Here is a 53,106-nt window from a genome sequence, read left to right as displayed (position 1 = left end):
CCGGGGCTGTTGATGTACAGGCCGATGTCGGTGCGCGGGTCCTCCGCCGAAAGGATCAGCAGCTGGGCGCAGACCCGGTTGGCGGACACCTCGTCCACCTGTGTGCCGAGCAGCACGATGCGCTGGGCGAGCAGTTGGGCGGCGAGATGGTCGTCGAACCGGGTCGGCGGGGTGTCGCCCTCCTGCGCCCGAGGCGGCGGCACCGGCACCGGGCCGGCCGTGAATGGAGACATCGGCGCTCCTTGTCGAGTCGTCGAGGCTGGTCGCGCCGCCGTGATCGGCGCCGCGTCTCCACTCTCGGCCCGGCGCGTACCCGTCCGGGGCGCTCTCTGCCCGCGGCAGATTCGCCACGGGCAGAGCCGCCGGGGCGGCCCTCGCCCGGGACCACGCAGGGGTGCCGGTGGCCGGTACATCCGGATTGTTCGGCCGCCGGCCGATGAGTTCCGCCGTGCCGGCCGGTCGACACAGATGACCGAACACCAACGCCCAGCCCTCAGGAGGCCGGCATGACCACCGACGGATTCACCACATGCCTCTGGTTCGACGACCGGGCCGAGGAAGCCGCCCACTACTACGTGTCCCTGTTCAAGAACTCCCGCCTCGGCGGCACCACCCACTACGGCGAGGGAGCCCCGCGCCCGGCCGGGAGCGTGCTCACCGTGGAATTCACGGCCAACGGCCAGCGGTTCGTCGCGCTCAACGGCGGCCCGCAGTTCACCTTCAGCGAGGCCGTCTCGTTCCAGATCCTCTGCGACGACCAGGCGGAGGTCGACCACTACTGGAGCAGGCTCACCGAGGACGGCGGAGAGCCCGGCCCCTGCGGCTGGCTCAAGGACAAGTTCGGACTGTCCTGGCAGGTCGTGCCCACCCGGCTGCTGGAGATGATCGGCGGCCCGGACCAGGAGAAGACAGGCCGCGCGACCAAGGCGATGATGTCCATGGGCAAGCTCGACATCGCCGAACTGGAGAAGGCGTACGAGGGAGAGTAGCCATGGCGGTACAACCCGAAGGGGCCCCGTGCTGGGCCGACGCGATGTTCGGTGACGTCGAGGGGGCCAAGCGGTTCTACGGCGGCGTCCTCGGCTGGACCTTCGGCGAGGCGTCGTCGGAGTACGGCAACTACACCGAGGCATACGCCGACGGGAAGGCGGTCGCCGCCGTCGTACCGCCGATGTCGGGCCAGGAGGGGCACTCGCAGTGGTGCCTGTACTTCGCGACGCGGGACGCCGCGGCCACCGCCGCCCGCGTCCGCGAGAGCGGCGGGGAGGTGCTGATGGAGCCCATGGAGGTCGGCGACTACGGCACCATGTGCCTGGCCCGCGACCCCAGTGGCGTCGTCTTCGGCCTGTGGCAGGCCGGCCGGCACGAGGGCTTCGACGCGATGGCCGAGCCCGGCGCGTACTGCTGGGCGGAGGTCTTCACCCGGGAGCCCGAGAAGTCCGACCCGTTCTGGGCGTCCCTCTTCCCGTACCGGGCGAAGCAGATGCAGGACGACGCCGTCGACTTCCGGATCTTCGACCTCGGCGACCGCAGCGTCCTGGGCCGCATGAAGATGGGCGACGACTTCCCGCCGGAGGTGCGCCCGTACATCAACGTCTACTTCACCGCCGAGGACTGCGACGCGGCCGTCGCGAGGGCCACGGAGCTCGGCGGCGTGCTGCTGTTCGGACCGATGGACACGCCGTTCGGGCGGTTCGCGTCCCTCAGCGACCCGCAGGGCGCGCACTTCTCCGTCCTCGACATCACGAGGACCGAGGGCGAGGTGCCGAAGACCACCGACGTCGGCTGAGGACCGACCGCCCGCGGCCGGACGCCCCGCCCGCACATGGCATGATCGGGGACATGCGTGAACGTGTGGTGGCCGCGTGCGACGGGGCTTCGAAGGGAAATCCCGGCCCGGCCGGCTGGGCCTGGGTCGTCGCCGACCGTACCGAGACCCCGGACCGCTGGGAGGCGGGACCGCTCGGCCGGGCCACCAACAACGTCGCCGAACTCACCGCCCTGGAGCGGCTGCTCACCGCGATCGACCCGGACGTGCCGCTGGAGATCCGGATGGACTCCCAGTACGCCATGAAGGCCGTCACCACCTGGCTGCCCGGCTGGAAGCGCAACGGCTGGAAGACGGCCGCCGGCAAGCCGGTCGCCAACCAGGACCTCGTCGTCCGCATCGACGAACTGCTCGACGGGCGCTCCGTGGAGTTCCGCTACGTGCCCGCCCACCAGGTCGACGGCGACCGGCTCAACGACTTCGCCGACCGCGCCGCGAGCCAGGCGGCCACCGTCCAGGAGCCCGCGGGCAGCGCCCTCGGCTCCCCGGAGCCGCCGCCCGCCCCGGACGCCCCGGCGAAGAGCCCGCGCCGCCGGCCGTCCGCGGCCAAGCCGCGCGGCGGCGGCGCGGGTTCCTCGCGCACCATCAAGGCGAAGTTCCCGGGCCGCTGCCTGTGCGGCCGGGGCTACGCGGCCGGCGAGCCCATCGCCAAGAACGCGCAGGGCTGGGGCCACCCGGAGTGCCGGACGGCGGACGCCTGACCGGTCCGGCCGGTCAGACGACCACGCCGCGCCAGCCACCGGTCTCCTGACCGCGCTGCTCGATGAACCGCTTGAAGCGCTCCAGGTCGTCCTTGGTCTGCCGCTTCACGAATCCCAGCGTGTCACCGACCTTCTCGGTGACGTTGCCGGGCTGGAAGTCCATCTGCAGCATCACCTTGGTGTGACTGTCGTCCAGGCGGTGGAAGGTGACGACCCCCGCCTGCTTCGCCTCCCCGGAGACCGTCGTCCAGGCGACCCGCTCGTCCGGGATCTGCTCCGTGATCTCCGCGTCGAACTCCCGGTGGACACCGTTCACGTTCGTCACCCAGTGCGTGAGGGTGTCGCTGCGCTGCTCGATGCGCTCCACCCCCGCCATGAACTCGGGGAACGTCTCGAACTGGGTCCACTGGTTGTAGGCGGTGTGCACCGGCACGCCGACCTCGATGGATTCCTCGACCTGCGACACAGCACATCCCTCCTTCGTCGTTGTCCTGCGAACGGGTCCGGCGCGGGTACCCGTGGCCCGGCGCTCGAATCGCCGCCCCCGCCTGCCGGTCGGCGAACTCCGCTGCTGTTAGCCTGCGTTCCCAAATAACCGCATTGAGGCTTTCTGGGGGCATATGTGAAGGTTGTCTGTGTCGGCGGCGGCCCCGCCGGGCTGTACCTGGCCATCCTGCTCAAGCGGCAGGACCCCTCCCACGACATCACCGTCCACGAGCGCGACCCCGAGGGCTCCACCTACGGCTGGGGCGTCACCTACTGGCGCGGACTGCTCGACGAACTCCGCGCCCACGACCCCGAGTCGGCCCGCGCCCTCGCCGAGAACTCCGTCCGCTGGAGCGACGGCGTTGCCCGCGTACGGGACCTGACGACACGTCACAGCGGTGACGAGGGCTTCGGCATCGGCCGCCACCGCCTGCTCGAACTGCTCGCCGCCCGCGCCCGCTCCCTCGGCGTGCGCGTCGCGTACGAGCGCCCCACCGGCCCCGGCGACCTGCCCGCCGACGCCGACCTCGTCGTCGCCGCCGACGGCGTGCACAGCGCGCTGCGCACCCGCCACGCCGACCACTTCGGCACCCGCGCCTCCACCGGCCGCAACCGCTACATCTGGCTCGGCACCAGCAAGGTCTTCGACGCCTTCACCTTCGCCTTCGTCGAGACCGAGCACGGCTGGATCTGGTGCTACGGCTACGGCTACGGCCCCGACCGCAGCACCTGCGTCGTCGAATGCGCCCCCGACACCTGGACCGGCCTCGGCCTCGACCGCGCCCCCGAGGACGACGGACTGGCCCTGCTGGAGAAGCTGTTCGCCGACGTCCTCGACGGCCATCCCCTCATCGCCCGCTCCGGCGACATCCGCGCCCAGTGGCTCACCTTCCGCACCCTCACCAACCGCACCTGGCACCGCGGCAACCTCGTCCTCATCGGCGACGCCGCCCACACCACCCACTACTCCATCGGTGCCGGCACCACCCTCGCCCTCCAGGACGCCGTCGCCCTCGCCGGCGCCCTCCGCGACCACGCCACGCTGCCGGGCGCCCTCGCCGCCTACGAACGCGAACGGATGACGGCCCTGCTGCCCGTGCAGAGCGCGGCCCGCTACAGCGCCCAGTGGTACGAGAACCTGACGCGGTACATCGACCTGCCCCCGGAGCGCATGTTCGCCCTCCTCGGCCAGCGCCACTCGCCCCTGCTGCCGCACGTCCCGCCGCAGCTCTACTACCGCGTCGACCGGGCCGCCGGACAACTGGAGGCGCTGCGCCGCCTCAAGCGCTGGCTCGGACCGAGACTCGCCCGCACCGTGCACGCGCGGACACTGGCCTCGGGCGGCGGGGCCGTTCCCCCGGGAGAGGGCGCCGCCGGGCCCGTCGGCGGGAGCGGTTCCACGCCCTCGCGCACCGGGTGACAGACTGACGCCATGGACGAGCGCACTTTCGACAGGTCAGGTCAGCACGCATCCGTCGTCGGACTCGGCACCTGGCAACTGGGAGCCGACTGGGGAGACGTCGACGACAAGGACGCCCTCGCGGTACTGGAGGCCGCCGCCGAGTCCGGCGTCACCTTCTTCGACACCGCCGACGTCTACGGCGACGGCCGCAGCGAGCAGACCATCGCCGCCTTCCTCAGCGGACGGCCCGACCAGCACGTGATGGTCGCCACCAAGATGGGCCGCCGCGTCGACCAGATCCCCGAGAACTACGTCCTCGACAACTTCCGCGCCTGGAACGACCGTTCGCGGCGCAACCTCGGCGTCGACCGCATCGACCTCGTACAGCTGCACTGCCCGCCCACCCCCGTGTACTCCACGGACGAGGTGTTCGACGCCCTCGACACCCTGGTCGAGGAGGAGCGCATCGCCGCCTACGGCGTCAGCGTCGAGACCTGCGCCGAGGCACTGACCGCCATCGCCCGGCCGAACGTGGCGAGCGTGCAGATCATCCTCAACCCGTTCCGCATGAAGCCGCTGCGCGAGGTGCTCCCGGCCGCGCGCGAGGCCGGCGTCGGCATCATCGCCCGGGTGCCGCTCGCCTCGGGCCTGCTGTCGGGCAAGTACACCAAGGACACCGTCTTCGCCGCGAACGACCACCGCACCTACAACCGGCGCGGCGAGGCCTTCGACCAGGGCGAGACCTTCTCCGGCGTCGACTACGAGACCGGTGTCGAGGCCGCGGCCGAGTTCGCCGCCCTCGCGCCGGAGGGCTGCACTCCGGCCCAGCTGGCGCTGCGGTGGATCATCGAGCAGCCCGGCGTGACCACCGTCATCCCGGGCGCCCGCTCGCCCGAGCAGGCCCGCGCCAACGCCGCCGCCGCGAAGCTGCCCGCGCTGCCGCCGGAGACGCTCGCCGCGATCACTGAGCTGTACGAGCGGCGGATCAAGGACCAGGTGGAGAGCCGCTGGTAGTCACCGCGCACCGCGCGGCAGGCGTTACGCGTCACGGCTCCAGGAGCAGTTGCCGTTCCTGCTCCTGGTCGCCGGACGCGGCTCCCTGGTCATGCGCCGTGAACGCGCCGGCGAGCGTCTCGCTCGCCCTGCGCACGGCGTCCGGGGTGCCCTGCACCGTGACCGTCACGGGCGCCGACAGGCGTTCCGCTCCGCCCGGCGCCGCCCCGGCCGCGCCGGGCGTCCGCGCCTCCGGGTCCGCGGCGAAGGTGGCGGTGTGGACCGTCGCCCGGTCGTCGGTCGGCACCTCGTCCGGAGCGCCGAAGGCGCTCTCCAGGGCCCTGACGACCGTCTTCGCGTCGGCGGCGCCGCCCTCGGGGCTCAGCGTCACGGTGAGCTGTGTGCCGGGCATCGCCCACGACCTCCTCGGCTCGGCGTCCTCGCGTCAGCGGCCCGTGTAACCCCGGCCCCGCGAATCAAACCGGCCCCCGGCAGGACACGTTCCGCGCCTTCGGGGAACTCGCGGGAGAGCACACAGTCAGCTCGCCGGACCCGGGAGGCAATGTGACGGACGCGCAAGGGGGCGGTATGCGCAGGGGCCGCAACGAGACCGAGGAGGAGCGGGCGGACCGGATGTGGCAGGAGCTCATCCAGGAGGTCCGCGTGGCCCAGATGGGCGTGCAGATCCTGTTCGGCTTCCTGCTCACCGTGGTGTTCACGCCGAAGTACGCCACGCTGGACGACACCGACAAGACGATCTACATCGTCACCGTCGTGCTGGGCGCGGCGGCCACCGGCGCGCTGATCGGACCGGTGTCCCTGCACCGCCTGGTCTCCGGGCGCCGGGTCAAGCCCCAGGCCGTCACCTGGGCCTCCCGGCTGACGTTCGTCGGACTCGTGCTGCTGCTGGCCACGACGACGGCCTCGCTGCTGCTGATCCTGCGGGTCGCCACCGACGACGGCGCGGTGCCCTGGCTCGTCACGGGCGTGGTGCTGTGGTACCTGCTGTGCTGGTTCGCCCTGCCGCTGTGGACCCGCCACCGCTACACGACGCGGTGACCGACCGGCGTCGCGGCCGGCAGCGCGCCGGCCGCGACGCCCGCGCGTCTCAGCTGCCCGCGAGCAGGTCCGCGAGGAAGTCGTCGACACGGACCCGCTCCCGGCCCGGCGGGACGATCTCGTGGGTGCGGCGCAGGAACGCCGACAGCGCCGCCGCCCACCAGAACACCATGGCGTGCTGGCGGCTGCCGTCGGGACGCACGTCGCCGAGGAGTTCCATCCGCACTTCCTCCCAGACGCCCTGCGAGACGGGGCGCAGCCGCACGTCGCCCACGCCGACCGGCCGGTGCAGACCCTCGCAGAGCATCTGCCGGTCCAGCCGCCAGTCGGCGAGCACCCGTCCGTCGTGGCTGAACACGACGGTGACGGCGAACGGGTCGGCGGCGTCGTAGGTCAGGTGGGCGAGCACCGGAAAGCGGTCCGCCTCGCCCGCCTGGAGCTGCGCGACCAGGGTCTTGTGCACGAAGGAGTTCATCGCGGGCCCTCCCCGGAGTACGGACTGGGACCCACCCAGTACCCGCTACCGGGCGGAAATGCTCATGCGCGCGCAGGATTTCCTCGCGCGCCCGCAGCGAGGCCGTGCGCAATCCCGGGCGTCGGCCGTCCGTGCCAGAGCGGCCGACGCCGTTTCGTGCCGAGGTCCGGCGCCGTGGTCGCGTCAGGCGAAGGCGTCCCGCAGGGCCGGCAGCAGTGTCTTGTCCGACCAGTCCAGGAACGCCGGCTGCGACTCACCGCCGATCTGCACCAGCGCGATCTCCGTGAACCCGGCCTCCGCGTACGGGCGGACCGCCTCCACGAAGGCCTCCGGATCGTCGCCGCACGGGATCGAGGCGGCGACATCGTCCTCCGTGACGAACTGCGTGGCGGCCTCGAAGGAATCCGGGTGCGGCAGCTCGGAGTTGACCTTCCAGCCGCTGCCGAACCAGCGGAACTGGGAGTGGGCCCGCTTGACCGCCGTGTCGCGGTCGGGGTCGTAGCAGACGGGCAGCTGACCGACGCGCGGCTTGCCCTCGCCGCCGTTCCGGTCGAACGCATCGAGCAGTCCGGGCTTCGGCTCGGTGGCGATCACCAGGTCCGCGAGCCGGCCCGCCAGGGCGCAGGAGGCCTCCCCGGACACGGCGATGCCGAGGGGCGGCGGCGGGTCCGGCAGGTCCCACAGCCGGGCCGACTCCACGTCGAAGTGCGTGCCGCGGTGGTTGACGTGCCCGCCCCCGAACAGCGCCCGGATGATCTCCACGGCCTCCTCGAGCATCTCGTGCCGGACGTCGACGGACGGCCAGCCGCCACCGACGACGTGCTCGTTGAGGTTCTCGCCCGAGCCGAGCCCGAGCCGGAACCGCCCTTCGGACAGCAGCTGGAGCGTCGCCGCCTTCTGCGCCACGACCGCCGGGTGGTAGCGGATAGTCGGGCAGGTCACGTACGTCATCAGCGGGATGCGCGAGGTGGCCTGCGCCGCGGCGCCCAGCACGCTCCAGGCGTACGGGGAGTGGCCCTGGGAGCGCAGCCACGGGAAGTAGTGGTCCGAGGTCACGGAGAAGTCGAAGCCCACGTCCTCGGCCCGCACCACGTGGTCGACGAGCTCGCGGGGGCCGGCCTGCTCGGTCATCATCGTGTATCCGATTTGCACCATGCGCGCCGAGTCCCCGGACCCCGGCCGGGGGAAACGGCACGCGGCCGCCGCTCAGCCGGACGGCGGGCGGAAGGTGCGCAGCACCGTGTCCAGCACCTTCCGGTTGACCGCGTCGTCCCAGTCGGCGGCGGGCGTCGTCCAGCGCAGCGAGTAGCCGCGCCCGCCGCCGATCACGAAACCCCGGCCGAAGGTGCGCACCCGGTCCGGGCCCTTTCCGGCGAGCCACTGGATGTCTGCGGCGTCGTAGCCCCGGTAGCCGGTCGCGCGGATGGCGCCGACGCGCCGGTAGTCGCCCGTCTTCCGCAGGTCCGGTTCCACGTCGTCGCGCCACACGGCCACCGGGTCCGGGCCGACCCGCTCGCTGTAGGTGACGGCGAGGGTGCGCGGGTCGCCCTCGGAGCCGAGGACGACGCGGTACGCCACGTCGTCCACGCGCGTCGTGCTGACCGGCTCCCAGTCCTCGGGCATGTCCAGGGAGAACCCCTCCGGGGCGCGATACGTGCGGAATCCCTCGGGCGGGCCGCCGGGCGCCGTGGGCGTCGCGGGCGTCGCCGGGGTGGACTCCGACGGCGGGGAGGGCCGGTCGTCGGCCTCGCCGCCGGGAGGCGCCGCGGGGGCCGTCGGGCCCGGCCGGGGGCCGGTCGCGGCGGCGGAAGGGCGTGGCTGCGCGGCCTGCCCGGAGCCGCCGGTGCCGGGCAGCCCTTGGGCGGCGGCGATGACGGCGACCGCGACGGTGACGACGGCCAGCGCGGTCCCGGCGACCGTCGTCCGCCGGCTCCAGGCGCGGCCCGCGTCCCGGGCCGCCGCGTACACCCCGCGCAGCCGGGGGCTCGGCGCGGGGCGCGGTGCCGGGCCCGTGTCCTCGTGGCGTACGCGGGTCAGGGCCGCGCGCACCACCGGGCGGGTCAGCCGCTCCCGCGAGTCCTTGCGCAGCAGCCCCTGCACGACCTGGGTCAGCGGCCCGGCGCGCAGCGGCGACCGCAGCGGCAGCCGGTCCACCGCCTTCAGGGTCGCCTCCGGGCGGCCCCGGTCACGGAACGGGGGCCGTCCCTCCACCATCGTGTAGAGCAGGGCTCCCAGCGCCCACAGGTCGGCGGCCGGCCCCACGCGCTCGTCGCGGGCCTGCTCCGGGGAGGCGTACGACGGTGCCGCGACCCTCGGCACCAGCGTCGCGCCGGCCAGTCCGAAGCCCGTGACGACGACGGACCCCTCGGCACCGACGAACACCTGACCGGGGCTCAGTTCGCCGTGCGTGATGCCCTCGCCGTGCGCCGCGTCGAGCACGTCGAGCAGTTCGAGACCGATCCGCGCCGCCCGCACGTAGTTGAACGCGCCCTGCCGGGCGAGCAGTTCGCCCAGCGGCGTGCCGGGCGGCCACTCGGTGACCGTCCACAGGGCGCCGTAGTCGGCGAAGGCGTCCAGTACGGTGGCCACCCGGCCGGGGCACAGCAGCTCGACGGTCTCCGAGGTGCGGATCACCCGGGAGGCCAGCCGGCGTCCCGTCTCCCCGTCCGGATCGTCGGGCAGCCCGGTTTGCGTGACGAGGCACGGACGGTGGCCCGCCGTGATGTCCTCGGCGCGCCAGCAGACGCGGTTCGCTTCCCGGTGAACCATTTCGACGAGGCGGTACCGCTCGGCGACCACCTCGCGCGTGAAGACGTCAGCCCTGCCCATGGCCATCCTTCGTTGCACCGCCCTGGCTGTCGTATTTCCCTCAGGTACGGCGGGCGGGGGCCGGTGCGTTCAACGGTTCCCACACTTCGGGCGGCTTTTGGCTTTCCTTCAAAAGGCGCGAGCGGACGGGCGACTTCGCGCCGCTGCGCCCGAGAACGGGAGGTGGCGCCACCGCGCCCGGACCCATGGGGCGGTGGCGCCGCGCTCAGCGCAGGTCGAAGCGCTCCGCCCAGCCCGCCATGTCGGCGGTCGACACGTTCCCGCCGCACACCACCAGCCCGATCCGTGCCTCGGGACCGACCCGCTCCACGACGCGCCGCGCGGCGGGCAGCAGACAGCCGGCCGCCGGCTCGGTCCACACCTTGGCGTGCTCGGCCAGCTCGAGGGACCCCTGAACGGCCTCCCGGTCCGGCACGACCAGCACCTCGGTGACCAGCTCGGCCACATGGTCGTACGTGAGCTGGGAGACCGCCGGGGCGCTGAGCGTCGACACGACGGACGACAGCTCGACCGGTACGGGGCCGCCCGCCTCCAGCGCCCGCGACATCGCCTCGGCGCCCTCGGTCTCCACGCCCCACACCCGCAACGCCGGCCGACGGGCGCGCAGCGCCGCCGCGACACCGGCGATCAGCCCGCCGCCCCCGATGCTGACCAGGACGTCGGTGAGCTTCCCGGCGTCCTCCGCGAACTCCAGGCCGACGGTGCCCTGGGCCGCGATCACCACGGGGTCGTCGAAGGGGTGGACCAGCGTGAGGCCCTCGTCGCGCAGCCGCGTGACGAGCGCGAACGCGCTGTCCATGCCGTCGGTCAGCCGCACCGACGCGCCGGCGGCCTCCGCGATCCGCACGGCTCGGGAGGGCGCCGATCGCGGCATGACCACCGTCGCCTTCACGTGCAGCGCGGCGGCCATCTCCGCGACGGCGATGCCGTGGTTGCCGCCGCTGACCGCGACGACACCGGCGGCCCGCTCGGCCTCGCTCAGCGACAGCAGCTTGGCCGTGGCGCCGCGCGACTTGAACGAGCCGGTCCGCTGGAGCAGTTCCAGCTTCGCCGTGACCGGGACGCCGAGCAGCGCGGACAGACCCGGGCTCGGCACCGTCGGGGTGCGGACGACGTGTCCGGAGATCCGCCCGGCCGCGGCCTCGACGTCCGAAATGCCGATCAAGACAGTCACCTTTCCGGCGCGGAGCGGTCGTACGCGCCGCCTCGAACCCTGGCCCGTGGCCCGCCACGGGTCAACTCGGCCCCGGTCCGGCCGGGCGGGCCGGTGACGCACCTCTCGATGCCGTTGACGCGTGCCGTTGACGCGTCTGTCAATGCTGCTGCGCCTTCGGCGGGGTCACCTCGCTCGGGCGCACCACGACGTATCCCTCGCCGGACAGCATCAGCTGCACCGCCTCCCCGGAACCGCCGCGCAGCATCGACCCGATGGACTGCGACCGGTGCAGCGAGGTCTGGAGTCCCGCCGTCCAGCCCACCACCGCGTCGGTGTCGACGTAGACCGGGTACTGCGCCGACACCGGAATGACCAGCGGGTTCCCGTCGCACACCAGGCCCAGTCGGCCGTGCCCGCTGAACACGCTGTTGAACAGGCCGCCCCCGGTGATGCCGGCGCCCTTCACCGTCGAGATGCGGTACGACAGCGACGCGTCGAAACACAGGACGTTGCGGCCGTTGACGGTGAACTCGTCGCCGGGCTCGACGTCGACGACGAAGCAGTTCTGCGCCTCGTGCGCGAACCAGGCCTCGCCCTGCCCGCGGACCGCCATCAGTGGCAGCCCTTCGCCGGTGACCGCGCGCTTGAGCATGCCGCCCACGCCCTGGCCCTTGCGTTCGAACTGGAGACTGCCGCGGTGGGCGACCATCGCGCCCTGCCTGGCGAGCATCTCGCCGTTCACCACGTACCTGATGCACTTGGCGTTCTCGACGCTCATGCCGGGCGCGGACGCCGGCTGGACCATGTGCTCGCTGGAAAAGAGGTCACCCTTCATGGGGGCATCGTGTCCCGGACCGCCCCGTTCCGTCACGCCCTTCACCGGGCGGGTCGGTCTCAGGCGCCGAAGAGCTGGGTCCAGTACGTGCCCGAGCGGCCCCCGCCGGCGAAGCCCACGCCGATGTGGGTGAAGTCCGGTCGGAGGATGTTGGCCCGGTGCCCCGGGCTGTTCATCCAGCCGCGCACCACCTCGGCGGGGGAGCGCTGGCCGCACGCGATGTTCTCCCCGACCGTGCGGCGCGAGGAGCCCGCGGCGGCGGCCCGGTCCCGGGGTCCGCGGCCGTCGGGGGAGGTGTGCGCGTAGAAGTCGCGGGCCACCATGTCCGCGCTGTGCGCCTGCGCGGCCGTGGTGAGGAGGGGGTCGGCGGTGAGGGGCGGCAGACCGGCCGCGGCGCGCTCCCGGTTGGTCAGGCCGACGACGTCGCTCACGGTCCGGCGCAGGCCGTTCGGCGTGAGCGGCGCCGCCCACAGCGCGGTCCAGAAGGTGTCGCCGGACGGCCCCCGCGCGGCGCTCGCCAGACCCGCGTGGATGTACGCCGTGTCGTGCAGGGTGCGCCGGGCCCCTTCGGTGCGCAGGCAGTACGCGACGAAGTCGGCCGGGCCGCGCGGCCCGGACACCAGGTGCTCGCCGATGGTGAGATACGCGTACCCGGCGGTGACGACCCGTTGGTGGACGGAGACGCCGTCGCGGGTCTCGATGCTCAGCCGGCCGGCGTCGGCCATGGCCCGGGCGTGGGCCCGGGCGGCGGACGTGAGGCGGGCGTCGAGCGCGACGGGCGGTGAACCGGCCGCGGCGCGGGCGGAGTTGACCTCGGCCAGGAAACCGTCGACGTTCGCGCCGGGCACCGGCGCCCGCGGGCCGCTCCCGGCGGGCCCGGCCGGAAGGGGGCCCGCCGGCCCCGCCGCGGGGACTGCCGGACTTGTCGCCAAGACTGCCGGACCCGACACGGGGGCCGCCGGGTCCGGCGTCGGTGCGTCCTCGGTGACGTCCACGCCGAAGTCCCGGGCGAGGCCCGCCAGTCCGTCGGCGTACCCCTGCCCCAGGGCGCGCAGCTTCCAGCGGTCACCGCGCCGGTACAGCTCCGCCAGCAGCAGCACCGTCTCCTCGCCCGGCCGGGGCGCGGCGAACGCGGCCACCGGCCGGCCGCCGGCGTCGGTCACCCGCGGGACGGGCGGGGGCAGGGCGCTCAGCGGTGTGCCCGGCTCGGCCGGGCTGACAGCGACGGTGACGCGGGTGGCGCCGGGACGCAGCCCGGCCGGATCCACCGTGAGCGTGTCGCCGCGCAGGGCGACTCCCGGCGCGGACGGCTGGTTGTAGAACACGAAGTCGCCGTCGTCACGGACCTTGCCGCCGTCGTCCGTCACGAGCGCGGACACGTCGAACGGACCCGGCACCCGGACCGTCACCACCCCTGCGGGCAGGGGCACGTTGCCCCCGGGAACCAACTCCCTCATCCTGCCGCCCCCCTGAAGTCGCACCCCGCCGCACTCGCGCCCCGCGCGGCTGTCCCCGCTCCCCGTGTGAGAACGCGCACTGGTCGGCGAGGGTTCCACACCCCGCGCCGGGGGACCAGAGGAGAGCGGACGGGACACCGGGCCCGTGCACGGGAACAGCGGTGCGACGTGCTCGTGCCGTGACCCGCGCGTCAGCGGCCGGCCACCGGTCTGTGGCATCGTCCCGCGAGCAGGACTCGTCGTCGACAGTGAGAGACACGTGGGAGAAGAAGGACGGATGACCGCCCGAGTGGCGGCCGCGCGTCCCGGCCCGGGCACTTCGGGCAGACGGACGGCGCGGATCGTACGGGGATGCCGGGCGGTGGCCGGCGTCCTGCTGCTGGCCGCCACCGTGCAGTGCGCCCCCGCCGAGGGCTTCACCAAGGGCTCGGCCGACGACCGGGACGTCGTCACGTGGGCGGCGGGCACCCACCGCCTCGCCGAGGGGGTGGCCGGACGCGGCTACCGGCTCGTCGTGCACACCAGCGTCGGCGGGACCCACCCGAGGGTCAGGCTCTCCAACGCGCACGGCGACCGGCCGGTGACCTTCGACAGCGTGTACGCCGGTCTGCGCGAGCGGGGCGCACACCTGGTCCGGGGCACCAACCGGCGCCTCACCTTCGACGGCGAGCCCTCCGTCACGGTGCCCGCGGGCGGGGCCGCCCTGAGCGACCCGGCGCGCCTCACCGTGCCCGCGGCGAGCGATCTCGTGGTCAGCATCCATTCGCCGGACGCGGGCGGCCCGGCCACCGGTCACTGGCTGGCCATGCAGACCTCGTACCTGACCCGGGGCGACCACACCGCCGAGGAGAGCGGCGCCCACTGGAGGCGGACGACCGGCTCCTGGTTCCACCTCGACGCCGTGACCGTACGACCCGCCCGCCGGACCGGGGCCGTGGCCGTCCTCGGCGACTCCCTCACCGACGGCTGGCGGTCCACGTCCGACGCCAACCGCCGCTGGCCCGACCTCCTCGCCGAGCGCCTGCGCCGCGCCGGGTCGCCGGTGCGGGGCGTCGCCAACGCGGGGATCGCGGGCGGCAAGGTGCTGTCGGACGGCGTGGCGCCCGGGGGACTGGACCGGCTGGGCCGCGACGTGCTCTCCCAGCCCGGCGTGCGCACCGTGTTCGTGTTCCAGGGGATCAACGACATCAAGTTCGCGCCCGGCGTCACCGCGACCGAACTCGTCGCCGGCTACCAGGAGATCGTCACGCGCGCGCACGCGGCGGGCAAGTGCGTCGTCGGCGCCACCCTGGCCCCGTTCAAGGGCTTCCCGGAGTGGACCCCGGCGGGCGAGGCCGTCCGCCAGCGGGTCAACCGTACGATCCGCGAGGGAGGGCTGTTCGACGCCGTCGCCGACTTCGACCGCGCCCTGCGCGACCCCCGCCACCCGGACCGGCTGCGGCCCGCCCACGACAGCGGCGACCACCTGCACCTGACCGACCGGGGCATGCGGGCGCTGGCCGACGCCGTCGACCTGACCACCCTCGACTGCCGCACCCCGCCCGAGACGGGCTGACCCCTGGGCCACCGCGAGCAGCGTGCCGCCCGAGAGGGCCGCCCGCCGGCCCGTGCTGGTCTCGGCCTAACCGCCGCGCGGGCCCAGCACGCAGAACTCGTTGCCCTCCGGGTCCTGGAGCACGACCCACGGCACGTCGTGCCGGCCGACGTCCGCGCGACGGGCGCCGAGGGCCAGCAGCCGCTCCACCTCCGCGTCCCGGTCGACCGGGCGGAAGTCGAGGTGCAGCCTGTTCTTGACGGTCTTGCCCTCCGGCACCCGGCCGAACAGCAGCCCCGGCAGGCGGTCCGGCGCGGGCCGGATCTCGAACTCGTCGGGGTGTTCGCCGACCACCACCCACCCGAGCGCCCGGGCCCACCAGCGGCCCAGCTCCACCGGATCGGCCGCGTCCACGACGACCTGCTCCCACTCCAGGGTCATGCGGGCAGGGTAGTGAAGACTGGCAGGAACACGCGACCGCGATTCAGGGAGGCAGCGGCATGGCAGGCGCGATCACGGCAGGGGTCGACGGGACGGAGGAGTCCCTCGCGGCACTGGACTGGGCCGCCAGGGAGGCGGTCCGGCGCGGCCTGGCGCTGCGCGTCGTGCACGCGTGGCGGTTCCAGCAGTACGACACGATCGGCTCCGTCGACCGCGAGAGCCAGGAGCGGGCCGCGCGGGCCGTCGCCGACGAGGCCGCCCGGACCGTCACCGAACGGCACCCCGGCCTGGACGTGACCACCGAGGTGCCGGAGGGCGAGGCCGCCGGCACGCTGGCGCGGGCCGCGGCCGACACCGGGATGCTGGTGCTCGGCTCCCGCGGCCACGGGGCCGTCGTCGGGTTCCTGGTCGGCTCCGTCGGGCAGCAGGTCGTCGCGGAGACGACCCGGCCGGTGGTGCTGGTGCGGGCGGGGGACCGGCCGAGCGCAGAGGCCGCCGGCCGGGAGATCGTCGTCGGGCAGCAGGGCGAGCCGGACGACAGTGCCGCCGCCCTGCGGTTCGCGTTCGAGACGGCAGCCGCCCGGGGCGCCGGCGTGCGCGTCGTGCGGGCCTGGACCCTGCCGCCGCTGTTCGCCTACAGCCCGGCCTCGATGCAGCTCCTCGACGAGGCCGGCGGTCTCGAGCCGTACGAGAAGTCGGCGCTGGCCGAGGCGGTCCGGCCGTGGCGGGAACGCTTCCCGGACGTCCCCGTCGTCGAGCACGTGGAGATGGGCAGCGCCGGGCAGGTGCTGCTGTCGGTGGCGGGCACCGCGCAGCTGATGGTCGTCGGACGCCGCGCGCACCGTACGGCCGTCGGCGCGCGGATCGGCTCGGTCGCGCACGGCGTGCTGCACCACGCGGACTGCCCCGTGGCGGTCGTCCCGCAGACCGGCTGACCCGGCGCGGCTCCCGCGAGGGACGCTCCGGCTGTCAGTCCGGCACCGCAGGCTGGAGCGTCTCGCGCGCCTTGGGCAGCACGTTCTTGATGTAGTCCGCGACGGCCGTGTCCAGGCCGATGTCGTGCTGCGCCCGCTCGGACAGGTACCAGCGGTGCTCCAGCAGCTCGTGGTAGATCTCGGCCGGGTCCATGGCGCCGCGCAGTTCGACGGGCACGGCCCGCACCGTCGGCCGGAACACGTCCCGCACCCACCGGTGCGCCAGCACCTCGGGGCGGGCGGCGAGCGGGTCGCCGGGGGCGTAGTCGTCCTGGGTGGCCATCCAGCTCTCCAGGTCGTTCAGCAGCCGCCTGGCCTGGTTCTCCTCGGCGTCGAGACCGGTCAGGCGCAGCAGTTGGCGCTGGTGGTGTCCGGCGTCGACGACCTTCGGCACGAACGTCACCGTGTCGCCGTTGGAGGAGTGCTCGATCTGCATCTCGGCCACGTCGAAACCGAGGTCGTTCAGGCGGCGGATCCGGCGTTCTATGTAGTGGTACTTGCCCGCCGGGTACACCGAGGTGCGCGTCAGCTCCTGCCACAGGTCCCGGTAGCGGGCGCAGATCTCCGTGCCGAACTCGATCGGGTCGACCGAGGGGTGCAGCGCCCCGGACGCCTCCAGGTCGAGGAGCTCGCCGCTGATGTTGACGCGCGCGAGGTCCAGGTCGTAGTCGCGCTGACCCGGGCTGAGCCGCGGGTGCAGCTCGCCGGTCTCGGCGTCGACCAGGTAGGCGGCGTAGGCGCCCGCGTCGCGCCGGAACAGCGTGTTGGACAGCGAGCAGTCGCCCCACGCGAAGCCGGCCAGGTGCAGCCGCACCAGCAGGACGGCCAGCGCGTCCATCAGCCGGTGCATGGTCTCCGGGCGCAGCGTCGTCTCGAACATGGACCGGTACGGCATCGAGCCGCCCAGGTGCCGGGTGATCAGGACCGGCTCCAGCGGCTCGCCCTCGGCGTCGGTGCGTCCGGTGACGACGGCCAGCGGGTCCACGGCCGGGATGCCGAGGCGGTCCAGGTCGCGCAGCAGTTCGTACTCGCGCAGGGCGGGGCGCCGCGCGAGTTCCTTGACGGCGATCACCTCGTCGCCGGCGCGGGAGTAGCGCACGACGTGGCGGGAGATGCCGCGCGGCAGGGGCACGAGGTACTCGTCCGGCCACTGCTCCAGGGGCAGGTGCCACGGCAGTTCCAGCAGGAGCGCCGGGTGTTCCGGGTTGGTCGCGCTGATCTGCAGAGCCATGGGTCGCGTGTCCTTGTCCCGTCCGGTGATCGTCACCTCACCCTACGACCTGCCCGGCCTTCCCCGGCCGGCCCGGCCCCGTGCGCGACCGGGGCCGGGTGTCTCACCGCACGCCGTGCGGCCGGAACTGGATGCTGATGCGCGGCCCGGCGGCCCGCGCGGACTTCGGGACGCAGTGCTCCCAGGTGCGCTGGCAGGAGCCGCCCATCACGATCAGGTCGCCGTGCCCCAGCGGCCGGCGCACGGCGCGGCCGCCGCCCACCGGGCGCAGCAGCAGGTCGCGGGGAGCGCCGACGGAGACGATCGCGACCATCGTGTCCTCGCGCGCGCCCCGGCCGATCCGGTCGCCGTGCCAGGCCACGCTGTCCCGGCCGTCGCGGTAGTAGCACAGCCCGGCCGTGGTGAACGGCTCGCCGAGTTCGGCGGCGTAGTGGTCGCTGAGCGTCCGGCGGGCCTCGGCCAGCACCGGGTGCGGCAGCGGGTCGCCGACGCCGTAGAAGGCGAGGAGCCGGGGGACGTCCACGACGTGGTCGTACATCTGGCGGCGCTCGGCGCGCCACGGCACCTCGGCGGCGAGCTGGTCGAACAGCGCGTCGGAGCCGCCGAGCCAGCCGGGCAGGACGTCGATCCAGGCGCCGGACCCCAGGTGGGTGCGGCGCAGCCCGCCGAGACCGCCGAGCCGCAGCTCGTCGGTCTGGTCGAAGAGCGAGCCCTGGAGGTGGTGCGTGGTCATACGGCCAGCGTACCCCGTAATCGAAAATGTGTTCCCATGAGAGGGGTCGGTGCTCGCCGAGGTCTTTCGATACATCGCCGCATCGGATACGTTCCCGTATCGAACGGAGGTGCGGCATGACGGCGGAGGGTGCCACGGGCACCACGGACGCGACAGGCACCACGGACGCGACAGGCACCACGGACGCGACAGGCACCACGGGCACGACCGGGCGGCGTGTCACCAGACGCCGGGTGCGGACGCGCGCCAGGCTGCTCGACGCGGCGTTCGCCGTGTTCGCCGCCAAGGGCTTCGGCCGGGTGTCGATCGAGGAGGTCTGCGAGGCCGCCGGTTACAGCCGGGGCGCCTTCTACTCGAACTTCGCCACCCTGGACGAGCTGTTCTTCGCCCTCTACCGGCAGCGCGCCGAGCTGATCGAGGAGCAGGTGGCCGGGGCGCTCGCCGTGGACGGGACCGATCTCGACGTGCCGTCCTCCGTCGACCGGGTCACCGAGGTCCTCCTGCTCGACGTGGACTGGCTGCTCGTGAAGACCGACTTCCTCGTGCACGCCGCCCGCGACCCGGCCGTCGCACGGACCCTGCGCGAACACCGCGAGCGGCTGCGCCGCGCGATCGCCGGCCGGCTCGCCCGCGCCGCCGGACACACCGCACTGCCCGCCGTACTGGGCGACGCGGACGGCGCCGCCCACGCGGTCGTCGCCGCGTACGACGGAGTGACCGTCCAACTGCTGCTGGACAAGGACGTCGAACACGCCCGCGCCTGGCTCAAACAACTGCTCACCGCCCTGCTGACCGACGGCAGCGGCGCCCCCGCGTGAAGGAAGGGAACGTCGCCATGGACGCCGACGTCATCGTGGTCGGAGCCGGACTCGCCGGGCTCGTCGCGGCCCACGAACTGACCAGCCGGGGCCGCAGGGTCGCCCTCGTGGAACAGGAGAACGCCGCCAACCTCGGCGGCCAGGCCTTCTGGTCCTTCGGCGGCCTGTTCCTCGTGGACTCGCCGCACCAGCGCCGCCTCGGCATCAAGGACTCCGTCGAGCTCGCCTGGAACGACTGGCAGGGCAGCGCCGGCTTCGACCGGACCGCCGACGAGGACTCCTGGGCGGTGCGCTGGGCCCGCGCCTACGTCGAGTTCGCGGCCGGCGAGAAGCTGTCCTGGCTCACCGGGCACGGCATCACCTTCCTGCCCACCGTCGGCTGGGCCGAGCGCGGCGACCTCACCGCGCACGGACACGGCAACTCCGTGCCCCGCTTCCACATCGCCTGGGGCACCGGCACCGGCGTCGTGGAACCCTTCGTGGAGTACGCCCGGCAGGCCGAGCGCGACGGGCTGCTCACCTTCCACCACCGCCACCGCGTCGACGAACTCGTCGTGGAGGGCGGCGCCGCGCGCGGTGTGCGCGGCACGCTCCTGGCGGACGACACCTCGCCCCGCGGCGTCGCCTCCAACCGGGACCGCACCGGCGACTTCGAGCTCACCGCGCAGGCCGTGATCGTCACCAGCGGCGGCATCGGCGCGAACCACGACATCGTCCGCCGTCACTGGCCCGAGCGCCTCGGCACGCCCCCGAAGCGGATGGTCACCGGCGTCCCGGCCTACGTCGACGGCCGGATGCTCGACATCAGCGCGGCGGCCGGCGCCCGCCTCGTCAACCGCGACCGCATGTGGCACTACACCGAGGGCCTCCACAACTGGGACCCGGTCTGGCCCGGCCACGGCATCCGCATCCTGCCCGGACCGTCCTCGATGTGGTTCGACGCCCTCGGCCGCCGCCTGCCCGCGCCCTGCCTGCCCGGATACGACACCCTGAACACCCTCAAGCACCTGCGCACCACCGAGGACCTCGCGGGCCACGACCACTCCTGGTTCGTCCTCACCCAGAAGATCGTCGAGAAGGAGTTCGCGCTGTCGGGCTCCGAGCAGAACCCGGACATCACCGCCAAGGACCGCGCCGGTTTCCTGCGCGAACGCATCCTCGGCAAGGGAGCGCCCGGCCCCGTCGACGCGTTCCTGCGCAAGGGTGCCGACTTCGTCACCGCTCCCACCCTGGAGCGGCTGGTCGAGAAGATGAACGCGCTGACCGACGAACCCCTCCTCGACGCCGCGGAGATGCGCCGCCAGATCGAGGCCCGCGATCTGCAGATCACCCACGCCTACAGCAAGGACGCGCAGGTCCAGGGCATCCGCAACGCCCGCCGCTACATCGGCGACCGGCTCGGCCGCGTCGCCACGCCGCACCGTGTCCTCGACCCGGCCGCCGGTCCCCTGATCGGCGTGAAGCTGCACGTCCTCACCCGCAAGACCCTCGGCGGCATCCAGACCGACCTCGACTCCCGCGCGCTCGGCGCCGACGGCACGCCGGTCGAGGGCCTGTACGCGGCGGGCGAGGTCGCCGGGTTCGGCGGCGGTGGGGTGCACGGCTACAACGCGCTGGAGGGCACGTTCCTCGGCGGCTGCCTCTTCTCGGGCCGCGCGGCGGGCCGGGCAGCGGCCCAGCAGACCGGCTGACGCGCCGGGCCGGACCGGCTGACCTTCCGGCCCGTTCCTCAGTCGCGAAGGAGCCGGGCCAGCACCGCCGCGTGGCTGTGCTCCGGGTCCTTCGACGCGGTCAGCAGCGTCACCGTGCCCTCGCGGGCCAGACCGCGCACGTGGTCGAGGAGCCCGGCCGCCCCGGGTTCGGCCAGCTCCGCCTCGTACCGCTCGGCGAACTCCTCGTAGGAGCCCTCGCCCGCGTGGTACCAGCGGCGCAGACCGGTCGACGGCGTCATGGCCTTCGGCCACTCGTCGACCCGGGCGGCGTCCTTCGACAGGCCGCGCGGCCACAGCCGGTCGACCAGCACCCGGACGCCGTCGCCGGGCAGGGGCGGTTCGTGGACGCGGCGCACCTGAACGCTCACGGGCGGGCCCTCCTCGGCGGTCGGCAGGGTGGTCCCGCGAGGTTACTGCCGCCGCGCGGGCGGCGCGGCCCGGCGCCACCCGGCCGGGGGAGCGGATGCCCGGTTGCGGCGGCCCGCGACGGGTACTCCGACCGCCTGACGGATCCGAGACCGACGGCGACGAGGGAGGACGCGACATGAGCGCATCCGACGGCCTGCCGGTCGTGCGCACGCTCGCCGAACTCACCGGCCTGGTCGAACGGCACCAGGGCCTGTACGTCCGTTGGTCCCGCGGCCCCGAGGCGGACCTCGCCGACGTGTCCAGCACGGACGACCTGACCGGCGTGTCCATGCCCGGCCTGTCGGCCAATCCGCTGGACGTCGAGGACTGGTGGGAGGACCGGTCCGTGCACGTGTGGGTGGCCCGCCGGCTGCACGACTACGCCCACCTGCCGCACGAGAAGGGCCCCGGCGTACGGCCGTGGGTGCTGGCCGGGCGGGAGAACGGCCGCGGACCCGACAACGAACCCCTCGTGGTCGACGCCCGCCCGATGTGCTGGATCGACGACGGCGTGATCGACGAGGCGCGGGACGTGGTGGAACGGCAGGAGCACCCCTGGGGCCCGCTGCGCCGCAGCGGACGCTGACGCGACGCCGGCCCCCGTCCGGGCGGGCGGACGGGGGCACGGGCACGGGGTGTGTCCACGCGGGGTGTCACAGCAGCACGCCGGCGCGGTCCGGTCAGGCGCCGACGTACGCCGCCAGGTGCTCGCCGGTCAGGGTGGAGCGGGCCGCGACCAGGTCGGCGGGCGTGCCCTCGAAGACGATCCGGCCGCCGTCGTGGCCGGCACCCGGACCGAGGTCGATGATCCAGTCGGCGTGCGCCATGACCGCCTGGTGGTGCTCGATCACGACGACCGACTTGCCGGAGTCCACCAGCCGGTCGAGCAGCCCGAGCAACTGCTCCACATCGGCGAGGTGCAGGCCGGTCGTCGGCTCGTCCAGGACGTACACGCCGCCCTTGTCGCCCATGTGGGTGGCCAGCTTCAGCCGCTGCCGCTCACCGCCCGACAGCGTGGTCAGCGGCTGGCCGAGGGTGAGGTAGCCGAGCCCGACGTCCGCCATCCGCTCCAGGATCCTGTGCGCGGCGGGGGTGCGGGCCTCGCCGGTGCCGAAGAACTCCTCGGCCTCGGTCACCGACATCGCCAGCACCTCGCTGATGTCCCGTCCGCCCAGGTGGTACTCCAGTACCGACGCCTGGAACCGCTTGCCCTCGCAGTCCTCGCAGGGCGTGTCGACGCCGGCCATCATGCCCAGGTCGACGTAGACGACACCGGCGCCGTTGCAGGTCGGGCAGGCGCCCTCGGAGTTGGCGCTGAACAGCGCCGGCTTGACGCCGTTGACCTTGGCGAACGCCTTGCGGATCGGGTCGAGCAGCCCCGTGTACGTGGCCGGGTTGCTGCGGCGCGAACCGCGGATCGGCGACTGGTCCACCGACACCACGCCCTCCGGTGCGGGGATCGAGCCGTGGATGAGCGAGCTCTTGCCGGAGCCCGCGACACCGGTGACGACGCAGAGCACACCGAGCGGGATGTCGACGTTCACGTCCCGGAGGTTGTTCGCCGACGCGCCGCGGATCTCCAGCGTGCCGGTCGGCTTGCGCACCGACTCCCGGAGCGTGGCCCGGTCGTCGAGGTGGCGGCCGGTGACGGTGTCGCTCGCTCGCAGCCCGTCGACCGTGCCCTCGAAGCAGACCGTGCCGCCCGCCGAGCCGGCGCCGGGACCGAGGTCCACGACGTGGTCGGCGATCGCGATCGTCTCCGGCTTGTGCTCCACGACGAGCACCGTGTTGCCCTTGTCCCGCAGCCGCAGCAGCAGGTCGTTCATCCGCTGGATGTCGTGCGGGTGCAGGCCGATGGTCGGCTCGTCGAAGACGTACGTCACGTCGGTCAGCGAGGAGCCGAGGTGCCGGATCATCTTGACGCGCTGCGCCTCGCCGCCCGACAGCGTGCCGGCGGGCCGGTCCAGCGAGAGATAGCCGAGGCCGATCTCCACGAACGAGTCGAGGGTCTGCCGGAGCGCCGTCAGCAGCGGTGCCACCGACGGCTCGTCCAGGCCCCGCACCCATTCGGCCAGGTCACGGATCTCCATCGCGCAGGCGTCGGCGATGGAGACCTTCCTGATCTTCGAGGACCGGGCGCCCTCGCTGAGCCGGGTGCCGTCGCACTCGGGACAGACGGTGAAGGTGACCGCCCGCTCCACGAACGCCCGGATGTGCGGCTGCATCGCCTCCTTGTCCTTGGACAGGAACGACTTCTGGATCTTCGGGATCAGCCCTTCGTAGGTGAGGTTGATGCCGTTGACCTTGATCTTCGTCGGCTCCCCGTAGAGGAAGGCGTGCATCTCCTTCTTCGTGTACTGGCGGATCGGCTTGTCCGGGTCCACGAAGCCCGACTGCGCGTACAACTGCACCGTCCACTGGCTGTCGGACTTCCAGCCCGGGATGGTGAACGCGCCCTCCGACAGCGACTTGGAGTCGTCGTAGAGCTGGGTCAGGTCGATGTCGGAGACCGTGCCGCGGCCCTCGCAGCGGTTGCACATCCCGCCGACGCGCTCGTACGTCGCCTTCTCCGCCTTGGTCTTGGCGCCGCGCTCCACGGTGATCGCGCCGCTCGCCCGGACCGAGGCGGTGTTGAAGGAGTAGGCGCTGGGAGGGCCGATGTGCGGCTCGCCGAGCCGGCTGAAGAGGATGCGCAGCATCGCGTTGGCGTCGGTGACGGTGCCGACCGTGGAGCGCGGGTCGCCGCCCATCCGCTGCTGGTCCACGCTGATCGCGGTCGTCAGTCCGTCGAGGACGTCGACCTCGGGCCGCGCCAGCGTCGGCATGAAGCCCTGCACGAAGGCGCTGTACGTCTCGTTGATCAGCCGCTGCGACTCGGCCGCGATCGTGTCGAAGACCAGCGAGCTCTTGCCGGAGCCGGAGACGCCCGTGAACACCGTCAGCCGGCGCTTGGGGATCTCGATGCTGAGGTCCTTGAGGTTGTTCACGCGCGCGCCGTGCACGCGGATCATGTCGTGGCTGTCGGCGGCGTGCGGCGCCGCCGGCTTCGTGTCCGCCCTCTTGGACGTGCTCATGCTCTCTCCATCTGTCGTCGCCTGCTGCCACGTTAGAGCGGGCGGGGGGCCCCGCGCTTCTCGAATCCTGATCGATGCGACGCGCCATGCCGGTTGACGCGACGCGCAGGGCCCCTCGACACGGGGAACGGCGGCGCGGTCACTGCTCCCGCATGCCCCACGGGGAGCCGTAGGCGGTCAGCAGGTCCAGGAACGGGCGGGCCTCGAAGGCCTCCGGGCCGAGCACCCCGGCGCCCGACCAGGCGCCGGTGGCGAGGAGTTCCAGGGCGACGACCGGGTTGACGGCGGTCTGCCACACCACGGCCTGGCAGCCGTACTCCTTCATGGACCACTCGTTGTCGACGACGTGGTACAGGTACACCTCGCGCGGCGCGCCGTCCTTCACGCCCCGCACCCAGGTGCCCGCGCAGGTCTTGCCCCGCATCCGCTCGCCCAGCGTCGCCGGGTCGGGCAGGCAGGCGGCGACGACGTCGCGCGGCGAGACCGCGACCGGCCCGTCCGGGCCCGGCACGGTCACCGGCTCGGTGCGGTCGAGGCCGAGCAGGTGGAGCGTCCTGAGCGTGTCGACGAACTCCTCGCCCAGGCCGTACTTGAAGGTGACGCGGCGCGCGCCGACCCAGCGCGGCACGAGCAGCACCTCCTCGTGCTCCACGTTCACGCACTCCACCGGGCCGATGCCCTCCGGGAAGTCGAACACCTCGGGCTCGCTGAACGGCTCCGTCGTGAACCAGCCGCGGTCCGCCTCGTAGACGACCGGCGGATTGAGGCACTCCTCGATGGTGGTCCAGATGTTGAAGGACGGCGCGAAGTCGTAGCCGTCGACGGTGAGGTTCGCGCCGTCGCGGACGCCGATCTCCTCGATGTCGTCGAAGAGTTCGTCCGCCGCGTGCCGGGCGAAGACGTCCGACAGGCCCGGCTCCACGCCCATGCCGACGAGCGCGAGCAGACCCGCGGCCTCCCAGTCGGCGGACTGGGCGAACTGCTCGTCGCCGAGCTTCACCCCGCACTCCCGGTACGGGTGTTCCGGATGCGGCCGGGACAGCGACATCGCCATGTCGAGATACGTGGCGCCCGCCGCCCGCGCCGCCCGGAACAGGGGCATCACGAAGCGCGGGTCGGTGGCGTTGAACAGCACGTCGCAGGAGTGCCGGCGCAACAGCTCCGCCACCGCCGCCTCGTCACCGGCGTCCACCCGCTCGGCGCGGAACCGGGCCGCCTCGTCGCCGAGCGCCGACACCGCGGCCTCGGCCCGCACCGGGTCGTAGTCGGCCACCACCATCAGGTCGAAGAACGGACGGCGGGCCGCGATCCGGGTGACGGCGGTGCCCACACCACCGGCTCCCACGAGCAGTACACGCATGACAAGGCTCCCTCTGGTCGAGGAACGAGAACGAAAAAGGTGAGGTGGGGCCCCTGCCGGAGATGGTTCGCCGGGCCCTCCCTTAAGGTCAATGGCGTTGGCATAAGCTCACCGGCGGGGGGAGACCGTCATGGCGAAGCGCGTGGTGCCCGAGGAGAAGCGGCGGCGGCGCCGGCCCACGAGGAGCGGCACGGTGCTGTCCGAGGCGCTCATCGTGGAGACCGCGCTGCGGATGCTGCGCGAACACGGCAGCGGAGGCCTGACCGCCCGCCGGCTCGGCCTCGCCCTCGACTGCGACCCGAGCACCCTCTACCGGTACTTCCGCGGCATGGACGACCTCACCCTCGCCATCGGCGACGCCCTCATCGGGCAGGCCCTGCGCGGCTGGGAGCGCACGGGCGAGTGGCGGTCGGACCTGCGGACCATGGGGCTGCGCATCCACGCCGCGTACGTCGCCCACCCCCAGGCCGCGCTGCTCACGGCGAGCCGCGTCACCGGCCGCGCGAACGAACTGGCCGCCGACGAGGCCGTCCTCGACGTGCTGCGCACGGCCGGGTTCCCGCTGCCCGACACCGTGCGCGTCTACCAGGCCTTCATCGACCAGACCCTGGCGTTCGCCGCCCTCGACGCCGCGTCGCTCGCCCTGCCGCCGGACGCGCTGCGCGCCGACGAGGACATGTGGCGGTCGACGTACGCCAGGCTGCCCGCCGCGACCCACCCCCGGATCGCCGAGGCCGCGCCGCTGCTCGCGACCCGCATGGTCACGAGCGCCTATCCGACGGCGCTGGAGATGCTGCTGGACAGCGCGGCGGGCATGCTGCGGGCCGCGGAATCAGAGCGGCGGACGCAGGGCACCGGCGGCCGTTGAGGCCACCGCCTCCGCTACCGCCGCCAGGGTGGGGGAGTCCAGCTTCCACTGCTGCCAGTACAGGGGTGCGTCGACCCACGCGTCCGGCGTGAACTCGACCAGCCGGCCCGCCCGCAGCAGCGGCTCCGCCTGCGACTCCGGCACCATGCCCCAGCCGAGGCCCGCGGCGACGGCCTCCGCGAACCCCTCCGACGTGGGCACGTAGTGCCGCCTGTGGAGGGCGGCACCGGACCCGCCGAGCCGGCGGGCGAAGCCGTCCTGGAAGTCGTCCCGCCGGTCGAAGACGATCACCGGCGCGGCGGCGAGCGCCTCCACCAGCGGCGCGTCCCGCAGCCACCGCGCGGCGAAGTCCGGGTTCGCCACCGGCAGGTACCGCATCCGGCCGAGCGCCCGCACCGAACACCCGGGCACCGGGTCCGGTGACGACGTCACCGCGGCCATCACGAGCCCCTCCCGCAGCAGCGTCGCGGTGTGCCCCTCGTCCTCGCGGTGCAGCTCGAAGGCGAGCGCCGGCTCGTCCGGGACCGCGGTGAGCGCGTCCAGGAACCACGACGCCAGCGAGTCTGCGTTCACCGCCACCGGCACCCGCGTCGGCTCCCCGGCGCCGCTCAGCCCCAGCTCGGCGTACGTGTCCCGTTCGAGGTGGGCCAGCTGTCTGGCCAGCCGCACCACCGCCGCGCCGGACTCCGTCGGCCGCACCGGCTTGGTCCGCATCAGCAGCACCCGGCCGGTGCGCTGCTCCAGCGCCTTCACTCGCTGGCTCACCGCCGACGGCGTCACGTGCAGCGCGGCGGCCGCCGCGTCGAAGGTGCCCTCGTCGACGACCGCGAGCAGGGTCCGCACCTGGTCCAGCGGCAGTTCGCTCATCACGGGGGCTAATGATACGTAAGAATCTTTAGCTGTACGGCCAGTGATCCTTTCCGTAGCGTCGACGCCATGAGCACCGCCCTCACCACCGCCGCCGCGGGCTTCGGCACCGGCCTGTCCCTCATCGTCGCCATCGGCGCCCAGAACGCCTTCGTGCTGCGCCAGGGCGTCCGCCGCGACGCCGTCCTCGCCGTCGTCGCGATTTGCGCCCTGTCCGACGCCGTCCTGATCGCCCTCGGAGTCGCCGGGGTCGGCGCGGTCGTCGTGGCCTGGCCCGACGCGCTGACGCTGGTCGGCTGGATCGGCGGCGCCTTCCTGCTCTGCTACGGCGCGCTGGCGGCCCGCCGGGTGTTCCGGCCCGCGGAAGGACTGAAGGCGGAGGGCGAGGCGGTCGGCTCACGCCGGCGGGCGGTGCTCACCTGTCTCGCGATGACCTGGCTCAACCCGCACGTCTACCTCGACACCGTGTTCCTGCTCGGCTCCGTCGCCGCCGACCGGGGGCCGCTGCGCTGGACCTTCGGCCTCGGCGCCGTGCTGGCCAGCCTCTGCTGGTTCGCCGCGCTGGGCTTCGGCGCCCGGCTGCTGAGCCGCTTCCTGGCCCGCCCCGCCGCCTGGCGCTTCCTGGACGGACTGGTCGCCGTCACGATGATCGCCCTCGGCGCGAGCCTGATCGCCGGAAGCTGACACGCCGTGCGGAACGGCCCCGGCGGGGTGCCATAGTGATCCCGACCGGAAAGATGTAGCGAGCAACCAGGACGCCCGTGGACACCAGCGAGAGCAGCCCCGCACCGCAGCCGGAAACGGAGCCGGAGACCGGGCGGGCGGCGCGGGAACCCCGCCGTGGATGGCGCCGCTGGGCCATGGACACCCGTCCGCTGCGCATCCCCGCCTACCGCAGGCTGTGGTCCTCGACCGCCGTCACCGCCGTCGGCAGCCAGCTCACCGCCGTCGCCGTCCCCAAGCAGATCTACGACATCACCGGCTCCTCGGCGTGGGTCGGCGCCGCGAGCCTCGCCGGGCTGCTGCCGCTCGTGGTGTTCGCGCTGTGGGGCGGGGCCGTCGCCGACACCATGGACCGCCGCACGCTGCTGCTCGTCACCAACACCGGCATCGCCGTCACCTCACTGCTGTTCTGGCTCCAGGCCGTCACCGGCATGGCGTCGGTGGCGGTGCTGATGGTCCTGCTGGCGCTCCAGCAGGCGTTCTGGGGACTGAACGCCCCGGCCCGCAGCGCCTCCGTGGCCCGTCTCGTCCCCGAGGAGCAGCTGCCCGCCGCTGCCGCCCTCGGCTCGACCGTGATGCAGACCGGCCAGATCGTCGGCCCGCTCCTCGCCGGCGCCCTCATCCCCGTCGTCGGCCTGCCCGAGCTGTACCTCATCGACGCGGTCGCGCTGTGCGTGACGCTGTGGGCGGTGTACCGGCTGCCCGCCCTGCCGCCCCTCACGACCGGCGGGAAACGCCGGGCGGGCCTCAAGGAGGTCGTCGCCGGGTTCCGCTACATAGCCGGTCACAAGGTGCTGCTGCTGTCCTTCCTCGCCGACGTCGTCGCGATGGTGTTCGGCATGCCCCGCGCCCTGTTCCCCGAACTCGCCGCCCGGACGTACGCCCCCTACGGCGAGGGCCTCGCGCTGGGCCTGCTGTTCGCGGCGATCCCCATCGGCGCCGTGGTCGGCGGACTGTTCTCCGGCACGTATTCGCGGGTACGCCGGCACGGCTGGATGGTGATCGGCGCCGTCGTCGTCTGGGGCGCGGCCGTCGCCGGATCCGGACTCAGCGGCAGTCTGTGGCTCGCGGTGGCGTTCCTCGCCGTCGCGGGGATCGCCGACATGGTGGCGATGGTCTTCCGCGGGGCGATCCTGCTGTCCGCCGCGACCGACGAGATGCGCGGCCGGATGCAGGGCGTCTTCACGGTCGTCGTCGCGGGCGGCCCGCGCCTGGCGGACGTCCTGCACGGCGCCGCCGGCTCGGCCGTCGGACCGCGCCCGGCCGTGGTGGGCGGCGGCGTGCTCGTCGTCGTGGTGATGCTGGCCCTGGCCGCCGCGGCTCCGGCCCTGCGGCGCTACCGCGTCTGAAGCCGCGGCGCTCGGGAACGGGCGGCTCAGAGCACCCCGCGCCGGTGCATCGAGTAGTGCTCCATGAGCTTGCCCCGCGTCATCTCCAGGCGGTGCGCGAGGATCTCCGCCACGCCCCGCACCAGCGTCAGTCCGAGCCGCGGATCCTCCTCGCAGGCGGCGAGCACCGTCGCCGCGTCGAACTCGTAGGCGCGCACCGGGCTGAACGCCTCCGCGCCGAAGTCCCACTCGTACGGGGGGAACAGCCAGGACCAGCCGAGCAGGTCGCCCGCGCCCAGGCTGGCGACGGTCACCCGGTGCAGGGAGTTCACGCGCTGGTCGAGGCTGACGGCGCCCGAGCGGATCACCCAGAAGCGGTCGGCCCGGCCGCCCGCCTCGAAGATCCTGGTGTCCTCCGGGAAGGACACCTCCCGGGCGAGCGCCGTCAGCCGCTGCCGCTGCGGCGACGGAAGGGCGGTGAGCAGTTTGATCGCTTTGGTCATGAGGCGGGGCTCCTCGCCGGCGGTTCGGTCCGGGTGATGTCCCTACGCGGGATGTCCCTACGCCCATTTCAGCCGCTGCGGACGCCGGGGGCACCTCGGCGGACGGCACTTTTCCGCGGGCGCGCGGCGGCGGGGCGCGGCCGGACATGAAAGTGCCCTGGCTGGACGGGGGAAACCAGCCAGGGCCGTAAGCGGTGACGTACGGAGGACGGATCCCGGTCGACCCCGTCGCCACGTATGTGTGAACGGTAAACCATTGGCTGCCGTGGCGGGTACTCAGAATCCGGCCACGTGACCCGTTTCACTCCGGACGGGCAGCCGGGGCCCTCACTCGCCCCCGTCGGCCACCACGCGGATGGTCTCCAGGCCGGGATCGCTCGGGTCGGGCAGATGCATGCCGGCCGCCAATCCGGTGCGCAGATACCGCAGTACGGGCTCGGTCAGCCTCTCGCCCGGCAGCACCCCCGGGATCCCGGGCGGATACGGCGTCACCATCTCGGCGGCGACCCGGCCCGCCGCCCGGTCCACGGGCACGTCCTCGGTCGGCCCGAAGAACGCGTCCCGGGGCAGTGTCACCTGGGCCATGCGCAGCTCGTCCGGTGACGGCACGTCGACCCGCGGCGCCGGGCGCAACTCCGGCGCGGCCCGTGCCAGGTCCTTGAGCGCCGCGAGCAGTTCCGCGGTCGTCTCCCGGTCGTCGGCGTGCGTGATCTGCATGCCGATACGGCGGTGGTCGACCAGGTGCGCGTCCAACTGCCGGTGCTCGCGCAGCCAGTCCGCCGCGCGGAACCCCGTGACGTCGAGCCCGGCCAGGTCGACGACGACGGGCAGCGGATCGAAGTCGTCGGCGAGGCCGGGGCCGCAGAAGTCGGCGCGGTCGTTGACGTGCATGCCGTCGATCCCCTCCACGGCCGCGCGGACGTCGGCCGCGAGGTCCAGCGCGGCGCCCATCAACTCCTCGCCCCGCAGGGCCATCTGACGCCGCCAGCCGTCCATCCCGGCGAGAATCGGCACCGACGGGCTGGTCGTGCCGAGCAGGTCCGCGCGCATCCCCAGCAGCTTCGGCGGCACGAGGTCGCCCCGCAGGTGGAAGACCGAGCCCTGCTCCAGGCCGCTGCCCATCTTGTGGATGCTGGTGACGCAGATGTCGGCGCCCGCGTCCATCGCCCACGACGGCAGGTCCGGGTGGAAGGGCAGATGCGCGCCCCACGCCTCGTCCACGATCAGCGGCACGGGCCGTCGGTGGCACACCTCGGCGATGGCCCCCAGGTCCGCGCTCGTGCCGTACGGCGTGGGACTGGTGACCAGCGCGCCCTTGGCGTCGGGGTGGGCGTCGAACGCGGCGGCGAAGTCGTCCGCGGACGGCGGGTGCGCGAGGTGCCGCTCGGCGTCCCAGCGGGGCTCCACCCAGACGGGCTCGATGCCGGACAGGATGAGGCCCGAGACGACCGACTTGTGGGCGTCCCGGCCGATCAGCAGCTTCTCGTGCGGGCCCGCGACCGCCAGCATCGCCGCCTTCACGGACAGGGAACTGCCGCACGTGCTGAAGAACGTGTGCTCGGCGTGCACCGCGTCCGCCATCAGCTCCTGCGCCCGTTCCAGGACCTGGCCCCGGACCAGCCGGTCGTCGAGACCGCCGGACGCCAGCACGTCTCCGAGGAACACCGCGTCGCCCAGCACCTCCCGCACCGCCGGATCGGCGCCGCGGGCCTGCTTGTGCCCCGGCGGCGTGAAGCCGAGCCGCCCCTGACGGTGATAGTCGGCCAGCGCTTCCAGTACCGGTGCCCGGGTGTGGTCCGCAGTCATGCCGCACCGGGTTCCCGACCCGGACGGCGCCAATCGCCGGGCGGACCGCACCGCCTCGCGTCAGCCCGGTTCCGGATGCCGGCCCGGGGTCAGGATCTCGTCCAGCACCCGCAGCACGGCCTCGTAGGCCAGCTCCCGCACGGCCGCGTCGCCGGCCCCGGCCGGGTCGGTCCGCCCGAGTTCGTCGCGCCTGGTCCGCCAGGTCCGCCGCTCCGCCGCCGCGCACGCCCTCGCGCGCCGGATGCGCCGCAGCAGTTCGTCCGAGTCCACCACATCGGTCATGCCGTCCAGGTACCCCGAAGCGGCCGTCCGACCGCCACCCGGCCGGACGAGGCGGATGTTTGACCGTCCCCGCAGAGGTCAGCCGGAAGGAGAGGCCCGCGAGAAACCCGCACGGACCGCAGGCCGAGGCGAGCCGACGAGGCGGCCCGGCCCGGGCCCCGAAAGCGCGCGGGTCCCGCCCGCTCCGGCTTCTCACCACTGACCAGGGAGCTCAGCGATGTGCAAGGAGCGCACCACCGAACCTGTCGTCGAACCGCCGGGCGTCCGAACGACCGAACGGCCGGGGCCGTGCAAACCCGCCGAGGCACGCAGGGCCGTGGAACGCGCGGTCGCCGAACGCTGCCGGGCCGTCCATCGCCCGTGCGACGCCGACGCCCTGTCGGACGCCGTCCTCGTCGCCTCGGAACTGACCACCAACGCGTTGCTGCACGGCGGCGGCGTCACCGACTTCCGCGTCGACGTCGTCGGCGAGGACGTCCGCGTCTCGGTCAGCGACCGCAGCGCCGAACCGCCCGTGGTGGTGCCGCCGGCCGACCGGCAGGGGCGTCGCCGCCCCGGCGGCCACGGATGGCCCATCGTGTGCAGGCTGGCCTGCGACGTCCATGTCTCCTGCCTGCCCACGGGTGGCAAGCGCATCACCGCCGTTGTGCCGCTTTTCTAACAGTTTTTTCGCTATGAGGTGTTTGTCATCCTTGTGGCAGGGCAAATGCAGACTCGTGCTTCGGACCGGAGGCGCGCCAGCGGGAGCGGCAGAGCTCCGGGCCTTCCCAGAGATCCGGACGGCGACCCTCCCGCGGTAGTCCCTGAAACGACCGTTCAGGAGCGATCCCGCATGCTGATGGATACGCCGACCAGCCGTCCCGGCACGGACACCACCGCGACCACGACCAGCGCGACACCGCCGGCCACCCCGCCCGCCGAGCCGTCCCCGCCGGCCGCCAGGCGGCGCCACGACGATGCACCCGACACGGCGGAACTCTTCGCCAGGCTGGCCACCACGGGCGACGGGCCCGAGCGGGAGGCGATCCGCGACGAGCTCGTCACCGCCTGGCTGCCCATGGCCCACCGCATCGCCGGCCGGTTCCGCGACCGCGGCGAGTCCATAGAGGACCTGCGGCAGGTCGCCGCCCTCGGTCTGGTGAAGGCCGTCGACCGCTTCGACCCCTCGCGCGGCGCCTTCGAGAGCTACGCGGTCCCCACCATCACCGGTGAGATCAAGCGGCACTTCCGGGACCGCATGTGGGCCCTGCGGGTGCCCCGCCGCGTCCAGGAACTGCGCAACAAGGTGCGCGTCGCCCGCCGGGAACTCACCCAGAACCCCGGCAGCCCCGAACCCTCCGTGGCCGACCTCGCCGCGCACACCGGCCTGACCGAGGAGGAGGTCGGCGCCGGACTCGAGGCCCTCGAGAGCTTCAGCACCCTGTCGCTGGACGCCGAACTGTCGGCCGGCGACGACGGCTACAGCCTCTCCGACACCCTCGGCGAGGCGGACATGTCGTACGACGTCGTCGTCGACCGCGAGTCCGCCAAGGAGGGCCTGCGCCGGCTGCCCGAACGCGAGCGGGCCATCCTCTACATGAGGTTCTTCGAGGACATGACGCAGAGCCGCATCGCCGACCGGCTCGGCATCTCCCAGATGCACGTCTCCCGTCTCATCAGCCGCAGCTGCGCCCGCGTGCGCGACGAGGTGCTGGGCGCCGACCGGACGACGACGCCCTGACCGGCGCCCCCCGCCCGGGGCCCGAAGCGGCCGGCCGACCGGCTGACGGCTGCCGGGGTGTGACGCCCCCGCTCCGGGGCATCCGCATCCCCGGAGGCGCGGATGAAGACAGGCGTGATGACGGGCGGCGGCCTCTTCGGCCGGGGAAACCGGGCCACGGGCTCGGTCGCGGAGGGCGCCGGGCGGGCGGGACTCGCCGCACGCGGCGTGATCTACCTGCTGGTGGGCGTGCTCGCCCTCCAGGTGGCGTTCGGCGGCACGGGACGCCAGGCGGACCGCGGCGGCGCGCTCGCCGCCGTGGCCGACCAGCCGTTCGGTGCCGTACTGCTGTGGGCGCTGGGCGCCGGACTCGTCGGCATGGCCGTGTGGCGGCTGTCCGAGGCGGTGTTCGGCGAGGCCGGCCGCGACGGCCGCAAGCCCCGCAAACGCCTCCTCGCCCTCGCGCGGTTCGCCTTCTACGGGTTCGTCGCCTACTCCGTGCTGTCGTTCGCGGCCGGCGGCGCCGACGCGTCCGGCAGCGGCGCAGGCTCGGGCGCCGGCTCGGGGGACCGGCAGTCCCGCGACGCCACGGCCAGGATCCTGGAGCTGCCCGCCGGGCAGTGGCTGATGGGCGCCGCCGGGATCGCGGTCGTCGTCGCCGGCGTGTGGATGGGCGTGACGGCGGCCCGGCGCGACTACCACGACAAACTGCCCCACCACGGCATGTCCGCGCGGGCCCGTCGCCTCGTCGACGTCACGGGCGTGGCGGGCGGCGCGACCCGGGGCCTGGTGTTCGCCGTGGCGGGCGGCTTCGCCGTACGGGCCGCCGTCGCCTACGAGCCCGACCGCGCGAAGGGACTCGACGACACACTGCGCTCGTTCTCCGGCACGCCGCTCGGGCCCTGGCTGCTGGCCTGCGTGGCCGCCGGTCTCGTGCTGTTCGGGTTGTTCTCCTTCGCGATGGCCCGTTGGCGCAGAGTCTGAGACCCACCGCGTCTGAGCGGCGCGCGGCGGGGAACCCGTGGGGCATGAGCGAATCCGAGATCCCCCCGGAGGACGGCCGGCCCGTGCAGATGTATCTCGATCTCCTGCGCGTCAGGATGGCCACCGAGGACTACCAGCTGCTCCTCAGAGTCGTCGAACCCGTGCTGCGGGCCATCGACCGGCAGGAGCTGTCCACCCTCGACTTCTCGCTGGACGGCGACGACGCCCGGGACCTGCCGCAGGAGGTGCGGGACGAGGCGGCGCTGGTCATCGCCACCGCCGTCACCGGACGCCTGGACAACGAGGTCGTCGAGATCACCGTCGACGACACGGGCCCGGTCCGGGTCGTCACCGACGCGGACACCGCCTCCGATCCGGAGCGGCTGGGTGAGATCGCCGAGCACATCCGCGAACGCCACCGTCAGGACGAGGAACTGCGCGGCATCGCCGAGGCCAGCGGCCTGCCCACCGACTTCTGACCGGGCCGTCCGCCGGTCGACGGCCGCCCGGCCCGGGTCACCGATTCGGCCGCGCGACGGGCACCCCGAGCGGCCGGGCCAGCCCCGCGACCGCCTCGTCCAGGCGCTCCAGATGCCGCAGCACGCGGCCGGTGACCCGCCCGTACCGCTCCGCGCCGGCCCGGCCGGGCTCCAGCAGGGACGCGATGCTCGGCCCCGTCTCGACCTCCGCGTCGGCGTGCTCGTCGGCCACCCGCGCGGCGATCGCCCCGATGTTGCGCACGGTGCGCCGCACCGCCCCGCGCAGCCGGGGATCCGCCGCGATGGACGGATGCGTGGGCAGCAGCTCGGCCGTCGCCGCCAGGGAACGCGCGTGGTACGCGCAGGTCTCCAGCATCGCCACGACGTACCGGGCGGTGTCCCGCCGGGCCCGCAGCGGCGTGATCGGATGCGTGAGCGGCTGCGTCGCGGACCTGAGGTCGGACAGCGCCTGGTCCAGATCGCGCGCCTTGTCGAGCAGATCGGCCGCGGGCCCGCCGCTGAGCTGGTCGACGGCCTCCTCCGTGACGTCGGCGAGCCGCTCCAGCACGGTCCGAAGCAACTCGTTCGTCCGCCGGTCGGTCCGCACCGGCAGCACGAACGCCGCCGCGAACACCCCGCAGGCCGCGCCGAGGGCCGTCTCCGCCACCCGCAGCAGCAGCACGGACAGGCTGTAGGTGTGCAGCAGCGTGTAGAGCAGCCCCAGCATCGCCGTCACGAAGAACGACATCAGCGTGTAGGACAGCGGCGCCGTGTAGAACATCGCGAAGACGAACAGCAGCACGAGCGCGAACGCCACCCACGTGTGCGGCCCGACCAGGCCCGCCAGCGCGATGCCCGCCACCACGCCGAACACCGTGCCCAGCAGCCGCCGGTAGCCCTTCACCACGATCTCGCCGGTCGACGTCGTGTTCAGGAACACGATCCAGCAGGTCAGCACCGCCCAGTACCAGCGATTGCTGGACATCAGCTCGCCGCCCGCGATCGCCAGCGCCGACCCCACCGCGACCTGCGCCGCCGCGCGCGTCGTGGGCCGGTCGAGACCGCCGGGCTCCTCCTCGTCGGCCTCCTCCCCGGCGTCGATCGCGGCGTCCTCCGCGTCCAGCTCCTCGCGGGAGCGGGCGGTCGCGGGGGAGTCGTCCGACTCGTCCTGCGGCCCCTCGAACGCCAGCCGCAGTCCCAGCACCGCGCGGGCCGCCTCGCCGATGCCCCGGAAGACGTCCTGCACGGCGGGCGACGCCGCCGGCAGGTTCTCCTCGTCGCGATAGCCGAGCAGCCGGTTGCGGACGTGCGCGAGCGCCGTCCCCGCGTGCTCGGCGGGCGGCCGCAGCACGAGCAGCCGCAGCGCCGCCAGATCCCGCCGTACGGTGTCGATCGCCTCGTCCCGCACCGGCAGCCGCCCCGCCTCGGGCACGGGCGCGCCCGGCAGGTGCAGGGTGAGCGTGTCCGTCCGCTCGGCGCTGCGCGCGGTCAGCAACTGCAGGCCCAGCCGCTCGGCCGCGATCTCGGCGTCCGCGACGCGGCGCTGCACCAGCCGCGCCGCCGACTCGTCCGGCGTGCCCTCCTCCAGCCGCGACTGGATCATCAGGGCCGACTCGTGCAGCCGCGCCGTGCCGTCGCGTACGGCCTCGAGCGCCTTGTCGATGTCGCCGGGACCGGCGTCGAGGAGGTCCGACTGCGCGGACACCAACTGGGCGAGGCGGGCCCGGAACGCCTGCCGCAGCCGCTCCAGGATGCCCGCCGGGGTCTGCGGCACGATCCCGAAACGCACCACGCCACTGCACACGAACGCCACGCAGATGACGCCGTACAGCCGCGGCAGCTCGCCCGCCTCGGCACCGACGAACAGCGAGAGGAAGTAGACCTGGAAAGCGACGAGACCGAGCGCCGTGCCCCGGTCGCCGAACCTGCGGCCGTAGACGGCCGCGAAGATCAGCGCGACGAAGAAGGTGTCACCGGCGAGGACATGAGGGTGCAGCAGCGCGCCCAGCGACACCGAGGCCAGGGCGACGGGCAGACCGAGCGCCAGCGTCACGGCCTGGGCGCCGCGCTGCTTCTCCCGGATGGAGAAGGTGGCGACCATCGCCGCCATGGCGCCGGCCACCAGATGGGTCACGCCGGTCCGCAGGGGCGCGAGCACCGCCAGCGTGAGCACGATGGCGCCCACGGTGCGCAGCGCGGCCGTCAGCCGCAGCAGGCCGGGGTCGGACGCCGCGAAGCGATCCCGCAGCCGCGCCCGCGCCGACCGTCCCGCTGTCCTCACCTGGCCGCACTCACTCCCGCGTCATGCCGGGCCCGGACCGTGTACCGGGCCCGTACCGATCGTCGCAGGCCGGCGGGGCACCCCGTCCACGGGCCGCGCCCGGCGGCTCACTTCGGGCCGTCCGGGCCGCCCGCCCCCTCGACCTGCGCCCGCACCTCTTCCGGCGTCAGATACGAGTCGGTGTACTCGAAGTCCTTCAGCTTGGCGGGCTTGCGGGCCTGGAACCCGGTGCGCACGAAGTCGTCGCCGGCGACCGCGTTGAGCAGCCAGTTGGTCATCACGCGCGTCTTCGCCACGTTGGTGCGCAGCGCCGACCAGTGGTAGCCGCGCGCCACGGCCTGGGCGGGCGTGCCGCGCAGTTCGATCCCGAGCGGCTTGGACACCGCGTCCCGGCCGCCGAGGTCCACGACCAGACCGAGGTCCTTGTGGACGTACGGCTGCAGCGGCTGGTTGCGCAGGGTCGCGATGACGTTGTCCGCGACGTGCTTGCCCTGCCGCTGGGCGTGCTGCGCGGTGGGCGGGCAGACCGCGTCCTCCCCCTTGGCCAGGTCGGGCACCGCCGCCGCGTCGCCGAGCGCGAACACCCCGTCGTGCCCGGGCAGGTTGAGCTCGGCGTTGACGGCGAGCCGCCCGCGCACCGTCTCCGCGCCGAGCGTCGCGATGAGCGGGCTGGCGACGACACCGGCGGTCCAGATCAGGGTGCGCGTGGGGATGACCCGGCCGTCGGTGAAGGTGACCTCCTCCGGTCCCGCCTTCTCGATGGAGACGCCGAGGGAGATCTCGATGCCGCGCCGGCGCAGGATCTCCTGCGCGCTGCGCCCGAGCTTCTCGCCGAGCTCCGGCATGAGCTTCGGCGCGATGTCGATGAGGTGCCACCTGATCAGGTGCGGGTCCAGTCGCGGGTAGCGCCGGACGGCGGCGTGCGTCAGGCGCTGGAGGCAGGCCGCGGTCTCGGTGCCGGCGTAACCGCCGCCGACGACCACGAACTGCAGCCGGGAGGCCCGCTCGGCCGGGTCCTGGCTGGCGTCGGCGAGGTCGAGCTGGGAGATGACGTGGTCGCGGACGTAGGCGGCCTCGGCGAGCGTCTTCATGCCGAACGCGTTGTCCGTCAGGCCCGGGATGTCGAAGGTGCGGGTGACGCTGCCGGGGGCCAGCACGATGTAGTCGTACGGCTCGTTGACGATCCGGTCGGTGATGGTCCGCACGACGCAGACCTTCGACCGGAGGTCGACGCCGATGGCGCCGCCCGGGATGATCCGCGTGCGGTACTTCTTGCTGCGGCGCAGGGACACGGCGATCGACTGGGGAGTCAGCACGCCGGAGGCGACCTGGGGCAGCAGGGGCAGGTAGAGCTGGTAGGCGAACGGCGTCACCAGGGTGACGTCGGCCTCGTCGGGGGCGAGCCTGCGCTCGAGGCGGCGGACGCACTCCACGCCGGCGAAGCCTGCGCCGACCACCAGGATCCTGGGTCGTGTCACGGTGTCCATCCCTTTCTGCGGCTCCAGGCGGTCTGTCACGAACGCCATTCGCATGCCCCTGGATCGCTGCTTCGCACCTCATCGATCCCACCGTGTCCGCGCCGGTTCCGCCAGCCGGGCGGGGCAGGCTGACGAAAGCGCAGGTCACCACCATGCTCCTCGCACGGCCGGAACGCACCCGTCGCGCGTGAACGACCGGGTGCGCGCCCTACGGCACGGGCGCGCGGCCGCCGTGCCGGTCAGCCCGTCATCGCGCCGCGGAAGTGGCACAGCAGCAGACACACGTCGTCGTCCCGCTCGGAGTCGCTCAGCAGCGGCCGCAGGATGCGGTCGGCCGAGCCGTACAGGTCCGCGTCGAGTTCCTCCGTGCCGAATCCGCCGAGCGCGGCGGCGAGGCGCTCGATGCCCGGGTCGATGCCGTGCGCGCGCCGCTCCACGAGACCGTCCGTGTAGAGCGCGAGCGTCGAGCCGGGCGACAGCCGCACCGTGTGGTCGGGGATCTCCTGGTGCAGCGGGATGCCGAGCATGGCGCCGGGCCGGGCGTCCAGCGTGCGCACCCGCCCGTCCGGGGTGCGCAGCACCGGCGGGGGATGGCCGGCGGCGGCCCACGTCAGGGTCGGGTCGTCGGGGTGGAACCGGGCGATGACGGCCGTGGCGTACAGATCGGGCTGGAGGTGGTGCAGGAACTGGTGCAGCCGCGTCAGCAGCCGCCCCGGGCTGCCGCCGTCCACGGCGTAGGCGCGCAGCGCGGTGCGCAGCTGGCTCATCATGACGGCGGCGCGCAGCCCGTGCCCGGTGACGTCGCCGACGATGGTGATGAGGCTCCCGTCGCGCTGGCGGAAGGCGTCGTACCAGTCGCCGCCGATGTTCAGCCCGCGCGTCGCCGGCAGGTAGCGCGCCGCGAGGCCGAGGCCGGGCGTCTCCGGCAGGTCCGTGAGCAGGGCGCGCTGGAGCGTCTCGGCGATGTCGCGGTTGTGCTCGAAGCGCCGGGCGTTGTCGATCGCGATGCTCGCCCGGCGGGTCAGCTCGATCAGCATCACGGCGTCGTCCGGGTCCCAGCGGGCGCCGGGCGGCGACAGGGTCAGCACGCCCAGCGGCGCCTGCCGGGTCACCAGCGGAATGCACAGCAGCGGCCGGCGCGGCTCCAGGACCGACGGCGGCTGGTCGTCCACGCCGGGCAGGCCGCCGGGGTGGTCGGCGGCGTACTGCGGGCGTCCGGTGCGCGCCGCCCGTACGGCCGCCGCCGGGTGCGACACCGGGCCCTGCCGCTCGGAGCCGCTGTCGTGGTCGAACAGCCAGACGTCGACACTCCGGGCGTACTCGGGCACCAGCAGGTCGGGCAGCAGCCGCACGATCTCGTCGTGGTTCAGCGACGACGTCAGCACGGCGCTGGCGTCCGCGAGGAACGTCAGCCTGCGCCGGGCGGCCTCCGCCTCCCGGCGTGCCCGGCGCTCCGCCGCGAACGCCTCCCGCTGGGCACGCCCGGCCGCGTCCAGCTCCGCGTGCAGCGCCAGCACGCCCTGGTTGGTCTGGTGCAGTTCCTCCCGGTGGAAGGCGACCAGCTCCTCCTGCTCGGAGAGCTTGTCCAGCACCAGCGCGGTGTCCTCGTCCGCGCCGAGCAGCGCCTCGGCGAAGCCGCCGTCCTCGGCGGCCGGCGCCGACGGCTCCCCGGCCGGGGCCTCGGCCGTACCGGGGCAGGCGACGGCCGTGCTCCACGGCGTCTCCCCGGCGGCGGACGCCTCCCGCGGCGGCGTCACCACGACGTGCAGCAGGCCGTCCCCGCCGGGCGGCGCCTCCACCGTGAGCCGCCAGGTGCCGCCCTTGGTGAGGCACTGCCGCAGGTGGGTGCTCAGCGACGCCGTCAGCCGGGTGCGCTCCAGGGCGGGCACGCCGTACGCGGCGGCGAGCCGGGCGGTCGCGACACGCGCCTCGGCCGCTTCACCGGCCGAGGAGATCTCCCAGGCGCGCGTCATGCGGCGACCGGCCCCGGGGTCAGCACGGCCACGGCGGTGTCGTCCCGCACGGGCCGGGCGCAACTGCTGGCGTCCCGGACCGTCACGGCGGCCGTCACCGCCGGGTCCGTCTCCCACAGCCGCGGGTCCGACGGCGGCGTCCAGCGGCTGGGCAGGCCGTCGGTGTGCATGATCAGCAGTCGGTCGTGGCCCCAGCCGGTCTCCTCCTCGCGCACGGTCGCGTGCCGGTGGACCCCGACGATGCCGGGCCGGGACGTCAGGTGACGCCAGGTGCCGCCCTGGCACAGCCGCGCCCCCACGTTCCCCACGCCGGCGAACCGCAGCCGTTCGGTACGGGTGTCGACCTGGGCCACCGCCACGGCGGCCCCGCGGGTGCCGGACAGCGCCGAGTCGAGCCGCCGCAGCACCTCGCCCGGCGGCAGCGCGGCCGCCTCCCGCAGCGCCGTCACCGCCGCCGTCGAGGCGCGGGCGGCCTCCGGACCGTGCCCGAGCCCGTCGGCGAGCATCAGCGTCAGCCGGTCCTCCGACCGCACCCAGGCCCAGGCGTCGCCCGAGTAGTCCGCCGCCTCGAACGGCACGTTCACACCGCCCGCCCGCGGCCCGGCCGGCGGCGCGGGCCGGGTGCGTCCCGCGGTGGCGGTGGCGGCGCCGACCCGGGCCAGCGCCACCGTGCCCCGGCCGGGCGCGCTGTGCAGGTCGAAGTCGTCGGCGATGCGCAGGCACGTACCGAGCCCGGCGCCCAGCGACCCGGCCGTGGAGAACCCGTCGCGCCGCGCGGCCGCCACGTCGGCGATGCCCGGGCCGTGGTCGATCGCCGCGATCTGCACCACCCGCGACGCGTCCCGCCCGGCCGGCAGGACCGGCGGCGGCACCACGTCGATGAGGACCTGGCCGCCCTCCGCGTGCTTGAGGAGGTTGGTCGCCAGCTCGGTCGCCACCAGGGCGGCCGAGGCGGTGCGCCGCTCGTCGAGACCGGCCAGCCCCGCGGCCTGCTCGGCGGCCACCCGCGCGTCCCGCACCCGCGTCGAGTCCCGTACCGGGACGTCCCACACGCGCGGCATCACGCCTCCTCACGCGGTCGCGGCGGCAGCCCCGCCCACGACGTCACCCGCACCGACGTGCCCCGTCCGGGCGCGCTCTCCAGCGTGAACTCGTGCACCAGGCGCCGCGCGCCACCGAGGCCCATCCCCAGCCCGTCGCCCGAGGTGTAGCCGTCACTGAGCGCCAGCTCCGGGTCCGTGATGCCCGGCCCGTCGTCGACGAACGTCAGCCGCAGCCCGTCGACCGTGCCCTGGACGACGTGCGCCACGTCGACGTGGCCGCCTCCGCCGTGCACCAGCGTGTTGCGCGCCAGCTCGCTGGCCGCCGTGACGAGCTTCGTCTGGGCCACCAGTCCGAAGCCGAGCTGCGCCGCCGCCTGCCGCACGTGCTGACGCACCCACACCAGGTCGAGGTCCGAACGGATCGGCAGGCGGGCCTCCACGCCCGCGCCCGTCCGCATCACGGACTCTCCCGGCGTCTGCGGCCGGCCCGGGGCGCCGTCCGGGCGTCCCGCTTCAGCAGTTCCAGACCCGCCTCCGTGCTGAGCGCGGTGCGCAGTCCCGGCAGGGTCAGGCCGAGTTCCACCAGCGTGATGGCGACGGCCGGGCGCATGCCCGCCACCACCGTCTGCGCGGCCAGCAGTTCGGCCTGCGCCGCGATCTCGGCGAGCACCCGGCCGAGGAAGGAGTCGACGATCTCCACCCCCGACAGGTCGAGCAGGACGCCGGTCACCCCGCTGCGCACGATGGTTTCCGCGATGTCCTGCTGGAGCTGCTGTGCCGAGCTGTCGTGCAGGTCCCCCTGGAGCGTGACCAGGAGGACGTCGCCGAGCCGCAAGACCGGCACGTGTCCCGTGACGGGCCCGGGAAACGCTTCGCTCACCGTGAACCCGCGCTGCCGGACGGCGCGTTCACGATGTCCGCGCCGAGCTTGTGCAGGGCGTACGCCAGCGCGTCGGCGAGCCCCGCCCGGGTCACCACCGAACCGAGGTCCAGGCCGAGGTGCACGATGGTCTGGGCGATGGCGGGGCGGATGCCGGAGACGATGCACTCCGCGCCCATCAGCCGGGCCGCGGCGACGGTCTTCATCAGGTGCTGCGCCACCAGCGAGTCCACCGTCGGCACGCCGGTGATGTCCAGGATGGCGAACCGGGCGTGCTGTTCGACGACCGACTCCAGCAGCGTCTCCATCACCACCTGGCTGCGGGCGCTGTCCAGCGTGCCGATCAGCGGGACAGCGACGATGCCGTCCCACAGCTTGATGACGGGGGTGGCCACCTCCAGCAGCTGGAGCCGCTGCCGGTCGATGAGGGCCTGCCCCTCGCTCAGCGCCGTCTGCATGACGACGACGCGCAGCGTGCCCAGCAGCACGGTCAGCGTGGTCGTGCACGCCCGCACATGGCCGGCCGACGTGTCGGCGAGTTCGTCGGCCAGCAGGTTCTCCACCGGGGGCCGCAGGCTGTCCAGCTCGGTCGAGACCTGCGCGGTGGTCAGCCCGGACCGGGAGCGTGCGGCTCCCATGCGGGCCAACTGCTCGCGGATCATGGTGAATCCGGCGGCGTCCGGGTCCTCCACGCGCTCCGTGTCGGCCACTTGGGCCAGCGCGTCGACCACGGCCTTGCCCGCCTCCACCGCTTCGTCCCGCGAGACGGTGAACACGGTGCGGAAGAGGGGCTCGTCCGCCCACCGCTGGGCGATCTGCTCTCGGCGGCGGCGCAGGAAGTCCCCGACCTCCCGCGCCGGCGACCCGAGCGTTCCCTCCGCTTCGTGCTCCGGCACGTGCTTCACTCCTCACAGCTCGTCCGCGCCGCGCCGCACCACACCCCTACGGGCTGGGTGAGGGACGACGCCACTTCTGCCGGACGCCCACTCTAACGAGCGCCCGACCTCGCACGACACCGGTTCCGGCGACGACGGCCGTCACCTCCGGACGGGGCGTCAGCTCTCGCTGTCGGCCCGCGTCTGCGCACCGTCGGAGGCCTCGGGGCCGCGGTCGACGAGCTCCAGCGCCTCCTCGGCGCTCTGCGACACCGGCACGGTGATGCTCACGCCCGTCAGGTCGAGGATGCGCTGCACGGCCGGGGCGGGGGAGATGACGTGGACGCTGCCCGGCATCTCCCGCACCTCCTGGTAGACGCGCAGGATGATGTTCATCCCGGAGGAGTCCATGAACGGCACGGCCGACAGGTCGAGCAGGAAATGGCGTCGGCCGTGGTGCAACTGGTTGGCGAGGTGGTGCTGGAACTCGGTCGCGGTGTCGACGTCCAGGTACCCCTGCACCTTGAGCAGTGCGACGTCCTCCCGGGGCAGGGTCACCTCGACGGACAGCGGGTTCTGGGCAATGGGCACGAATACCTCCAACGAGTCCTGACGGCCGGGGCGGGCCACCCTGTGAACGTCCGCGGTGCGTGTGCCGGTTCCGGACGGGTCCGGATCGGGGCTCCTGCCGGCAAACGGCACCGCGCCCCCGCGCTTACCCCTTAATCAGCGGTGCATGCAGGGACCCGTCCGTGGGACATGCGGGAGCGCGACCGGGGTATCCGCTGCTGTGGAGCCGCCCCGGCGGGCGCGACCGCCCGCCGGGCCGGACCATGTCACGGGCCCTGAGGAAGGGGAGCACTGTGCCCACCGACAGAATCGGGTCGTACGCGCCGGACAGTGGACCCGTTGGGAGCGGGAGGCCGACGGGCGCGGGCGCGGCGACGGAACGGAGCGAGTGAATGACGGGGACACGACACGCATGGAGCTGACCGAGGGGACCGGGCCCACCGCGCACGGCGGTCCGCCGCCCGGTGCGCCGACACCGGCCGAGGTGACCAGCGCCGCGACGGCACGCGCGTACGCGGAGTCGGTGGTGCGCCGCAGAGGGGACGCCGACGCGGGCCGCAGGCCGCGCGACGAGGACGTCATCGACCTGCTGCTCGTCGTGTCCGAGCTGGTCACCAACGCGATACGGCACGGCGACGGACTGGCCGGCTTCGACGCCTGGGCCGTCGAGGACGGCGTGCGGATCGCCGTGCACGACCGCAGCGACATCGTCCCCCCGGTCGCCTACGGTTCCGGCTCCCTGCCCGCCGGGCATCACGGCAGCGGCTACGGCTGGCCGCTCATCATCCGCCTCGCCCGGGAGATCACCATCGACCGGCGCCCCGGGGGCGGGAAGACCATCACCGTGCTCGTGCCGGTGCGCACCGCGCCCGGCCACCACTGAACCCGCCCGGGCCCGCAAGCGGGCCCGCCACCGGGACACTCACCAAGGCAGGAAGACGTGTATGTCCTTGCCGCTGTCGCTCGGCACCACGCTGACCTGGTCGCACAGCGTGTGAATCAGATGCCAGCCGATCCCGCCACCGCCGCGACTGGGGTGGAACGGACGCGGCGCGGGCGGTGTCGTGTTCGTGTCGCGCAGCACGACGTGGACCCCGTCGAAGGTACGGCGCAGCCGTAGCTCGAACGGCCCGGGGGCGTACTGCACCGCATTGGCGGCCAGTTCCGTCACCACCAGCAGGATGTCGTCCCAGTGCTCCGGAGCCGACGGCGGTGACACGCTCGACAGCTCGTGCAGGAACTCCTCCGCGACGAGGCGCGCACCCGTGACGTTGTGCAGCGCCCCCGCGAAGCTCGCGGTGCGGCTCGAGATCTCCTTGGCAGCCAGTGTCCTGTCCCAACGCGGCTCGGTTGCCATGTCGCCTTTCCGGCCCGACGTCAGCGCCGTTGTCGGCCTTTCTGTGCGTCCCTTCGTTGGCTAGTTCCCAGTCGGCGGGCTCCTACGCGCCCGGTGGCCGCCGGCCCGCTCCACGTCAGCGGAACACGTTGTCCGAGTCGTCCCACACGGCGGGCTCGTCCGGCGAGGTGCGCGGGCCGGACCGGGACCGCGCCCGGTACATCGCGTCGATCTCCAGCGCGTAGCGCCGCACCACCTCGTCGCGGCGCAGCTTCATCGACGGTGTCAGCAGCCCGTTCGCCACCTCGAAGGGCTCCGGCAGCACCCGGAACACCCGGATCGACTCCGACCGCGACACCGCGCTGTTGGCCGCCGCCACCGCCCGGGCGACCTCCTCGCGCAGCGCGTTCTCCTCCCGCGCCTCCCGGCCCGGCGTCTCGCTCCCCCACGCCAGCGCGGCCCGCCAGGTCGCGAGGAACTCCGGGTCCAGCGTGATCAACGCCCCGACGCACGGCCGGTTGTCGCCCACCACCACCGCCTGGTGGATGAGCGGATGCATCCGCAGCCGCTGCTCCAGCGCGGCCGGCGACACGCTCTTGCCGCCGCTGGTGATGATCACGTCCTTCTTGCGGCCGGTGATCGTGAGATAGCCCTCGGCGTCGAGGTGCCCGAGGTCGCCGGTGGCGAGCCAGCCGCCGCGCAGCGCCGCCCGGGTCGCCTCCGGGTCGTTGACGTAGCCCTGGAACACCGAGGGCCCGCGCACCAGGATCTCCCCGTCGTCGGCGACCCGGATCTCCATGCCCGGCAGCACCTGCCCCACGGTGCCGGACTTCTCCCGGCCCAGGGGCTGCATGGTCACGCCGCCGCTGGTCTCCGTCAGCCCGTAGCCGTCGTGCACGAAGATGCCGATGCCCTCGAAGAACAGGGACAGCTCCCGGCTCAGCGGCGAGCCGCCCGACGTGCCGCGGCGCACCCGGCCGCCCAGCGCGGACCGCAGCTTGCGGTACACCATCCGCTCGTACAGCGCGTGCTGGAGCCGCAGGTCGAAGCCCGGCCCGGGGCCGTGCCCGAGCCGCTGCCGCTCCAGGGCGAGGGCGAAGTCCCGCGCCGTGCCGGCGGCCCGCTCGAACAGCGCCCCGCGCCCCGCCTCCTGGGACTTGCGCAGGAAGGTCTTGTAGATCTTCTCGAACAGCGACGGCACCGCGTACAGGTACGTCGGCCGGAAGGAGTGCAGCGCCGCCAGCAAAGCGGCCTCGCTCAGGTCGGGCTCGTGCCCCATGAGCAGCCCGCCGCGCAGGCACAGGCCCTGGATCATCAGCCCGTACACGTGGGAGAACGGCAGGAACGCGAGGACCGCGCCCTGCTCGCCGGGCGGCGCCGCCGTGTGCCCCCAGCCGGCCAGCAGCGTGTCGCAGGGCATGGCGAGGCCCCGGTGGCTCAGCGCGCAGCCCATGGCACGGCCCGTGGTCCCCGACGTGTACGCGATGACCGCGGTGGAGTCCGGCAGCACGATGCGGCGCATCGAGTCGACCGTCGTGGCCGGGACGAACTCGCCCCGCGCCGCCAGGTCCCGCAGCGCCCCCGCGTCCAACTGCCACACGTGCCGCAGGTACGGCAGCGTCGCGCACACCGAGCCGACCGTCATCACGCCCTGCTCGTCCTCGACCACCACCGCCACGCACGCGGCGTCCCGCAGGATCCACTCGACCTGGTCCCGCGACGACGTCGGATAGATCGGCACGATCTCCGCGCCGACCGCCCACAGCGCGTAACTCAGCACCGTCCACTCGTACCGGGTGCGCGCCATGACCGCGACGCGCTGCCCCGGCGAGATCCCGGACGCGATCAGCCCCCGGGCCACGTCCACCACCTCGTCGCGGAACTCGACGGCGCTGACCTCCTCCCACTGCTGGACGGCCGGGTCGGGCCGGCGCGCCAGCACGGGCAGGGTGGGGTTGCGGGCGGCCGTCTCGAAGACACTGTCGGCGAGCCCGCCGGTCAGGGGCGTGGCCGCCGACGGAGCGATGGCGAAGTCGCGCATGCGCTGCTCCTGACGTGTACGGGCTGTGACCTGGCCGACGAGTAGCGTCATCGGCGCTGCCCGAATCTAGCGGAGGCGAAAACCCCGCGGGGCGGCGAACCCGTAAGTGGTACTCGTTTGGTGATCCCGCCGTGATCGGGGGACTCGGACGGCATGAGTCACATGAATCCCGATCCCGAACCCGATCGCACCACCGGCCTGGAGCCGGGCGGCGGCGTGCCGCCCGGGGAGACGCCCCCGGCGGAGAGCAGCATGCCCGAGGCGGGCCCGCGCGAGACGCACAACCCGCCCAAGGGCTGGGGCAAGGCGCCCCTGACGGTGATCCTCGTGCTGTGCGTGCTCGTCGCGGCGTTCTTCCTGGCCTACGCCCTGGTCCTGATGTTCTGAGCGGAGCCGGCCGGCGACGGGGCGCTCACTCCTGCGCGGGGCGCGTCACTTCGGGCCGGTCACTCCTGCGTGTGGCGCACGCACTCGGTGACGACGTCCCTGAGGCTGCCCGTGCGCCGCAGCGCCGCGCGCTGCACGTCCGCGCCGGTGCCGTCCCGCAGCAGCCCGGCCACGGTCTCCCGCACCCTCTCCAGGTCACCGCTCTCGCCCAGCGCGTCCTCGACGTGCTCCAGCAGCGCCCGTACGACGGTCTCCGCGGGCATCCGCCGCATGGTCGCCGGATGCAGCAGCTCGTCCGCCAGGCCGGAGCGGGCGGCACGCCAGGCGGCCAGCCGCAGCAGGCTCACACTGTGGTCGATCGGTTCCCGCCCCTCGCGCCACTCGCGGGCGGCGGTCTCCACCAGGCCCCGGGCCAGCGTGGCGACGAGCACGGCCGTGTCGGCCCGCAGACACACGTCCGACACCCTGATCTCGACCGTGGGATACCGCTGGGAGAGCCGGGCGTCGAAGTAGATCATCCCCTCGTCGAGGATCGAGCCGGTGGCCACCATGTCCGCGACCCGCCGGTGATACCGCTCCGCCGAGCCGAACACCTCGGTCGGCCCCGCCGACGGCCAGCGCTGCCACACCCGGCTGCGATAGCTGCTGTACCCGCTGTCGCTGCCCTGCCAGAACGGCGAGTTGGCGCTGATCGCCGACAGCACCGACAGCCACGGCCGCAGCCGGTCGACGACCGCGACACCCTCCTCGTCCGACTCCACGGACACATGGACGTGGCAGCCGAGGACGAGCTGTTCACGGGTCGCGATGCCGTACTGCTCCGCCATCCACTGGTAGCGCCGGTTCATGCCGACCGCCGGGCTCACCGGCAGCGGCGACGTGGCGAGCGCGGCGACCGTGCAGCCGAGTCCGCCGGCGTGCCGGGCGGCCTCCTCGCGGCAGCGCCCGATCTCCGCCCGCAGCGCCGCCATGTCGGACTGGGGGTGCGTGGCGAACTCCAGCATCTGCTCGTGGAGTTCCTTCTCGAAGACGTCCTGGTCCGCGTCGTCCCGCTCCGCGCGGGCCAGCACGGCCGCGGACATCGCCCGCGGCTCACCCGTCTCGGGATCGACCAGGAGGAGCTCCTCCTCCACTCCGACGGTCCGCACGGCATGCACCCCTTCTGTGGTCGGCTGCGACGACGCGGGGCCCCCTCCCGGCCGGCTGAGCCGGGCGGGAGGGGGTCCGGTCGTACGCGTACGACCCCGAATGCCCCGGCAGGGGCACTCAAACACCTCGCGCCGGGGCCGGCGTCACCTCGGGGTCGGCCGGAACCACACCGTGGCCAGCGGCGGCAGCGTCAGCCGCAGCTGCCCGTTCTCCGGTTTCACCGGGCCGGGCTCGCCGACGCCGCTGCCGCCGTAGCGCGTCGCGTCGGTGTTGAGGACCTCCTGCCAGGCGACGTGCTCGTCACCGACCCACAGCCCGTAGTCCTCCCGGACGACCGGCGAGAAGTTCGACACGGCCAGCAGCGGGGCACCGTCGGCGTCGTACCGGATGAACGCGTACACGTTGTCGTCGGCGGCGTCCACGGCCACCCACCGGAAACCGGCCGGGTCGGTGTCCCGCTGCCACAGCGCCGGCGTCGACCGGTACAGCGCGTTGAGGTCGCGCACGAGGTCCCGTACGCCGCGGTGGTCGGGCTCGGCCGAGTACTCGGGGTCGAGCAGCCACCAGTCCGGGCCGGACTCCTCGGACCACTCCGCGCCCTGCGCGAACTCCTGCCCCATGAAGAGGAGTTGCTTGCCGGGGTGGGCCCACATGAAGGCGAGATACGCCCGGTGGTTGGCGCGCTGCTGCCACCAGTCGCCCGGCATCTTCGACACCAGGGCGCGCTTGCCGTGCACGACCTCGTCGTGGGAGATCGGCAGGACGTAGTTCTCGCTGTACGCGTACACCATCGCGAAGGTCATCTCGTGGTGGTGGTACTTGCGGTGCACGGGCTCCTTCGACATGTACTCCAGGGAGTCGTGCATCCAGCCCATGTTCCACTTCAGGCCGAACCCGAGCCCGCCGCTGTCGGTGGGCTTCGTCACCCCGCCCCAGGCCGTGGACTCCTCGGCGATGGTCACCACGCCCGGCGCGCGCCGGTACACGGTGGCGTTCATCTCCTGGAGGAACCTCATCGCGTCCAGGTCCTCCCGGCCGCCGTACGCGTTCGGCGTCCACTGGCCCGAGTCGCGCGAGTAGTCGAGGTACAGCATCGAGGCGACCGCGTCCACGCGCAGTCCGTCGATGTGGAACTCCTCGCACCAGTAGACGGCGTTGGCCACCAGGAAGTTGCGGACCTCGGTGCGCCCGAAGTCGAACTCGTAGGTGCCCCAGTCCGGGTGCTCCGCGCGCCGCGCGTCTCCGGGCTCGTAGAGCGGGTCGCCGTCGAACCGGGCCAGCGCCCAGTCGTCCTTCGGGAAGTGCGCCGGCACCCAGTCCATGATCACGCCGATGCCGGCCCGGTGCAGGGAGTCGACCAGGTACCGGAAGTCGTCGGGCGAGCCCAGGCGCGCGGTCGGCGCGTAGTAGGAGGTGACCTGGTAACCCCAGGACGGCCCGAAGGGGTGCTCGGCGACCGGCATCAGCTCGACGTGCGTGAAACCGAGGTCCTTGACGTACTCCGGCAGTTCCTCGGCGAGTTGACGGTACGTCAGCCCCTTGCGCCAGGACGGGAGATGGACCTCGTACACGGAGAACGGCGCCTCGTGCACGGGCGTGTCCCCGCGGTGCGCCATCCACTCGGCGTCGCCCCACTCGTAGTGCGAGGCCGTCACGATCGACGCCGTGTTGGGCGGCTCCTCGGCACGGCGCGCCATCGGGTCGGCCTTGAGGAAGCGGTGGCCGTACCGGGAGGTGATCTCGAACTTGTACCGGGCGCCCTCCCCGATGCCCGGCAGGAACAGCTCCCACACGCCGGACGCGCCGAGGGACCGCATCGGGAACGCGGTGCCGTCCCAGAACGTGAAGTCACCGGCGACGCGCACGCCTTGCGCGTTCGGCGCCCACACGGTGAAGCGGGTGCCGGCCACGCCCTGGTGCGTCATGGGCTCCGCGCCGAGAGCCTTCCACAGCTCCTCGTGCCGGCCCTCCCGGATCAGATGCAGGTCGAGGTCGCCGAGCGCGGGCAGGAAACGGTACGGGTCGTGCGTCTCCTGCTCGCCGTCGGCGTACGTGACGAGCAGCGTGTACTCGGGGACCGCGTCGAGCGGCAGCAGCCCGGAGAACAGCCCGTCGCCCTCCGAGGCGAGGGTCCTGCGCTCGCCGCCGACGAGCACGCTCACCGCCCGGGCGAAGGGCCGCAGGGCCCGGAACACGACCCCGCCGGGCACCGGATGGGCGCCCAGCAGGCCGTGCGGATCGTGGTGGGCGCCCGCCAGCAGGCGCCCCCGGTCGGTGGCGTCCAGCGGCGGCGCGGTCCCACAGGGAACGGGGCCGGACGGCTCGGGAAGCGAGGTGTCACGCAGAGCCACGGGTCAGTCTCCTCTCACGGCGAGGCGCTCGATGGCCGCCATCGGCACGGGTAGCCAGTCGGGGCGGTGCCGGGCCTCGTACAGCACCTCGTACACGGCCCTGTCGGTCTCATAGGCACGCAGCAGTCCGTGCTTCTTGCGCGGATCCCAGCCGGCGCTCGCCGCGTAGCCGGCGCAGTACGCCTCGCGGCAGCGGCGCGCCCACTCCGGGCGCCAGGGGCGGCGCTGCCGGGCGGCGTAGTCGAAGGAGCGCAGCATGCCCGCGATGTCCCGCACCGGGGAGTGGACGCTGCGCCGCTCCGCGAGCGGGCGGGACGGCTCGCCCTCGAAGTCGATGACGAACCAGTCCCGGCCGGCCCGCAGCACCTGCCCCAGGTGCAGGTCGCCGTGGATGCGCTGGGCGGGCGGCCCGGGGTCGCAGCTGGTGAGCGCGGCGAACGCGGTGCGCAGGCCGGGGACGAACGGCCGCAGCGCCGGCACGGAGTGCGCGGCGGCGGTGAGCCGCTCGGTCATCCCCGTCGCCGTGGGACCCATCTCGCCGGGGGCGCCGACCGGGAACGCCGACGCCAGCGCGAGGTGCACCTCCGCCGTCGCGCTGCCGAGCTGGCGGGCCTCGGCGGTGAAGTCGTCGCCCGCGGCGAGCGCGTTCAGGGCGAGCGTCCAGCCGTCGGAGGCGTCCCGCAGGAACGGCTGGAGCACACCGAGCGTCGCCTCCTGCGGGTGCGTCGTGCGCAGCCAGGCCACCGGCGCGGGCACCCGGCGGCAGCCCTGCCGGGCCAGCGCGTCCGGCACCTCCAGGTCGGGGTTGACGCCGGGCTGGATCCGCCGGAACAGCTTCAGGATGAACGCGTCGCCGTACACCAGTGACGAGTTGGACTGCTCCGCGTCCAGCAGCCGCGGCGCGAGGCCGCCGGGCACCGGCCGGGACGGGTCCGCCTCGAAACGCAGGGGCCCCGCCGAGCCCGGATGCCGGAGCCGCTCCAGGAGCAGCTGGGCCGAGCGCGGGTCGTGCAGCGCGTCGTACACCGTCAGCCCGGCCAGCGGCCCCTCGTGCACCTGGCCGATCAGGGCCCGGGCGAGCCGCGGCGCGGGGTGTTCCCGCACGCCGAGCAGCAGTTGGTAGCAGTCCCCCGGTGGCAGGCCCCCGCCGGGGGAGGGCACGCCTCCGTGTCCGGCGTGGACGAGCAGGTGCAGGCAGCCGGGGAAGAGCTCGGTCATCGACAGCAGGCCGAGCTCCGTGACGGGCCGGTCCTTGCCCGCGAACCAGCGCTGCCGGGGCAACCACTCCCGCAGGAGCCCGGCGAGGGACGCCATGGGCTCCGCGAGGAGCGCCCGGCTCGGGCGGAGGGATGCGGTCTTCGGCATGGTCACGCCTCCTTTCGTCGGCGCAGTGCTCACGGCCGACGGCCGATGCGGGATGCGACTCGGGTGAGCCGGAACCAGTAGAAGCCGTGACCGCCCAGCGTGAGCAGGTACGGCAGTTCGCCGATGGCAGGGAAGCGCACTCCGCCGAACAGCTCGACCGGGTGGCGTCCGTCGAACTCCCGCAGGTCCAGTTCGGTCGGCTGCGCGAACCGGGAGAAGTTGTGGACGCACAGCACCAGGTCGTCCTCGTATTCGCGCAGGAAGGCGAGGACGGCGGGGTTGGAGGAGGGCAGTTCCGTGTAGGAGCCGAGGCCGAAGGCGGGGTTCTGCTT

Annotated in this window: 53 protein-coding genes (1 of these 53 only partly in view); 20 read left to right on the top strand and 33 right to left on the bottom strand. The window is 73.6% G+C overall.

Features of this window, described 5'->3' with window-relative positions; genetic code table 11:
- Window positions 1-233: the beginning of an ATP-dependent Clp protease proteolytic subunit gene (locus ACZ7D7_RS28555; RefSeq protein WP_470827984.1), read on the bottom strand. 421 nt of this gene lie to the left of the window's left edge; only the first 233 of its 654 coding nucleotides appear in the window; it begins with the start codon at window positions 231-233; the stop codon falls past the left edge of the window.
- A gap of 273 nt (window positions 234-506) precedes the next feature.
- Between ACZ7D7_RS28555 and ACZ7D7_RS28550 the strand changes: the two genes are divergently transcribed.
- From ACZ7D7_RS28550 to ACZ7D7_RS28540, 3 genes are read left to right on the top strand one after another with little or no spacing between them, the layout of a single operon-like run.
- Window positions 507-989, top strand: coding sequence for a VOC family protein (locus tag ACZ7D7_RS28550; protein WP_470827983.1), 483 nt, complete (start codon window positions 507-509; stop codon window positions 987-989).
- Window positions 990-991: 2 nt separating this feature from the next.
- A complete protein-coding gene (locus ACZ7D7_RS28545) occupies window positions 992-1,789 on the top strand; it encodes a VOC family protein (RefSeq protein WP_470827982.1) in 798 nt (265 codons plus the stop codon).
- Between the two features lie 41 nt (window positions 1,790-1,830).
- On the top strand, window positions 1,831-2,529 hold the full coding sequence (locus ACZ7D7_RS28540; protein ID WP_470827981.1) for a ribonuclease H family protein: 699 nt from the start codon (window positions 1,831-1,833) through the stop codon (window positions 2,527-2,529).
- A 13-nt stretch (window positions 2,530-2,542) separates the two neighbouring features.
- Here the strand turns inward: ACZ7D7_RS28540 and ACZ7D7_RS28535 are convergent, their stop codons facing one another.
- On the bottom strand, window positions 2,543-2,995 hold the full coding sequence (locus ACZ7D7_RS28535) for an SRPBCC family protein (protein ID WP_470827979.1): 453 nt from the start codon (window positions 2,993-2,995) through the stop codon (window positions 2,543-2,545).
- 156 nt (window positions 2,996-3,151) lie between these two features.
- Between ACZ7D7_RS28535 and ACZ7D7_RS28530 the strand changes: the two genes are divergently transcribed.
- Together ACZ7D7_RS28530 and ACZ7D7_RS28525 are read left to right on the top strand one after the other, a co-directional pair.
- Window positions 3,152-4,435 (top strand): FAD-dependent monooxygenase, encoded by a 1,284-nt coding sequence (locus ACZ7D7_RS28530; RefSeq protein ID WP_470827977.1) that lies wholly within the window; start codon window positions 3,152-3,154, stop codon window positions 4,433-4,435.
- A gap of 12 nt (window positions 4,436-4,447) precedes the next feature.
- Complete coding sequence (locus ACZ7D7_RS28525; protein ID WP_470827976.1) at window positions 4,448-5,431, top strand: aldo/keto reductase; 984 nt, start codon at window positions 4,448-4,450, stop codon at window positions 5,429-5,431.
- A 31-nt stretch (window positions 5,432-5,462) separates the two neighbouring features.
- Here the strand turns inward: ACZ7D7_RS28525 and ACZ7D7_RS28520 are convergent, their stop codons facing one another.
- On the bottom strand, window positions 5,463-5,822 hold the full coding sequence (locus tag ACZ7D7_RS28520; RefSeq protein WP_470827975.1) for a hypothetical protein: 360 nt from the start codon (window positions 5,820-5,822) through the stop codon (window positions 5,463-5,465).
- A gap of 176 nt (window positions 5,823-5,998) precedes the next feature.
- Here ACZ7D7_RS28520 and ACZ7D7_RS28515 point away from each other — a divergent pair, with 176 nt between their 5' ends.
- Entirely contained in the window at window positions 5,999-6,469 is a 471-nt protein-coding gene (locus ACZ7D7_RS28515; protein ID WP_470827973.1) for a DUF6328 family protein, read from the top strand.
- 49 nt (window positions 6,470-6,518) lie between these two features.
- Here ACZ7D7_RS28515 and ACZ7D7_RS28510 read toward each other — a convergent pair whose 3' ends face one another.
- The 6 genes from ACZ7D7_RS28510 to ACZ7D7_RS28485 form a co-directional block, all read right to left on the bottom strand.
- On the bottom strand, window positions 6,519-6,944 hold the full coding sequence (locus ACZ7D7_RS28510) for an SsgA family sporulation/cell division regulator (RefSeq protein WP_470827971.1): 426 nt from the start codon (window positions 6,942-6,944) through the stop codon (window positions 6,519-6,521).
- Between the two features lie 183 nt (window positions 6,945-7,127).
- Window positions 7,128-8,099 carry an LLM class F420-dependent oxidoreductase gene (locus ACZ7D7_RS28505; protein WP_470827970.1) on the bottom strand — a complete coding sequence of 324 codons (972 nt, stop codon included), beginning with the start codon at window positions 8,097-8,099 and terminating at the stop codon, window positions 7,128-7,130.
- A gap of 51 nt (window positions 8,100-8,150) precedes the next feature.
- Window positions 8,151-9,779, bottom strand: a complete 1,629-nt coding sequence (locus tag ACZ7D7_RS28500; protein ID WP_470828197.1) for a serine/threonine-protein kinase — start codon at window positions 9,777-9,779, stop codon at window positions 8,151-8,153.
- Between the two features lie 199 nt (window positions 9,780-9,978).
- Window positions 9,979-10,938 (bottom strand): threonine/serine dehydratase, encoded by a 960-nt coding sequence (locus ACZ7D7_RS28495; RefSeq protein ID WP_470827969.1) that lies wholly within the window; start codon window positions 10,936-10,938, stop codon window positions 9,979-9,981.
- Between the two features lie 148 nt (window positions 10,939-11,086).
- Window positions 11,087-11,764, bottom strand: coding sequence for an AIM24 family protein (locus tag ACZ7D7_RS28490; RefSeq protein ID WP_470827968.1), 678 nt, complete (start codon window positions 11,762-11,764; stop codon window positions 11,087-11,089).
- 59 nt (window positions 11,765-11,823) lie between these two features.
- Entirely contained in the window at window positions 11,824-13,221 is a 1,398-nt protein-coding gene (locus tag ACZ7D7_RS28485) for a CAP domain-containing protein (RefSeq protein WP_470827967.1), read from the bottom strand.
- Between the two features lie 277 nt (window positions 13,222-13,498).
- Between ACZ7D7_RS28485 and ACZ7D7_RS28480 the strand changes: the two genes are divergently transcribed.
- The gene (locus ACZ7D7_RS28480) at window positions 13,499-14,776 is read left to right on the top strand and encodes an SGNH/GDSL hydrolase family protein (RefSeq protein ID WP_470827965.1); all 1,278 of its coding nucleotides are present in this window, start codon (window positions 13,499-13,501) and stop codon (window positions 14,774-14,776) included.
- 66 nt (window positions 14,777-14,842) lie between these two features.
- On the opposite strand, the gene ACZ7D7_RS28475 is transcribed toward ACZ7D7_RS28480, so the two are convergent.
- The gene (locus ACZ7D7_RS28475; RefSeq protein ID WP_470827964.1) at window positions 14,843-15,196 is read right to left on the bottom strand and encodes a VOC family protein; all 354 of its coding nucleotides are present in this window, start codon (window positions 15,194-15,196) and stop codon (window positions 14,843-14,845) included.
- Between the two features lie 59 nt (window positions 15,197-15,255).
- Between ACZ7D7_RS28475 and ACZ7D7_RS28470 the strand changes: the two genes are divergently transcribed.
- Window positions 15,256-16,131: a universal stress protein gene (locus tag ACZ7D7_RS28470; RefSeq protein ID WP_470827963.1), complete on the top strand. Its 876-nt coding sequence runs from the start codon at window positions 15,256-15,258 to the stop codon at window positions 16,129-16,131.
- A 34-nt stretch (window positions 16,132-16,165) separates the two neighbouring features.
- On the opposite strand, the gene ACZ7D7_RS28465 is transcribed toward ACZ7D7_RS28470, so the two are convergent.
- Window positions 16,166-17,401 carry a DUF4032 domain-containing protein gene (locus ACZ7D7_RS28465; RefSeq protein ID WP_470827962.1) on the bottom strand — a complete coding sequence of 412 codons (1,236 nt, stop codon included), beginning with the start codon at window positions 17,399-17,401 and terminating at the stop codon, window positions 16,166-16,168.
- Between the two features lie 103 nt (window positions 17,402-17,504).
- Entirely contained in the window at window positions 17,505-18,134 is a 630-nt protein-coding gene (locus tag ACZ7D7_RS28460; RefSeq protein WP_470827960.1) for an alpha-ketoglutarate-dependent dioxygenase AlkB, read from the bottom strand.
- 116 nt (window positions 18,135-18,250) lie between these two features.
- Here ACZ7D7_RS28460 and ACZ7D7_RS28455 point away from each other — a divergent pair, with 116 nt between their 5' ends.
- Both ACZ7D7_RS28455 and ACZ7D7_RS28450 read left to right on the top strand, forming a co-directional pair.
- Window positions 18,251-18,952 (top strand): TetR/AcrR family transcriptional regulator, encoded by a 702-nt coding sequence (locus ACZ7D7_RS28455; protein WP_470827959.1) that lies wholly within the window; start codon window positions 18,251-18,253, stop codon window positions 18,950-18,952.
- A gap of 17 nt (window positions 18,953-18,969) precedes the next feature.
- The gene (locus ACZ7D7_RS28450) at window positions 18,970-20,643 is read left to right on the top strand and encodes an FAD-binding dehydrogenase (RefSeq protein ID WP_470827958.1); all 1,674 of its coding nucleotides are present in this window, start codon (window positions 18,970-18,972) and stop codon (window positions 20,641-20,643) included.
- A gap of 38 nt (window positions 20,644-20,681) precedes the next feature.
- On the opposite strand, the gene ACZ7D7_RS28445 is transcribed toward ACZ7D7_RS28450, so the two are convergent.
- A complete protein-coding gene (locus ACZ7D7_RS28445; protein WP_470827956.1) occupies window positions 20,682-21,032 on the bottom strand; it encodes a DUF488 domain-containing protein in 351 nt (116 codons plus the stop codon).
- Between the two features lie 176 nt (window positions 21,033-21,208).
- Here ACZ7D7_RS28445 and ACZ7D7_RS28440 point away from each other — a divergent pair, with 176 nt between their 5' ends.
- Window positions 21,209-21,658 carry a DUF6098 family protein gene (locus ACZ7D7_RS28440; protein WP_470827955.1) on the top strand — a complete coding sequence of 150 codons (450 nt, stop codon included), beginning with the start codon at window positions 21,209-21,211 and terminating at the stop codon, window positions 21,656-21,658.
- A gap of 94 nt (window positions 21,659-21,752) precedes the next feature.
- Here ACZ7D7_RS28440 and ACZ7D7_RS28435 read toward each other — a convergent pair whose 3' ends face one another.
- Together ACZ7D7_RS28435 and ACZ7D7_RS28430 are read right to left on the bottom strand one after the other, a co-directional pair.
- Window positions 21,753-24,146: an ATP-binding cassette domain-containing protein gene (locus ACZ7D7_RS28435; protein ID WP_470827953.1), complete on the bottom strand. Its 2,394-nt coding sequence runs from the start codon at window positions 24,144-24,146 to the stop codon at window positions 21,753-21,755.
- A 139-nt stretch (window positions 24,147-24,285) separates the two neighbouring features.
- Window positions 24,286-25,506 carry a saccharopine dehydrogenase family protein gene (locus tag ACZ7D7_RS28430; RefSeq protein WP_470827951.1) on the bottom strand — a complete coding sequence of 407 codons (1,221 nt, stop codon included), beginning with the start codon at window positions 25,504-25,506 and terminating at the stop codon, window positions 24,286-24,288.
- Between the two features lie 130 nt (window positions 25,507-25,636).
- Here ACZ7D7_RS28430 and ACZ7D7_RS28425 point away from each other — a divergent pair, with 130 nt between their 5' ends.
- Window positions 25,637-26,374: a TetR/AcrR family transcriptional regulator gene (locus tag ACZ7D7_RS28425; protein WP_470827950.1), complete on the top strand. Its 738-nt coding sequence runs from the start codon at window positions 25,637-25,639 to the stop codon at window positions 26,372-26,374.
- Here ACZ7D7_RS28425 and ACZ7D7_RS28420 read toward each other — a convergent pair.
- The gene (locus tag ACZ7D7_RS28420) at window positions 26,339-27,241 is read right to left on the bottom strand and encodes a LysR family transcriptional regulator ArgP (RefSeq protein ID WP_470828195.1); all 903 of its coding nucleotides are present in this window, start codon (window positions 27,239-27,241) and stop codon (window positions 26,339-26,341) included. The two genes, ACZ7D7_RS28425 and ACZ7D7_RS28420, sit on opposite strands and share 36 nt — an antisense overlap.
- Before the next feature lie 69 nt (window positions 27,242-27,310).
- Here ACZ7D7_RS28420 and ACZ7D7_RS28415 point away from each other — a divergent pair, with 69 nt between their 5' ends.
- Both ACZ7D7_RS28415 and ACZ7D7_RS28410 read left to right on the top strand, forming a co-directional pair.
- Window positions 27,311-27,925 carry a LysE/ArgO family amino acid transporter gene (locus tag ACZ7D7_RS28415; protein ID WP_470827948.1) on the top strand — a complete coding sequence of 205 codons (615 nt, stop codon included), beginning with the start codon at window positions 27,311-27,313 and terminating at the stop codon, window positions 27,923-27,925.
- A gap of 77 nt (window positions 27,926-28,002) precedes the next feature.
- Window positions 28,003-29,313: an MFS transporter gene (locus tag ACZ7D7_RS28410; protein WP_470827947.1), complete on the top strand. Its 1,311-nt coding sequence runs from the start codon at window positions 28,003-28,005 to the stop codon at window positions 29,311-29,313.
- A gap of 26 nt (window positions 29,314-29,339) precedes the next feature.
- Here ACZ7D7_RS28410 and ACZ7D7_RS28405 read toward each other — a convergent pair whose 3' ends face one another.
- The 3 genes from ACZ7D7_RS28405 to ACZ7D7_RS28395 form a co-directional block, all read right to left on the bottom strand.
- The gene (locus tag ACZ7D7_RS28405) at window positions 29,340-29,795 is read right to left on the bottom strand and encodes a cyclic nucleotide-binding domain-containing protein (RefSeq protein WP_470827946.1); all 456 of its coding nucleotides are present in this window, start codon (window positions 29,793-29,795) and stop codon (window positions 29,340-29,342) included.
- Between the two features lie 327 nt (window positions 29,796-30,122).
- On the bottom strand, window positions 30,123-31,601 hold the full coding sequence (locus ACZ7D7_RS28400) for an aminotransferase class I/II-fold pyridoxal phosphate-dependent enzyme (protein WP_470827944.1): 1,479 nt from the start codon (window positions 31,599-31,601) through the stop codon (window positions 30,123-30,125).
- A 60-nt stretch (window positions 31,602-31,661) separates the two neighbouring features.
- Window positions 31,662-31,883 (bottom strand): hypothetical protein, encoded by a 222-nt coding sequence (locus ACZ7D7_RS28395; protein ID WP_470827943.1) that lies wholly within the window; start codon window positions 31,881-31,883, stop codon window positions 31,662-31,664.
- A 217-nt stretch (window positions 31,884-32,100) separates the two neighbouring features.
- Here ACZ7D7_RS28395 and ACZ7D7_RS28390 point away from each other — a divergent pair, with 217 nt between their 5' ends.
- From ACZ7D7_RS28390 to ACZ7D7_RS28375, 4 genes are all read left to right on the top strand, one after another.
- The gene (locus ACZ7D7_RS28390) at window positions 32,101-32,544 is read left to right on the top strand and encodes an ATP-binding protein (protein WP_470827942.1); all 444 of its coding nucleotides are present in this window, start codon (window positions 32,101-32,103) and stop codon (window positions 32,542-32,544) included.
- A 171-nt stretch (window positions 32,545-32,715) separates the two neighbouring features.
- Window positions 32,716-33,603 carry a SigB/SigF/SigG family RNA polymerase sigma factor gene (locus tag ACZ7D7_RS28385; protein WP_470827941.1) on the top strand — a complete coding sequence of 296 codons (888 nt, stop codon included), beginning with the start codon at window positions 32,716-32,718 and terminating at the stop codon, window positions 33,601-33,603.
- Window positions 33,604-33,705: 102 nt separating this feature from the next.
- On the top strand, window positions 33,706-34,566 hold the full coding sequence (locus tag ACZ7D7_RS28380; RefSeq protein WP_470827940.1) for a DUF1206 domain-containing protein: 861 nt from the start codon (window positions 33,706-33,708) through the stop codon (window positions 34,564-34,566).
- 44 nt (window positions 34,567-34,610) lie between these two features.
- On the top strand, window positions 34,611-35,045 hold the full coding sequence (locus tag ACZ7D7_RS28375) for a hypothetical protein (protein WP_470827939.1): 435 nt from the start codon (window positions 34,611-34,613) through the stop codon (window positions 35,043-35,045).
- A gap of 37 nt (window positions 35,046-35,082) precedes the next feature.
- On the opposite strand, the gene ACZ7D7_RS28370 is transcribed toward ACZ7D7_RS28375, so the two are convergent.
- From ACZ7D7_RS28370 to ACZ7D7_RS28335, 8 genes are all read right to left on the bottom strand, one after another.
- Window positions 35,083-37,326, bottom strand: coding sequence for an FUSC family protein (locus ACZ7D7_RS28370; protein WP_470827938.1), 2,244 nt, complete (start codon window positions 37,324-37,326; stop codon window positions 35,083-35,085).
- Window positions 37,327-37,433: 107 nt separating this feature from the next.
- Window positions 37,434-38,813, bottom strand: coding sequence for an NAD(P)/FAD-dependent oxidoreductase (locus ACZ7D7_RS28365; protein WP_470828194.1), 1,380 nt, complete (start codon window positions 38,811-38,813; stop codon window positions 37,434-37,436).
- A 230-nt stretch (window positions 38,814-39,043) separates the two neighbouring features.
- Window positions 39,044-40,777 carry a PP2C family protein-serine/threonine phosphatase gene (locus tag ACZ7D7_RS28360; RefSeq protein ID WP_470827937.1) on the bottom strand — a complete coding sequence of 578 codons (1,734 nt, stop codon included), beginning with the start codon at window positions 40,775-40,777 and terminating at the stop codon, window positions 39,044-39,046.
- Window positions 40,774-41,838 (bottom strand): SpoIIE family protein phosphatase, encoded by a 1,065-nt coding sequence (locus ACZ7D7_RS28355; protein WP_470827936.1) that lies wholly within the window; start codon window positions 41,836-41,838, stop codon window positions 40,774-40,776. The genes ACZ7D7_RS28360 and ACZ7D7_RS28355 overlap by 4 nt, the downstream gene beginning before the upstream one ends.
- Window positions 41,838-42,278 (bottom strand): anti-sigma regulatory factor, encoded by a 441-nt coding sequence (locus tag ACZ7D7_RS28350; protein ID WP_470828192.1) that lies wholly within the window; start codon window positions 42,276-42,278, stop codon window positions 41,838-41,840. The genes ACZ7D7_RS28355 and ACZ7D7_RS28350 overlap by 1 nt, the downstream gene beginning before the upstream one ends.
- Window positions 42,278-42,700, bottom strand: a complete 423-nt coding sequence (locus ACZ7D7_RS28345; protein WP_470827935.1) for an STAS domain-containing protein — start codon at window positions 42,698-42,700, stop codon at window positions 42,278-42,280. Before ACZ7D7_RS28345 ends, ACZ7D7_RS28350 begins: the two co-directional genes overlap by 1 nt.
- On the bottom strand, window positions 42,697-43,596 hold the full coding sequence (locus ACZ7D7_RS28340) for an STAS domain-containing protein (RefSeq protein WP_470827934.1): 900 nt from the start codon (window positions 43,594-43,596) through the stop codon (window positions 42,697-42,699). The genes ACZ7D7_RS28345 and ACZ7D7_RS28340 overlap by 4 nt, the downstream gene beginning before the upstream one ends.
- A 159-nt stretch (window positions 43,597-43,755) precedes the next feature.
- On the bottom strand, window positions 43,756-44,166 hold the full coding sequence (locus ACZ7D7_RS28335; protein ID WP_470827933.1) for an STAS domain-containing protein: 411 nt from the start codon (window positions 44,164-44,166) through the stop codon (window positions 43,756-43,758).
- Between the two features lie 391 nt (window positions 44,167-44,557).
- Here ACZ7D7_RS28335 and ACZ7D7_RS28330 point away from each other — a divergent pair, with 391 nt between their 5' ends.
- A complete protein-coding gene (locus tag ACZ7D7_RS28330; RefSeq protein WP_470827932.1) occupies window positions 44,558-45,028 on the top strand; it encodes an ATP-binding protein in 471 nt (156 codons plus the stop codon).
- 39 nt (window positions 45,029-45,067) lie between these two features.
- On the opposite strand, the gene ACZ7D7_RS28325 is transcribed toward ACZ7D7_RS28330, so the two are convergent.
- Window positions 45,068-45,502 (bottom strand): ATP-binding protein, encoded by a 435-nt coding sequence (locus ACZ7D7_RS28325; RefSeq protein WP_470827931.1) that lies wholly within the window; start codon window positions 45,500-45,502, stop codon window positions 45,068-45,070.
- Between the two features lie 115 nt (window positions 45,503-45,617).
- Window positions 45,618-47,522, bottom strand: coding sequence for an AMP-dependent synthetase/ligase (locus ACZ7D7_RS28320; RefSeq protein ID WP_470827930.1), 1,905 nt, complete (start codon window positions 47,520-47,522; stop codon window positions 45,618-45,620).
- Window positions 47,523-47,675: 153 nt separating this feature from the next.
- Between ACZ7D7_RS28320 and ACZ7D7_RS28315 the strand changes: the two genes are divergently transcribed.
- Window positions 47,676-47,909 (top strand): DUF6480 family protein, encoded by a 234-nt coding sequence (locus tag ACZ7D7_RS28315; RefSeq protein WP_470827929.1) that lies wholly within the window; start codon window positions 47,676-47,678, stop codon window positions 47,907-47,909.
- A 59-nt stretch (window positions 47,910-47,968) separates the two neighbouring features.
- On the opposite strand, the gene ACZ7D7_RS28310 is transcribed toward ACZ7D7_RS28315, so the two are convergent.
- From ACZ7D7_RS28310 to ACZ7D7_RS28295, 4 genes are all read right to left on the bottom strand, one after another.
- Window positions 47,969-49,057 carry a glutamate--cysteine ligase 2 gene (locus tag ACZ7D7_RS28310; protein ID WP_470827928.1) on the bottom strand — a complete coding sequence of 363 codons (1,089 nt, stop codon included), beginning with the start codon at window positions 49,055-49,057 and terminating at the stop codon, window positions 47,969-47,971.
- A gap of 144 nt (window positions 49,058-49,201) precedes the next feature.
- Window positions 49,202-51,409: a 1,4-alpha-glucan branching enzyme gene (glgB, locus tag ACZ7D7_RS28305; RefSeq protein WP_470827927.1), complete on the bottom strand. Its 2,208-nt coding sequence runs from the start codon at window positions 51,407-51,409 to the stop codon at window positions 49,202-49,204.
- A 3-nt stretch (window positions 51,410-51,412) separates the two neighbouring features.
- Window positions 51,413-52,774, bottom strand: a complete 1,362-nt coding sequence (locus tag ACZ7D7_RS28300) for a maltokinase N-terminal cap-like domain-containing protein (RefSeq protein WP_470827925.1) — start codon at window positions 52,772-52,774, stop codon at window positions 51,413-51,415.
- A gap of 29 nt (window positions 52,775-52,803) precedes the next feature.
- The coding region (locus tag ACZ7D7_RS28295) for an alpha-glucosidase C-terminal domain-containing protein (RefSeq protein WP_470827924.1) at window positions 52,804-53,106 on the bottom strand (303 nt) is incomplete at its 5' end.

Source organism: Streptomyces sp. NPDC037054, assembly GCF_055606745.1.
This window is presented reverse-complemented; position numbering and strand designations above follow the sequence as displayed.

What these genes read in the sequence shown, in the direction of transcription:
- ACZ7D7_RS28550 (WP_470827983.1), top strand. Translation starts at nt 507, where the DNA reads ATGACCACCGACGGATTCACCACATGCCTCTGGTTCGACGACCGGGCC.
- ACZ7D7_RS28545 (WP_470827982.1), top strand. Translation starts at nt 992, where the DNA reads ATGGCGGTACAACCCGAAGGGGCCCCGTGCTGGGCCGACGCGATGTTC.
- ACZ7D7_RS28540 (WP_470827981.1), top strand. Translation starts at nt 1,831, where the DNA reads ATGATCGGGGACATGCGTGAACGTGTGGTGGCCGCGTGCGACGGGGCT.
- ACZ7D7_RS28525 (WP_470827976.1), top strand. Translation starts at nt 4,448, where the DNA reads ATGGACGAGCGCACTTTCGACAGGTCAGGTCAGCACGCATCCGTCGTC.
- ACZ7D7_RS28520 (WP_470827975.1), bottom strand. Translation starts at nt 5,822, where the DNA reads ATGCCCGGCACACAGCTCACCGTGACGCTGAGCCCCGAGGGCGGCGCC.
- ACZ7D7_RS28515 (WP_470827973.1), top strand. Translation starts at nt 5,999, where the DNA reads ATGCGCAGGGGCCGCAACGAGACCGAGGAGGAGCGGGCGGACCGGATG.
- ACZ7D7_RS28510 (WP_470827971.1), bottom strand. Translation starts at nt 6,944, where the DNA reads ATGAACTCCTTCGTGCACAAGACCCTGGTCGCGCAGCTCCAGGCGGGC.
- ACZ7D7_RS28505 (WP_470827970.1), bottom strand. Translation starts at nt 8,099, where the DNA reads ATGGTGCAAATCGGATACACGATGATGACCGAGCAGGCCGGCCCCCGC.
- ACZ7D7_RS28500 (WP_470828197.1), bottom strand. Translation starts at nt 9,779, where the DNA reads ATGGCCATGGGCAGGGCTGACGTCTTCACGCGCGAGGTGGTCGCCGAG.
- ACZ7D7_RS28490 (WP_470827968.1), bottom strand. Translation starts at nt 11,764, where the DNA reads ATGAAGGGTGACCTCTTTTCCAGCGAGCACATGGTCCAGCCGGCGTCC.
- ACZ7D7_RS28485 (WP_470827967.1), bottom strand. Translation starts at nt 13,221, where the DNA reads ATGAGGGAGTTGGTTCCCGGGGGCAACGTGCCCCTGCCCGCAGGGGTG.
- ACZ7D7_RS28480 (WP_470827965.1), top strand. Translation starts at nt 13,499, where the DNA reads ATGACCGCCCGAGTGGCGGCCGCGCGTCCCGGCCCGGGCACTTCGGGC.
- ACZ7D7_RS28475 (WP_470827964.1), bottom strand. Translation starts at nt 15,196, where the DNA reads ATGACCCTGGAGTGGGAGCAGGTCGTCGTGGACGCGGCCGATCCGGTG.
- ACZ7D7_RS28470 (WP_470827963.1), top strand. Translation starts at nt 15,256, where the DNA reads ATGGCAGGCGCGATCACGGCAGGGGTCGACGGGACGGAGGAGTCCCTC.
- ACZ7D7_RS28465 (WP_470827962.1), bottom strand. Translation starts at nt 17,401, where the DNA reads ATGGCTCTGCAGATCAGCGCGACCAACCCGGAACACCCGGCGCTCCTG.
- ACZ7D7_RS28460 (WP_470827960.1), bottom strand. Translation starts at nt 18,134, where the DNA reads ATGACCACGCACCACCTCCAGGGCTCGCTCTTCGACCAGACCGACGAG.
- ACZ7D7_RS28455 (WP_470827959.1), top strand. Translation starts at nt 18,251, where the DNA reads ATGACGGCGGAGGGTGCCACGGGCACCACGGACGCGACAGGCACCACG.
- ACZ7D7_RS28450 (WP_470827958.1), top strand. Translation starts at nt 18,970, where the DNA reads ATGGACGCCGACGTCATCGTGGTCGGAGCCGGACTCGCCGGGCTCGTC.
- ACZ7D7_RS28440 (WP_470827955.1), top strand. Translation starts at nt 21,209, where the DNA reads ATGAGCGCATCCGACGGCCTGCCGGTCGTGCGCACGCTCGCCGAACTC.
- ACZ7D7_RS28435 (WP_470827953.1), bottom strand. Translation starts at nt 24,146, where the DNA reads ATGAGCACGTCCAAGAGGGCGGACACGAAGCCGGCGGCGCCGCACGCC.
- ACZ7D7_RS28430 (WP_470827951.1), bottom strand. Translation starts at nt 25,506, where the DNA reads ATGCGTGTACTGCTCGTGGGAGCCGGTGGTGTGGGCACCGCCGTCACC.
- ACZ7D7_RS28425 (WP_470827950.1), top strand. Translation starts at nt 25,637, where the DNA reads ATGGCGAAGCGCGTGGTGCCCGAGGAGAAGCGGCGGCGGCGCCGGCCC.
- ACZ7D7_RS28420 (WP_470828195.1), bottom strand. Translation starts at nt 27,241, where the DNA reads ATGAGCGAACTGCCGCTGGACCAGGTGCGGACCCTGCTCGCGGTCGTC.
- ACZ7D7_RS28415 (WP_470827948.1), top strand. Translation starts at nt 27,311, where the DNA reads ATGAGCACCGCCCTCACCACCGCCGCCGCGGGCTTCGGCACCGGCCTG.
- ACZ7D7_RS28405 (WP_470827946.1), bottom strand. Translation starts at nt 29,795, where the DNA reads ATGACCAAAGCGATCAAACTGCTCACCGCCCTTCCGTCGCCGCAGCGG.
- ACZ7D7_RS28400 (WP_470827944.1), bottom strand. Translation starts at nt 31,601, where the DNA reads ATGACTGCGGACCACACCCGGGCACCGGTACTGGAAGCGCTGGCCGAC.
- ACZ7D7_RS28395 (WP_470827943.1), bottom strand. Translation starts at nt 31,883, where the DNA reads ATGACCGATGTGGTGGACTCGGACGAACTGCTGCGGCGCATCCGGCGC.
- ACZ7D7_RS28390 (WP_470827942.1), top strand. Translation starts at nt 32,101, where the DNA reads ATGTGCAAGGAGCGCACCACCGAACCTGTCGTCGAACCGCCGGGCGTC.
- ACZ7D7_RS28385 (WP_470827941.1), top strand. Translation starts at nt 32,716, where the DNA reads ATGCTGATGGATACGCCGACCAGCCGTCCCGGCACGGACACCACCGCG.
- ACZ7D7_RS28380 (WP_470827940.1), top strand. Translation starts at nt 33,706, where the DNA reads ATGAAGACAGGCGTGATGACGGGCGGCGGCCTCTTCGGCCGGGGAAAC.
- ACZ7D7_RS28375 (WP_470827939.1), top strand. Translation starts at nt 34,611, where the DNA reads ATGAGCGAATCCGAGATCCCCCCGGAGGACGGCCGGCCCGTGCAGATG.
- ACZ7D7_RS28365 (WP_470828194.1), bottom strand. Translation starts at nt 38,813, where the DNA reads ATGGACACCGTGACACGACCCAGGATCCTGGTGGTCGGCGCAGGCTTC.
- ACZ7D7_RS28360 (WP_470827937.1), bottom strand. Translation starts at nt 40,777, where the DNA reads ATGACGCGCGCCTGGGAGATCTCCTCGGCCGGTGAAGCGGCCGAGGCG.
- ACZ7D7_RS28355 (WP_470827936.1), bottom strand. Translation starts at nt 41,838, where the DNA reads ATGCCGCGCGTGTGGGACGTCCCGGTACGGGACTCGACGCGGGTGCGG.
- ACZ7D7_RS28350 (WP_470828192.1), bottom strand. Translation starts at nt 42,278, where the DNA reads ATGCGGACGGGCGCGGGCGTGGAGGCCCGCCTGCCGATCCGTTCGGAC.
- ACZ7D7_RS28330 (WP_470827932.1), top strand. Translation starts at nt 44,558, where the DNA reads ATGGAGCTGACCGAGGGGACCGGGCCCACCGCGCACGGCGGTCCGCCG.
- ACZ7D7_RS28325 (WP_470827931.1), bottom strand. Translation starts at nt 45,502, where the DNA reads ATGGCAACCGAGCCGCGTTGGGACAGGACACTGGCTGCCAAGGAGATC.
- ACZ7D7_RS28320 (WP_470827930.1), bottom strand. Translation starts at nt 47,522, where the DNA reads ATGCGCGACTTCGCCATCGCTCCGTCGGCGGCCACGCCCCTGACCGGC.
- ACZ7D7_RS28315 (WP_470827929.1), top strand. Translation starts at nt 47,676, where the DNA reads ATGAGTCACATGAATCCCGATCCCGAACCCGATCGCACCACCGGCCTG.
- ACZ7D7_RS28300 (WP_470827925.1), bottom strand. Translation starts at nt 52,774, where the DNA reads ATGCCGAAGACCGCATCCCTCCGCCCGAGCCGGGCGCTCCTCGCGGAG.